The sequence below is a fragment of the Paracidovorax citrulli genome, from assembly GCF_900100305.1.
Classification (GTDB): domain Bacteria; phylum Pseudomonadota; class Gammaproteobacteria; order Burkholderiales; family Burkholderiaceae_C; genus Paracidovorax; species Paracidovorax citrulli.
Genome location: NZ_FNEY01000016.1, coordinates 1 through 57473, shown reverse-complemented (window position 1 = coordinate 57473; position 57473 = coordinate 1). Strand labels below are relative to the sequence as shown.

The following is a 57473-nucleotide window of genomic DNA, read 5'->3' as shown; positions in this document are numbered from 1 at the left end:
CGCGCGGCCCGAAAAGCCGGGCGCTTTCCGCCTTCTTCCAGGGATCGGCGCGCCGCAGGCTGCTTAACCTTCCGGGGAGCGCATGCGGCTTCGCTCCGGGCAGGGTGCCCGGGGCGGCTGGCGCCATTCCAGAGGAGTCTGCGGCCATGTCCCCCATCATTTCCGGTCTCGCGTCCGTCGCGTCCATGCTGTACAACGCGGCCTCCTCGTCCAGGGCGTCCTCCGGTTCGGCAGGGAAGGGCGCCGGCACATCGTCTCTGCCCGACCCCTCGGCGGTCGTGACGCTGAGCCAGGATGCGGGCGGCCTCGCCCGTCTGGCCGGCCAGGGCGTGATGGCGTCCACGGCACAGACGCAGGCCGGTGTGCTGGCCACGGGCGGATCGGCGGGCGGCGCGCTGCAGGCGCTGTCGTCCAACCGCGCCGTGCCGAAGGAAGACTTCCAGGCGCTGCTCACACGCTTCGGCGCCACGGACGCGCAGAAGGAACAGCTCACGGCGGGCTTCGACGGCGACAAGGACGGCACCATCACGCGCGACGAATTCCTCCAGGGCCTCGCGCAGGCGGCGGGCCCGCAGGGTTCGGGGGAGTTCGCGCAGTCCCTCCTGACGCTGCTCGACCGCGGCGCCGCGGGCAATGCCGACGGCACCGTGAGCGCCAACGAGTTCAGCGCGCTGACCACCGCGTTCGCGGACATGTCCCGGCGCCCGCGCAACATCCTCTGAACGCCGCGGGGAATGGCCCGAGGGCCCGCGCGGCACCCGGGTGAGGCTACAATTGGAGGCTTTCCCGCAAAAACGTCGCCCGGCCGCAACCAAAGCAATCCTTCCACAAAGCGCAGTCCTCAGGTCCATCCCGAGGGCTCCGGGCGACCCGTAACCATCCGGAGAACCCAGTGCTTTTGTCTCTCAAGGGAACCTTCCCTCCCGCCATCCTGGCGCTCGCAGACGGCACGGTCTTTATTGGTCGCTCGATCGGTGCCACCGGCACCACGGTCGGTGAAGTGGTGTTCAACACCGCCATCACCGGCTACCAGGAAATCCTCACCGACCCCAGCTATTGCCAGCAGATCGTCACGCTGACGTATCCGCACATCGGCAACTACGGTGTCAATACGGAGGATGTCGAGGCCGACAAGATCCATGCCGCAGGTCTCATCATCAAGGACCTGCCCCTGCTGGCCAGCAATTTCCGCAGCACCGAAACGCTGTCGCAATACCTCGTGCGTGGGAGCACGGTGGCCATCGCCGACATCGACACCCGCAAGCTCACCCGTCTGCTGCGTGACAAGGGCGCGCAGAACGGCGCGATCCTGGGCCTGGCGGCCGGCGAGGCGGTGACGCAGGCGCGCATCGACGAAGCCCTGGCGGCCGCCAAGGCGGCGCCCAGCATGAAGGGGCTGGACCTCGCCCAGGTGGTGAGCACGCCGTCTTCCTACGTCTGGGAGCAGACCGAGTGGAAGCTCGGCGAAGGCTACGGCCGGCAGGAGGCTCCCCGCTTCCACGTGGTGGCGTACGACTACGGCGTGAAGAAGAACATCCTGCGCATGCTGGCCGAGCGCGGCTGCAAGCTCACCGTGGTGCCGGCGAAGACACCGGCCGCCGACGTGCTCGCGATGCGCCCGGACGGCGTGTTCCTGTCCAACGGCCCCGGCGACCCGGCGCCCTGCGACTACGCCATCGAAGCCACGCGCCAGATCATCGACGCCGGCGTGCCCACCTTCGGCATCTGCCTGGGCCACCAGATCATGGCCCTGGCCAGCGGCGCGAAGACCTTCAAGATGGACAACAGCCACCACGGCGCCAACCATCCCGTGAAGGACCTGGACAACGGCCGCGTGAGCATCACCAGCCAGAACCACGGCTTCGCCGTCGAGGCCGATTCGCTGCCCGCCAGCCTGCGCGCCACCCACGTGAGCCTGTTCGACGGCACGCTGCAGGGCCTGGAGCACACCAGCCAGCCCGCATTCTGCTTCCAGGGCCACCCCGAGGCGTCGCCCGGCCCGCACGACATCGCCTATCTGTTCGACCGCTTCACGGCGCTGATGGAAAAGCACAAGACGGAGAACAAGAATGCCTAAGCGCAGCGACCTCAAATCGATCCTCATCATCGGCGCCGGCCCGATCATCATCGGCCAGGCCTGCGAGTTCGACTACTCCGGCGTGCAGGCCTGCAAGGCGCTGCGCGAGGAGGGCTACAAGGTCATCCTGATCAACAGCAATCCCGCCACGATCATGACCGACCCGGCCACGGCCGACGTCACCTACATCGAGCCCATCACCTGGCAGACGGTCGAGAAGATCATCGCCAAGGAGCGCCCGGACGCCATCCTGCCCACCATGGGCGGCCAGACCGCGCTCAACTGCGCGCTCGACCTGTGGCGCAACGGCGTGCTGCACAAGTACAAGGTGGAGCTGATCGGCGCCACGCCCGAGGCCATCGACAAGGCCGAGGACCGCCTGAAGTTCAAGGACGCGATGACCCGCATCGGCCTGGGCTCCGCCCGCTCCGGCATCGCCCACTCGATGGACGAGGCCTGGGCCGTGCAGCGCAGCGTGGGCTTCCCCACCGTGATCCGTCCCAGCTTCACGCTGGGCGGCACCGGCGGCGGCATCGCGTACAACCCGGAAGAGTTCGAGACCATCTGCAAGCGCGGCCTGGAAGCCTCGCCCACCAACGAGCTGCTGATCGAGGAATCGCTGCTCGGCTGGAAAGAGTACGAGATGGAAGTGGTCCGGGACAAGAAGGACAACTGCATCATCGTCTGCTCCATCGAGAACCTGGACCCGATGGGCGTGCACACGGGCGACTCGATCACGGTCGCGCCCGCGCAGACGCTCACCGACAAGGAATACCAGATCATGCGCAACGCCTCGCTCGCGGTGCTGCGCGAGATCGGCGTGGACACGGGCGGCTCCAACGTGCAGTTCTCGGTGAACCCGAAGGACGGCCGCATGATCGTCATCGAGATGAACCCGCGCGTGTCGCGCTCCTCGGCGCTGGCCTCCAAGGCCACGGGCTTCCCGATCGCCAAGGTGGCCGCCAAGCTGGCCGTGGGCTATACGCTCGACGAGTTGCGCAACGACATCACCGGCGGCGCGACGCCGGCCTCGTTCGAACCCTCGATCGACTACGTGGTGACCAAGATCCCGCGTTTCGCGTTCGAGAAGTTCCCCGCGGCCGACAGCCGCCTGACCACGCAGATGAAGTCCGTGGGCGAGGTGATGGCCATGGGCCGCACCTTCCAGGAGTCCTTCCAGAAAGCCCTGCGCGGCCTGGAAGTCGGCGTGGACGGCATGAACGAGAAGACCCAGGACCGCGAGCTGCTCGAAAAGGAACTGGGCGAGCCCGGCCCCGAGCGCATCTGGTACGTGGGCGATGCCTTCGCCATGGGCCTGTCGGTGGACGAGGTGCACGACCTCACCAAGATCGACAAGTGGTTCCTGGTGCAGATCGAGGAGATCGTGAAGATCGAGCTCGAGCTCGACCGGCTCTACGAAGAGAAGGGCGAGGGCGCGCTGGCCGCGCTGGACGCCGACACGCTGCGCGTGCTCAAGAAGAAGGGTTTTTCCGACCGCCGCCTGGCCAAGCTGCTCAAGACCAACGAGAAGGCCGTGCGCGAGGCGCGCCGCGCGCTGAACGTGCGCCCCGTGTACAAGCGCGTGGACACCTGCGCCGCCGAGTTCCCCACCAACACCGCCTACATGTACTCGACCTACGAGGAAGAGTGCGAGGCCGCGCCTTCCTCGAAGAAGAAGATCATGGTGCTGGGCGGCGGGCCGAACCGCATCGGCCAGGGCATCGAGTTCGACTACTGCTGCGTGCACGCCGCGCTCGCCATGCGCGAGGACGGCTACGAGACCATCATGGTCAACTGCAACCCCGAGACCGTGTCCACCGACTACGACACCTCGGACCGCCTGTACTTCGAGCCGCTCACGCTCGAGGACGTGCTCGAGATCGTGGACAAGGAAAAGCCCACCGGCGTGATCGTGCAGTACGGCGGCCAGACGCCGCTGAAGCTCGCGCTGGGCCTGGAGGCCGAGGGCGTGCCGATCATCGGCACCAGCCCCGACATGATCGACGCCGCGGAAGACCGCGAGCGGTTCCAGAAGCTGCTGGGCGACCTGGGCCTGCGCCAGCCGCCCAACGCCACGGCCCGCACCGAGGCCGAGGCGCTGGAGAAGGCCGCCACCCTGGGCTACCCGCTCGTGGTGCGCCCCAGCTACGTGCTGGGTGGCCGCGCGATGGAGATCGTGCACGAGCAGCGCGACCTCGAGCGCTACATGCGCGAGGCCGTCAAGGTGAGCAACGATTCCCCGGTGCTGCTGGACCGCTTCCTGAACGACGCGATCGAGTGCGACGTGGACTGCCTGCGCGACCCCGAAGGCAAGGTGTTCATCGGCGGCGTGATGGAGCACATCGAGCAGGCCGGCGTGCATTCGGGCGACTCCGCATGCTCGCTGCCGCCGTACTACCTCTCCAAGGCGACGGTGGACGAGCTCAAGCGCCAGACCGCCGCCATGGCCGAGGGCCTGAACGTGGTGGGCCTGATGAACGTGCAGTTCGCCATCCAGGAGCGCGAAGAGAACGGCGCCAGGCAGGACGTGATCTACGTGCTGGAAGTGAACCCCCGCGCCTCGCGCACGGTGCCGTTCGTCTCCAAGGCCACGGGCATCCAGCTGGCGAAGGTGGCCGCGCGCTGCATGGCCGGCCAGTCGCTCGCGTCCCAGGGCATCACCGAAGAGGTGACGCCGCCGTACTTCAGCGTGAAGGAGGCGGTGTTCCCCTTCGTGAAGTTCCCGGGCGTGGACACCATCCTCGGCCCCGAGATGAAGTCCACCGGCGAGGTGATGGGCGTGGGCAAGACCTTCGGCGAAGCCTTCGTCAAGAGCCAGCTCGGCGCAGGCACCAAGCTGCCCACCTCGGGCAAGGTGTTCCTGACGGTGAAGAACAGCGACAAGCCGCGCGCCGTGGCGATCGCCCGCGAGCTCGCCGCCATGGGCTTCGACCTGGTGGCGACCAAGGGCACGGCCGCGGCGATCTCCGACGCCGGCGTGCCGGTGAAGGTGGTCAACAAGGTCACGGAAGGCCGCCCCCACATCGTGGACATGATCAAGAACGACGAGATCGTGATGGTCATCAACACGGTGGAGGAGCGCCGCAACGCGATCGCCGATTCGCGCGCGATCCGCACCAGCTCGCTGCTGGCGCGCGTGACCACGTTCACGACCATCTTCGGCGCGGAAGCGGCCGTGGAAGGCATGAAGCACCTGCAGAACCTGGACGTGTATTCGGTGCAGGAACTGCATGCGCAACTGACCGCCGCGTGACGGAGTCCGCACGCCTGTGCCGCACGGGCCTGCACCGTGCGGCAGCAGGTACAGGTGCGGGAGGGCATGAAAAACCGGCATAATTTGCCGGTGACCTATTCAAGACCGCCGCGCGGCAACGCGCGGCGGTTTGCTTTTGGGGCGCAGCCAAACCCGTCCGCGGTCTGCTGCGCCGGTAGGCCGCGCGTGCGCGCGGCATGAGTTGAACGTGGAGACTGATTCAATGGCCACCATTCCCATCACCAAGCGCGGCGCCGAAAAGCTCAAGGAGGAGCTGCACCGCCTCAAGACCGTCGAGCGGCCCGCCGTCATCAACGCCATCGCGGAAGCCCGCGCGCAGGGCGACCTGAGCGAAAACGCCGAGTACGAGGCCGCCAAGGACCGCCAGGGCTTCATCGAGGGCCGCATCCAGGAGGTGGAGGGCAAGCTGTCCGCCGCGCAGGTGATCGATCCCGCGCAGCTGGACGCGGGCGGCAGGGTGGTGTTCGGCGCCACGGTGGACCTCGAGGACGAGGAGTCCGGCGACCTGGTGACCTACCAGATCGTGGGCGAGGACGAGGCGGACCTCAAGCAGGGCCTGATCAACGTGTCCAGTCCGATCGCGCGCGCGCTCATCGGCAAGGAAGAGGGCGATACGGCCGAAGTGCAGGCGCCCGGCGGCCTGCGCCGCTACGAGGTCGTGGCCGTCCGCTACCAGTAAGCGGCACCGCTGCCCGCGCCGCCGAGCACGCCATGCGCCACCGCCTGCCCACCCTGCTGGCCGCCCTGTGGTGGGGCAGCCTTTCCGCGATCGGCTTCCTGGCCGTGCCCCTGCTGTTCGCGCACCTGCCGACGCCCGCCATGGCCGGGAACATGGCGGCCCGGCTGTTCGAGGCGCAGACCTTCGTTTCCGCCGCCTGCGGCATGGGCCTGCTCCTGGCCTCGCAGCGCAGGGGCGACGCGCCGCAGGAGGCCTGGGCGAAGGAGGCGATGCCCTGGATCATCGGCGGCCTGCTGCTGGCCTTGCTCGTGCAGTACGGCGTGGCGCCGCGCATCGTGGCGCGCACCCAGCTCAAGCTGTGGCACAGCGTGGGGACGGTGATGTATGCCTTGCAGTGGCTGTGCGCGCTGCGGGTGCTCTGGCGGGCCTGCGCGCCGCGATAGGGCGTATCGGTAGAGGGGGCGCGCCGCCGCAGCCGGTGTCTTTTCCCGGCTCTCGCATGGCGGCAGGGCGGCCGAAGGACTCGCCCTGCCGTGGCGTCATTCCCGCCAGTGCTCCGCCACCCAGGGCGTGGGCTCGATATGGCGGAACCGGCGGTTGCGCCGGCCTGCGAGGGCGTCCGGCGGATTGCATTCTCCGTGGAAGATCACCACGCGCGCACCGGCTGGAATCGCCGGCGGCCGCCAGTAGTTGGCGGGCCAGGGCGGGATGCTGTGGTACTTGAAGCTCGGGCACCAGGCCGCGGGCCAGTAGCTGAGCTTGCCCTGGCGGTGCAGGTAATCCGACAGGTAGGCCTGTTCGTTGCGGAATCGCGCGCGGATCGACTCGAAGTTCTCTCGAAAATATTCCAGCACGCCCGGGTGCGCGCCGATCTCGAACCGATAGACGGACGAATTGCCGGTGATCCGCCAGGGGCGCTTGTAGTCGTGGATGATGACGAATTCGCCCGGCTGGGTGAAAAAATCGTCCAGCGGGCCGACCACCACCACGTCCACGTCGAGGAACAGTGCCGTCCCGCGCAGCCCGTACAGCTCGGGGTGGAAGGTGGCCAGCTTGGTCCAGCCGCGCTCCGGGATGCCCGCAGGCAGCTCGAGAGCGGGAATGGGAAAGCACTCCACCTCCTGCCGGATACCCCGGGAATCGTCCGTCAGGCAGATGAAGCGGAACGGGCCCGTGAGATGCCGGCGCACCATGGCGTAGAGCCGGTTCACGTATTCCGGTCCGTACTTCGTGCCCCACTTCATGCAGAGGATGTGGCGCCCGGGGGCATGCGCCGGCCCCTGCGCCCGGGCGGCGCCGATGTCCGTGCCCATCGCGTCAGTTCCCCTGCATCAATCCGCCTGCCGCTTCTTCACGGAAGTCTGCTTCGGTTTCTTGGCGCGCTTGATCTGGCCGCCAGGCGTCAGGCGCTGGTTGCCGAGCACGCGCAACTGCTTCACTTCCGGCCGCTGGCCGCCGCGCTTGCTGAACTTGAGGACCTTCACGTCGCGCGGGCCGGGCATGCGGTCTTCGTCGATCGCCTTGTCCTTCTTCACCGGAGGGCGCCAGAGCACGATGAGCTTGCCGATGTGCTGGATCGGCGCGGCATTCAGTTCGTCGGCCAGTTGCTGGTAGATCTGCTCGCGCGCGGCCCGGTCGTCGCCGAGAATGCGCACCTTGATGAGGCCGTGGGCCGACAGCGCGGCATCGACCTCTTTCTGGACCGCTGCGGTGAGGCCGTCGCCGCCGATCATCACCACGGGGTCCAGGTGGTGGGCGTTGGCGCGGTGTTCCCGGCGCTCCGCGGGGGTCAATTGGATTTGGGGCATGGGCCGTATTATCGAGGCAGGATGAAAGCCAACACGAAAAGCAAGAAGGTGAACAAGGCGTGGCTCCACGACCACGTCAACGACACCTACGTCAAGCTCGCCCAGAAAGAGGGCTACCGCGCACGTGCCGCCTACAAGCTCAAGGAAATCGACGAAACCCTCGGGCTCATTCGCCCGGGGCAGGTGGTGGTCGATCTCGGCTCCGCGCCCGGTGCCTGGAGCCAGTACCTGCGCAGGCGCATGGCGCCCGCGGGCGCGGCCACCGGCCAGCTCAATGGCACCCTGATCGCGCTCGACATCCTCCCCATGGAGCCGATCGAGGGCGTCACCTTCCTGCAGGGCGACTTCCGCGAGGAGGACGTGCTCGCGCGGCTCCAGGAGGCCGTGCAGGCGCGGCCGGTGGACGTGGTGGTGTCGGACATGGCGCCCAACCTGTCGGGGGTGGAATCGGTCGATGCCGTGCGCATCGCCCACCTGATCGAGCTGGCGGTGGATTTCGCGCAGCAGCACCTCAAGCCGGACGGCGCGCTGGTGGTGAAACTCTTCCATGGCAGCGGATATGCCCAGCTGGTGCAGCTTTTCAAGGAACACTTCCGCACCGTCAAACCGATGAAGCCCAAGGCATCGCGCGACAAATCGTCGGAAACCTTTCTCGTCGGAATGGGTTTGCGCAAATAACCCTGCGGGAATTTTTCCCGCCCCCGTGCAGGCGGCCATGCCGCGGGCGGGCCGGCCGGATGCCCGAGCTATGGTGACCATAGCCGCGGTTGGGGTAAAGGCAAGGTGGCGCTCGCCTTGAAAGGCCTAAAATGCGCCCTAAATGCGCTGGAACATGCTCCCGGTGAGCGTCTGATCCGGCCATTGTTCTCCCCCTCGATTCTGGAGCCCCGCTTTGAACAATCAATGGTTTTCGAAAATTGCCGTGTGGCTCGTGATCGCCATGGTGCTTTTCACGGTGTTCAAGCAATTCGACACCCGTGCGGGCGCCAGCGCCGGCAACATCGGGTATTCGGAGTTCCTGGAAGAAGTGCGTGGCGGCCGCATCAAGAACGCCACCATCCAGGAAGGGCAGGGTGGCACGGAGATCGTGGCCACCACCAATGACGACCGCAAGGTCCGCACCACGGCCACCTACCTCGACCGTGGCCTGGTCGGCGATCTCATCAACAACAACGTCAAGTTCGACGTCAAGCCCCGCGAGGAAGGCTCCCTGCTCATGACCCTTCTGGTCAGCTGGGGCCCCATGCTGCTGCTGATCGGCGTGTGGGTGTACTTCATGCGGCAGATGCAGGGCGGTGGCAAGGGCGGTGCCTTCAGCTTCGGCAAGAGCAAGGCGCGCATGCTCGACGAGAACAACAACACCGTGACCTTCGCCGACGTGGCCGGCTGCGACGAGGCCAAGGAAGAGGTCAAGGAGGTCGTCGACTTCCTGAAGGATCCGCAGAAGTTCCAGAAGCTCGGCGGCCGCATCCCGCGCGGCCTGCTGCTGGTCGGCCCTCCCGGCACCGGCAAGACGCTGCTGGCCAAGTCCATCGCCGGCGAGGCCAAGGTGCCGTTCTTCAGCATCTCCGGCTCCGACTTCGTCGAGATGTTCGTCGGCGTGGGCGCGGCCCGCGTGCGCGACATGTTCGAGAACGCCAAGAAGAACGCCCCCTGCATCATCTTCATCGATGAAATCGACGCGGTGGGCCGCCAGCGTGGCGCCGGCCTGGGCGGCGGCAACGACGAGCGCGAGCAGACCCTCAACCAGATGCTGGTCGAGATGGATGGTTTCGAAACCAACCTGGGCGTCATCGTGGTCGCCGCGACCAACCGCCCGGACATCCTGGACGCCGCGCTGCTGCGCCCCGGCCGCTTCGACCGCCAGGTGTACGTCACGCTGCCGGACATCCGCGGCCGCGAGCAGATCCTGAACGTCCACATGCGCAAGGTGCCCGTGGGCCAGGACGTGAACGCCGCCGTGATTGCCCGCGGCACGCCCGGCATGTCCGGAGCCGACCTCGCCAACCTCTGCAACGAGGCCGCGCTGATGGCCGCCCGCCGCAACGCACGCACGGTGGAGATGCAGGACTTCGAGAAGGCCAAGGACAAGATCATCATGGGCCCCGAGCGCAAGAGCATGGTCATGCCCGAGGAAGAGCGCCGCAACACGGCCTACCACGAGGCCGGCCACGCGCTCATCGGCAAGCTGCTGCCCAAGTGCGACCCCGTCCACAAGGTCACCATCATCCCGCGTGGTCGCGCGCTGGGCGTGACGATGAGCCTGCCCGAGAAGGACCGCTACAGCTACGACCGCGAGTACATGCTCAACCAGATCAGCATGCTGTTCGGCGGCCGTATCGCGGAAGAGGTCTTCATGAACCAGATGACGACCGGCGCGAGCAACGACTTCGAGCGCGCGACCTCGATCGCCCGCGACATGGTGACGCGCTACGGCATGACCGAGGCCCTGGGCCCCATGGTCTATGCCGAGAACGAGGGCGAAGTCTTCCTCGGCCGTTCCGTCACCAAGACGAACAACATGAGCGAGCAGACGATGGAGAAGGTGGACGGTGAAGTCCGCCGCATCATCGACGAACAGTACGCCCTGGCGCGCAAGCTCATCGAGGACAACCAGGACAAGATGCACGCCATGGCGAACGCGCTGCTGGAATGGGAAACCATCGACACCGAGCAGCTGGACGACATCATGGCGGGCAAGCCGCCCCGTCCTCCCAAGGACTGGACGCCCCGCACGCCGTCGTCCGGCGGCGACAACTCCTCCGGCGGCGGAACGCCGGCGCCGGTGTCCAGCGATCCTTCGCCCACCGTGGCGTAAGGCGCTGCAGCCTGCCCGCGGGGCAGTGCACTGAAACGGGGCCTCGGCCCCGTTTTTGCGTTTGCAGCTTCCCTTTTGTTTCCACGAACTTCCACCACGTCGGCGACCTCCCTCCATGCACTGGCAGACATCCCGCTTCCGCATCGACCTCTCGCGCCCCCAGGTCATGGGCATCCTGAATGTGACGCCGGACTCCTTTTCCGACGGTGGGCGCCATGCTTCGCTGCGGGATGCCCTGCGCCGTGCCGAAGTCCTGCTGCAGGACGGCGCGGACATCCTGGACATCGGGGGGGAATCCACCCGCCCCGGCAGCCCGGCGGTGCCCCTGGAGGAGGAACTGGCCCGCGTGGTGCCGGTGGTGAAGGAGGCCGTGGCCTGGCGCGTGCCCATTTCGGTGGATACCTACAAGCCCGCCGTCATGCAGGCGGTGCTGGACCTGGGCGCGGACATCGTCAACGATATCTGGGCCCTGCGGCAGCCGGGTGCCCTGGAAACAGTGGCGCGCCATGGAACATGCGGGGTGTGCCTGATGCACATGCATGGCGAACCGCAGACCATGCAGGTGCAGCCCATGGAGGGCGACGTGGTGGCTGCGGTGCAGGCCTTCCTCGGTCGCCAGGCCGATGCCCTGCACGGCCAGGGCGTGGCCAGGGATCGCATCGTGCTGGACCCCGGCATCGGGTTCGGCAAGACGGTGGAGCAGAATTTCGCGCTGCTGGCGCAGCAGGCGCAACTGGCCACGGACGGCCATGCCTGGCTGGCCGGATGGTCTCGCAAGTCGTCGCTGGGTGCGGTGACCGGGCTGCCGGTGCAGGACCGGCTCGTGCCCAGCGTCGCCGCAGCGCTGCTGTCGGTAGAGCGGGGTGCCCGCATCGTGCGCGTGCACGATGTCGCGGAGACGTTCGCGGCACTCAGGATCTGGTGCGCGGCCCGGCTACCATCGGAGGGTTCCGGCGCAAGCCGTGCTTCCGGGCCGGCGCGGCCGCAGCCATAGCCGCCTTGGCGGCGCGCTCCCGCCGGAAAGCACGGGGCCAAGCCGGCAAAGCAAGAAGAAACCAGCAGGAACATGACAATGGCTCGCAAATATTTCGGTACGGACGGTATTCGTGGAACCGTGGGGCAGGCCCCCATCACGCCGGATTTCGTCCTGAGGCTCGCGCATGCGGTGGGACGGGTGCTGCGGCGCACGGAGGAGAGGCCGACGGTGCTGATCGGCAAGGACACGCGCATTTCCGGCTACATGCTCGAGAGCGCGCTGGAGTCCGGCTTCAATTCGGCCGGCGTGGACGTGGTGCTGCTGGGGCCGCTGCCCACGCCGGGCGTCGCCTACCTCACGCGCGCGCAGCGCGCCAGCCTCGGCGTGGTGATCAGCGCCAGCCACAACGCCTACCCCGACAACGGCATCAAGTTCTTCAGTGCGCAGGGCACCAAGCTGCCCGATGAATGGGAACTGGCGGTCGAGGCCGCCCTCGACGAGGCCCCGGCCTGGGCCGATTCGGCCTCCCTCGGCAAGGCCCGGCGCCTGGAGGATGCGGCCGGCCGCTACATCGAGTTCTGCAAGAGCACTTTTTCCCAGGATCTCACCCTCAAGGGCACGAAGATCGTGGTGGATGCGGCGCACGGCGCGGCCTACCACATCGCGCCCAAAGTGTTCCACGAGCTGGGAGCCGAAGTGCTGGCCATCGGCTGCTCGCCCGACGGGCTCAACATCAACCACCAGGTGGGCGCCACCCATCCCGACGCGCTGGTGCGCGCGGTGCGCGCCAACCGTGCCGACTACGGTGTGGCGCTGGACGGCGATGCGGACCGCCTGCAGATGGTGGATGCCGCCGGCCGGCTCTACAACGGCGACGAATTGCTCTACCTCCTGGCGGCGGACCGCCTGTCGCGGGGGGAAAACGTCCCTGGCGTGGTGGGCACCCTGATGACCAACATGGCCGTGGAGCTCGCGCTCAAGGCCGACGGCGTGGAACTGGTCCGTGCCAAGGTGGGCGACCGCTATGTGCTGGAGGAACTGGCCCGCCGCCGCTGGCTGCTGGGCGGCGAGAGCTCCGGCCACCTGCTGGCGCTGGACCGGCACACCACGGGCGACGGCCTGATCAGCGCGCTGCAGGTGCTGCAGGCCTGCGTGCGCGGCGGCCGCAGCCTGGCGCGCACGCTGGAGCACGTGCGCCTTTTCCCGCAGGTGCTGGTCAACGTCCGGCTGCTTCCCGGCCAGGACTGGAAGGCCAACACCGTGCTGCAGGACGCGCTGAAATCGGTGGAAGCCGAACTGGGCACGCAGGGGCGCGTGCTGGTGCGGGCCAGCGGGACCGAACCGCTGCTGCGCGTGATGGTCGAGACCTCGGATGCGGACCGCGCCAGCCATTTCGCCCACCAGCTCGCCGACGCGGCCCGGGCGGGTTGAAGAGGCCACCCGGCGCGGAGCCGGTGGTCTGCCGCGCGGGGAAGCGGCTCAACCTTCGGGCCGTATCGTCCGCTGCTGCAGCAGCGGCGTGATGGCCTGCGCGGTCTGCGGGCGGCTGAAGTAGTAGCCCTGTGCCTCGTCGCAACCCTGCTGCCGCAGGTACTCCAGCTGTTCGGCCGTTTCCACGCCCTCGGCGGTGGTGCGCATGCCCAGGGCCTGGGCCATGCGGATGATGGCGCTCACGATGGCCCGGTCGTTGCTGTCCACGCCCAGGTCGCGCACGAAGGACTGGTCGATCTTGAGCTTGTAGATCTGGAAGCGCTTGAGCTGGCTCAGGGACGAATAGCCGGTCCCGAAGTCGTCCATCGACATCCGCACGCCGCGGGCATGGAGCTGGTCCATGGTCGCGATGGCCGACCGCGGATCGTCCACGGCGACACCTTCGGTCAGCTCCAGCTCCAGTCGCTGGGGGTGCAGGCGGGTTTCTTCCAGGATGCGGCTGACCAGTTCCGGCAGCAATGGCTGCCGGAACTGCAGGGCCGACAGGTTGACGGCCATGGACAGCCACTCCAGCCCCATGGCATGCCAGGCCTGCAACTGTGCCAGGGCCGTGCGGAGCACCCATTCGCCGATCTGCAGGATCTGGCCGCTGTCCTCGGCGATCGGGATGAATTCGGCCGGCGAGATGGGGCCCAGCTCCGGATGGTCCCAGCGCAGCAGGGCCTCCACGCTGCGGATCTCGCCGCTGGCGATCGTGATCTGGGGCTGGTAGTGCAGGTGGAGCTGCTCGCGCTCCAGGGCCCGCCGCAGCGCGTTTTCCAGCAGCAGGGCGCGCACGGACTGCGCCTGCATCTCCGGCGTGAAGAAGCGGTAGGTGTTGCGTCCGTCGAGCTTGGCGCGGTACATGGCCACGTCCGCGGACTGCGTCAGCGTGTCGAAATCGCAGCCGTCGTCCGGGAAGAGGGCGATGCCCATCGAGGGCGCCATGGTGAGTTCGTGGTGGCCGATCTGGTAGGGCTGGCGGGAGGCTTCCTGCAGCTTGGTGGCCACGCGCGCCGCGCCGTGGGCATTGGCGCCTGGCAGCAGCAGGATGAATTCGTCGCCGCCCAGCCGGGAAACCGTGTCGCGGTCGCGCACCACGGCCCTCAGGCGCTTGGCGATCTCCACCAGCAGCGCGTCGCCGACCCGGTGGCCCAGCGAATCGTTCACATGCTTGAAGTGGTCCAGATCGAGAAAGACCACCGCCAGGGGCGTGCCGTTTTCCTGCGCGACCCGGATCGCGTGCTGGGCGCGTTCTGCCAGCAGCGTGCGATTGGGCAGGCCGGTGAGCGGGTCGTAGTGCGCCAGCCAGTAGATGCGTTCCTGGTCGTGCTTGCGGTCGTTGATCTCGCGGTGCAGGCTCTCGACGGTTTCGCTGAGCTGGCGCGTGCGCTCCTGGACCTGCTGCTCCAGTTCGGCGTGCATGCGGGCGAGTTCCGCCTGCGTCTTGCGCTGCTCGCTCACGTCCATGGCGATGCAGATGCATCCCTGTTCGGGAAAGAGCGGGTCCAGTGGCTGGCTGCGCACCTCGCAGGCGACCGTGCTGCCGTCCTTGGCGAGCAGTTCCATCTCGCCGGTGAAGCCCGTGCCGTTCGGTTCGCCGTGGCCGTGGCACTCCATGGCCTCCCAGTCGGCATCGCTGAAATGCCGCTGGCGGGCCGATCCTTCGGACAGCTCGCCCGGCGCGTAGCCCAGCATCTGCTCGAAATGCCGGTTGCAGCGGGTGAGCCGGTTGTTGCGCACGAATGCGATGCCCACCATCGCGTGGTCGAACAGCGCCTGCTTCTCCCGGATCGCCGCGTGCAGCCGGATTTGCGCGTGGCGCTGCTCGTCGATGTCATCGACGATCCAGATCGATCCTTCGGAGGTGTCCAGCGGATTGATGAGGCGGCCCGTGAGGCTGGCCCAGAAGAGGCGGCCGTTCTTGCGCCGCATCTGGCACTCGCAGCGGTAGGGCAGCCCGAGGGAAAGGGTGGGGTAGGCCGCCCGCCCGAGGGCGCGGAAGGCCGCGGAATCGGGGTAGAGGCTCTGGCTGCTCAACCCGATCGCTTCGCGGGTGGAGGCGTAGCCGAATATTTCCGCATATCGGGGATTGCAGCGGACCACCTGCCGCTGCCGGATGAACACGATACCCACGCCGGCACTGTCCAGTAGCGTCTGCTGCTCGCGCAGGAGTCGTTCCACGGCAGGACCGTCGGATGTTCCCAGAACAGGCAGGGACCGGACTTTGGTGAAGGGCATGACAGGGCGGACGCCGGCTTGGGGTGGCCGGTAGGGAGCAACAAAGTGTAGCAGCGAGTCGGTGCCGGGCGGGCAGGGCAATCCAGAAGAGCGGGGCCCTGCCGCGTGCCCGGTCACCCGGAACGCGATACGGCCGGGCCGGCGGCGCGGGCGGGTGTCATGAGCGCGCCATGGCCGAGACATGGGCATGTCATGCACCGCTGCGACATTGTCCAGCGCGGCCCTGCAGGGCAGGGCTGCGATGGTTCAACGGTCCACCGGGAGTAATTCGTGAGCGACCTTCCTGTTCCCACCCTGCCGCTGTCTCCTGACATGTCTTTCCGGAGGTCGCTTCATCGACCGGGTCCTGGGGAGGTTCCAGCGCCGCGGCCAGGCAAAAGCGCGGTGGCACCCATCGAGGCCTCCTGAGCCCGCGACGCGGCCGAAGTCCGGGAAGCCCAGCGGCTGAGGTACCTCGTGTTCGCGGGTGAAATGGGCGCGCGCCTGAGCACCTCCGTCCCTGGCCATGACGTGGACGCCTTCGACGCGTACTGCGAGCACCTGCTCGTGCGGGACGTGGAAACGCGGGCCGTGATCGGCACCTACCGGGTGCTGACGCCCGCCCAGGCGCAGCGTGCGGGCGGGCTGTACAGCGACACCGAGTTCGACCTGTCGCGCCTGGACCACCTGCGCGGGCGCATGGTGGAGCTGGGCCGCAGCTGCGTGCACCCCGACTACCGCCACGGCGGGGTCATCATGACCCTCTGGGTGCGCTGGCGGACTTCATGGTGCGCAACCGGCTGGACATGATGATCGGCTGCGCGAGCATCCCCATGCTGCACAACGGCGTGCTCAGCGGCAACGCCGCGGCCAGCATCTGGAACCAGCTCAAGGCAGGCTACATGGCGCCGGCCGAATACGAGGTGCAGCCCCGCCTGCCGCTGCCGGTGGACCAGCTCGACGGCTCGCTGCCGGTGGAGCCGCCGGCGCTGATCAAGGGTTACCTGCGGCTGGGCACGCGGGTGCTCGGAGCACCGGCGTGGGATCCGGATTTCAACACCGCCGACCTGCCGATGATGATGCGCATCGAGGATCTTCCTCCCCGCTACCGCAAGCATTTCCTCGGATGACCGCTTTGCGGCACGATGATCGTTGCGAGGCGGTTCGTGACATATGTCGATGACATGTCATGAAAATGTCATGGTCGAGCCCAATACTAAAACTGATTCCGATACTGATAATTTGCCTTCCATGCACTCTTCGCCAACGTCCTCCGAGGAACCGGCTTCGTCCGCAGGCGTCCAGGATTCCCTGACGTCCTCCGAGCCCCGGTCCGATGCCTCCGGCGTCGCGTTCCTCAACCGCGACCACAGCATCCTGGCGTTCAACGAACGGGTGTTCGACTGGGCGGCGCGCACCGACGTGCCGCTGCTCGAGCGGCTGCGGTACTTGTGCATCGTGTCGTCCAACCTCGACGAGTTCTTCGAAGTGCGCGCCGCTCCGCACATCACGGCGGCGCAGAGCGGCGAGACGAAGGGCCCTTACACGGTGGCGTCCTTCGAGGCGTTGTCCGCCAAGGCGCACGATCTGGTGGCCCGGCAGTACGCGCTCTACAACGAGTCGCTGATGCCGGCCTTCGCCGAGCAGGGCATCCACATCGTCTCCCATGGCGAGCGCTCGCCCGAGCAGCGCCGCTGGGTGCGCGACTACTTCGAGCGCGAAGTGCGCCCGCTGCTGGTGCCCGTGGGGCTGGACCCCGCGCATCCCTTCCCGCAGGTGGCGAACAAGTCACTGAACTTCATCGTGCGGCTCAAGGGCAACGACGCTTTCGGGCGCGAGAACGAGATCGCCATCGTCAAGGTGCCGCGTGTGCTGCCGCGGCTGGTGCGGCTGCCCGTCAAGGTGGCGCCGCAGGGGGCGCAGTGCGTCAGTCTGTCCAGCATTGTGCGGGCACATCTGACCGAACTGTTCCCCGGGCGCGACGTGACGGAGTTCTCCCAGTTCCGCGTGACGCGCCATTCCGACCTGGCCGTGGACGAGGACGACGTGCGCAACCTGCGCACGGCCCTGCGCCAGGGCCTGCAGCACCGCCATTACGGCCAGGCGGTGCGCCTGGAGGTGTCGGCCAGCTGCTCGCGCTTTCTGTCCGATTTCCTGCAGTCGCAGTTCGCGCTGCCCGATGCGGCGCTGTTCCGCGTCCATGGGCCCGTGAACCTGGTGCGGCTCACGCAGCTGGTGGACCTGGTCAACGAGCCGGCCCTGCTGTTTCCGCCCTGGCGCGCGGCCTGGCCCCGGCAGGTGCAGGTGGGCGCGCCGCTCATGGAGCAGATCCGGCGCCGCGACATCCTGGTGCACCAGCCGTTCGAGAGCTTCGACTCGGTGCTCCAGTTCCTGCGCGAGGCCGTGAACGATCCCCAGGTGCTGGCCATCAAGCAGACGATCTACCGCACGGGCGCGGATTCCGAGATGATGGAGCTGCTGCGCGAGGCCGTGCGCCGCGGCAAGGAAGTGATGGCCGTCGTGGAACTGAAGGCCCGCTTCGACGAAGAGGCGAACATCAACTGGGCGGAGGCGCTGGAGTCCATCGGCGCCCAGGTGGTCTATGGGGTGGTGGGACTCAAGACGCACGGCAAGATGCTGCTGGTGACCCGCCGCGAGGGCAAGCAGCTGCGCCGCTACGGGCATCTCTCCACGGGCAACTACAACCCCCGCACGGCACGGCTCTACACCGACCTGAGCTATTTCACGGCCGATGCGGACACGACGGCCGACATGGATGCCGTGTTCAACCACCTGGCCAGCCAGAACAAGCTGCCCCGGCTCAGGCGCCTGGTGATGGCGCCTTTCCACCTGCACCGGCAACTGCAGGAGATGATCGTGGCCGTGGGCGATGCCGCCGCGCGCGGGGAAGACGCGCGCATCGTGGCGAAGATGAATGCGTTGACCGACGAGGCACTCATGAACGCGCTCGTCGCCGCCGGGCAGAAGGGCGCGCGCATCGACCTGATCGTGCGCGGCGCCTGCATGCTGCCCGCGCAGCGCGAGGGCGTGACCGACAACATCCGCGTGCGGTCCATCATCGGGCGTTTCCTGGAGCACACCCGGGTGTTCTATTTCCGCGCGGGCGACAAGGAGCAGTTGCTGCTGTCCAGCGCCGACTGGATGAACCGCAACATGCTGCGGCGCGTGGAACTCGCCTGGCCGGTGGACGATCCCGAACTGCGCCAGCGGATCATCGACGAATGCCTGGTCGCCTACCTGCACGACGACAAGGATGCCTGGACGCTGCAACCCGACGGATCCTATGCCCGGGCGCCGCATCCCGTGTCCGGCCATGGCGCGCAGCAGGCGCTGATGCTGCGCTACGGCCCGTCCGGCGCCGCGCCCTTGGCGGCCAGGACATGATGGACCTGATCCTGTGGCGGCATGCCGAGGCGGAAGAGCCCCGCGAAGGCGATGAAGACCTGCAGCGCCCGTTGACGCCCCGGGGAGAGAAGCAGGCCGCGCGCATGGCGGCATGGCTGGACCGACAACTGCCGGACGGGCTGCGCGTGCTGGCGAGCCCTGCTGTCCGCACCGAGGCCACCGCCAAGGCGCTGGGGCGCAAATACAAGCTGCGCGCGGAGCTGCTGCCCGGAGGCACCGCGGCGGACCTCCTGGAACTGGTGCAGTGGCCGCACGCGCGTGGCGCGGTGCTGGTCGTGGGGCACCAGCCCATGCTGGGGCAGGCCGCAGCCGAACTTCTCGGCCTGCGCTCCCCGGATTGCGCCATCCGCAAGGGGGCGGTGTGGTGGCTGCGCCGCCGGGCGCGCGCCGAGGTGGCGGAAACCATTCTCATGGCGGTGCAGGCGCCGGATTTCCTGTAGCCCGGGCAGCGGCGTCCCGCATGCGCCAGCAGCTGCCCGGGAAGGGGCTCAGGCCTTGCCGTCGGCGCGCGCCTTGGGGGCCTTGGCAGGCTTGGCGCCGATGGCGGTCCCGGCCGGCTCGGACTTCGGGCGACCCGTCTTGATGGACGGGATGGCCTGCATCGCCTTGGCCAGCGCGGCATCGGGCAGGCTGGCCAGCAGCACGAGGCCGGCACGCAGCAGCTCGCTCTTCTTGGCGGGCGCGCCCTGCAGTGCCAGGCGCTGCTTCAGGCCTTCGATGGCGGCGTACTCTTCCTTGGGGATCGTGAAGCTGTCGCGCACCAGCTTGGGCTTCTTCGGCTTGGCTTCGCGTGCGGCCGGTGCCTGCTTGGCGGCGGCGGCCGCTGCGGGCTTGACGCTGCGCTTGCCTGCTGCGCCGGGAGCCTTGCCGGCTTTTTCACCCTTGCCGGCCTTGGAGGCCGCAGTGACGACCGAAGCGGCCGCCAGCGGGGTGGCCGCAGCTTCGGCGGAGACGGGGGCAGGGGCGGAAGAGGTGGTATCGGGCATGGCGGATCATCGAAGGTAAAACGGTATAAACAGTTTATACCGTTATGGATGAGTCCGCATGTTTTTGCGGCTTTTGCACCGCCGTGCCGTCAGGTCAATTCGGCCACGAACTCCCAGGCGGTTCTCTGCCATGCGGTGCCTTCCTCGCGCAGCAGGTGGGCCGATTGCGGATACGCCGCGGCCCAGCCCGGGCGGGCCGAGGCGACGAAGCGGTGCCCGTCGCGCACCAGGGCCACACCTTCCAGGTCCGGGTCGCGGCGGGCATGGCACAGGGCGACCGCCATGCGCAGGCAGGCGAGCTGGTGGGCCAGCCGCGGATCGTCGATGTCGGCCTCGAGCTTGCGCACCTTGCCCCGGTGGCCCTGCACGAGCCGGCCGAGGTGGCGCAGCTCCGACACGGAAAAACCCGCCGCGTCGGTGTGGTCCAGGAGGTAGGCGCCATGGTGGTGGTGATCGCCATGGGAGACGATGCAGCCGATCTCGTGCAGTCGCGCGGCCCAGACGAGTTCCCTGTGGCTTTGCTCGGCGACGCCGGGACAGGCCTGCTGGTGGAGCAGGGCGGCCGTGCGGGCTACGCGCTCGGCATGCCGGACATCTACGCGGAACCGCTCCATCAGTCCGAGCACCGTGGAGGAGCGCAGGTCGTCGGCATGCAGTTCGCGGTCGAGCAGGTCGTACAGGACGCCCTGGCGCAATGCGCCCTGGGCCACCTGCATCTCGCGGATGTCCAGCAGGTCGAACACGGCGCGCAGCACGCTGAGGCCGCCGCCGATCACCGGCCGGCGGTCTTCCTTCAGGCCCTCCAGCCGCACCTTGTCCACCGTGCGGGCGCGAAGCAGTTGCTCCCGCAGCCAGTCCAGCCCGGACCGGGTGATGAGGCCGGGCGGGCCGCCCAGCACGGCCAGGATGTCGCCGATCGCGCCGGCGGTGCCGGAGGATCCATAGGCCACGTCCCAGGCCTGGGGCCGGTAGGTGTTGAGCGCCTCGTCCAGCACGGCCTGGGCCGCGATCTCGGCGGTGCGGAAAGACTCCGGGGTGAAGGCGCCCTCCGGGAAGTAGCGGCTGGACCAGGCTACGCTGCCCACGCGGAACGAGGCCACCGTGTCGGCCGAGAAGCCATGGCCCAGGATCAGCTCCGTGGAGCGGCCGCCGATGTCCACCACCAGCCGGCGCTCGTCCGACTGGGGCAGCAGGTGGGCCACGCCCTGGTAGATCAGGCGGGCCTCTTCGGGGCCGGAGACGACGTCGATCGGGTGGCCGAGCAGGGCGCTGCCGCGCTGCAGGAAGGCGTCGCGGTTGCGCGCTTCGCGCAGTGTCTGGGTGGCGACGGCGCGCACCCTCTCGGCCGGAAAACCCTTGAGGCGCTCGGCGAAACGCGCGAGGCAGTCCCAGCCGCGCTGCATGGCGTCGGGCGTGAGGTTGCGGTCTTCGTCCAGGCCGTTGCCCTGGCGGACGGTTTCCTTGAGGTATTCGATCCTGCGTATCAGCCCGTGCTCGAAGCGTCCGATTTCGAGGCGAAAGCTGTTGGATCCGAGATCCACCGCGGCGAGCAATGTTCCGTCGTGCATGTTGTCGCGCCTTGCGCGCTGGTTTTTCTGGCGGCGCAGCATAGCACTCCCTTTTCGGTGCCCGTGCAAAACAGGCGCAGGCCCGCCGGCGGTGTTCCGCCGGGGTGATCGGCCGTGCCGCGCGAACGGGTGGCGCGGGCCGGCCGGCGCCGGCTCGCAACCTTGCCGCGGATGTCCAGAGTAAGGCGGAATCGTGACATTCGCATGACACCCGGGGGCGGCGAAACGGCCGGTTTACTGGGGAGCGCGACCATGACATGCTGGACGGCGCGTCACAGTCCTGTCATAAAGCGCTCCTACAGTCCGCACCACTGATTCTTTTCAACCAAGAGGTTCCCTCATGAAACTGTCTGTGATTCGGATTCTGGTGTCGGGCGTCGTCTCGGCGGGTGCGTTCTCCGCCGCGTGGGCCCAGCAGGAGGCCACGGGCGCCGGCGCCAGTTTCCCCGCTCCGCTGTACTCCAAGTGGGCGGCCGATTACAACAAGGCAACCGGTGTCAAGATCAACTACCAGTCCGTCGGCTCCGGCGCCGGCCTGCGCCAGATCGAGGCGAAGACGGTGGACTTCGGCGCGTCCGACGCTCCCCTGAAGGACGAGGACCTGGCCAAGAAGGGCCTGGTGCAGTTCCCCACCGTGATCGGCGGCGTGGTGCCCGTGGTCAACATCAAGGGGATCGCTCCCGGCCAGATCAAGCTGAGCGGCCAGGTGCTCGGCGACATCTACCTGGGCAAGGTGACCAACTGGTCCGATCCGGCCATCAAGTCCCTCAACCCCGGCGTGACCCTGCCGGACGCGCAGATCGCCCCGGTGCGCCGTGCCGACGGCTCCGGCACCAGCTTCATCTTCACGAACTACCTGTCGAAGGTGAACGAGGAGTGGAAGACCAAGGTCGGCGAAGGCACGGCCGTGAACTGGCCCACCGGCGCGGGCGGCAAGGGCAACGAAGGCGTCGCCGCTTTTGTAGGCCGCCTGCCCAACTCCATCGGCTATGTGGAATATGCCTACGTCAAGCAGAACAAGCTGACCTACGTGCAGATGCAGAACGCCAACGGCGCCTTCGTCTCGCCCGACGATTCCGCCTTCAAGGCCGCTGCCGCAGGCGCCGACTGGTCCAAGAGCTTCTACCAGATCCTGACGAACCAGAAGGGCAAGGAATCGTGGCCCATCACCGGTGCCACCTTCATCCTGATGCACAAGGTCCAGGACAAGCCCGCCCAGGCCTCCACGTCGCTGAAGTTCTTCGACTGGGCTTATAAGAACGGCGACAAGACCGCCGCCGACCTCGACTACGTGCCCATGCCCGACAGCGTGAAGGCCGTCGTGCTCAAGTCCTGGGATGACATCAAGGACGCTTCCGGCAAGGCCATCCCGCTGAAGTAAGTCCCCGGGCCGCCTCTCCCGCGCAGGGCAGGGGCGGCCGAAAACCCGAAAAGGCCGCCCCCGTGTCCAGCACCATGTCCGCACCTCCCGCGACGCCGCTGCAGCGCAGCGCCAGCGCCCCCCGAACCACTCCACCTCCCCGCGCGCCACTGCTCTCCGGAGCGGTGGCGGACCGCATTTTCGCGGGGCTCGCCCGGGGCGCTGCCATGCTGACCCTGGCGCTGCTGATCGGCATCCTGGTCTCGCTGGTGATCGGCGCGTGGCCGTCCATACAGACATACGGCGTGAGCTTCCTCGGCCGCAGCGTCTGGGACCCGGTGCAGAACGACTACGGCGGCCTGGTCATGATCTACGGCACGCTGGCCACGTCGATCATCGCGCTGCTCATCGCCGTGCCCGTGAGCTTCGGCATCGCGCTCTTCCTCACGGAACTGTCCCCCGCGTGGCTCAAGCGGCCCCTGGGCACCGCCATCGAGCTGCTGGCCGCCGTGCCCTCCATCGTCTATGGCATGTGGGGCCTGATGGTGTTCGGGCCCATCCTCGCCACCTGGGTGCAGCAGCCCCTGCAGTCGCTGCTGTCGGGCGTTCCCTACCTGGGCGCACTGGTGTCCGGCCCGCCCGTGGGCATCGGCATCCTTTCGGCCGGGATCATCCTGGCCATCATGATCATCCCGTTCATCGCCTCGGTGATGCGCGACGTGTTCGAAGTCACTCCCGCGCTGCTGAAGGAGTCCGCCTACGGCCTGGGCTCGACGACCTGGGAAGTGGTGTGGAAGGTGGTCCTGCCCTATACGAAAACCGGGGTGCTGGGCGGCATCATGCTGGGCCTGGGCCGCGCCCTGGGCGAGACGATGGCCGTCACCTTCGTGATCGGCAACATGAACCAGCTCGATTCGCTGTCGGTCTTCCAGGCCGCCAACAGCATCACCTCGGCGCTGGCCAATGAATTCGCGGAAGCCGGCGAAGGCCTGCACCAGGCGTCGCTGATCTATCTGGGCCTGGTGCTGTTCTTCATCACCTTCGTGGTGCTGTCGCTGTCCAAGGTGCTGCTGTCGCGCCTGCAGAAGAACGAAGGAGCGCGCTCGTGAGTACCTCGCAGCAACTCATTTCCGCGGCCCAACTGGCCAGCGACCGCCAGGCGCGCTATGCCCGCCGCAAGCGCATGAATACGATCGCCCTGGGCCTGTCGCTCGCGGCCATGGCGTTCGGCGTGTTCTGGCTGATCTGGATCCTCTGGGAAACCATCCGCCTGGGCGTGGGCGGCCTGAGCACCACGCTGTTCACCGAAATGACCCCGCCGCCCAACGAGGTCGGGGGCATCTCCAACGCCATCTTCGGATCGTTCGTGATGGTGATGCTGGCCACCTTCGTGGGCACGCCCATCGGCATCATGGCCGGCGTGTACCTGGCCGAATACGACAAGCGCAGCTGGCTCGCGTCGTCCACCCGTTTCGTGAACGACATCCTGCTGTCGGCGCCCAGCATCGTGATCGGCCTGTTCGTGTATGCCGTGGTGGTCGCGCGCTTCAAGAGCTTCTCCGCCTATGCCGGCATCATCGCCCTGGCGCTCATCGTCATTCCGGTGGTGATCCGCACGACCGAGAACATGCTGATGCTGGTGCCTGCCAGCCTGCGGGAGGCCGCCTACGCCCTGGGCACGCCCAAGTGGAAGGTCATCACGCTGGTCACGCTGCGCGCCGCGCGCGCCGGCGTCATCACCGGCGTGCTGCTCGCCGTGGCCCGCATCGCCGGCGAAACCGCTCCGCTGCTGTTCACCTCGCTCAACAACCAGTTCTGGAACGCCGACCTGTCCAAGCCCATGGCCAGCCTGCCGGTGACCATCTTCAAGTTCGCGATGAGCCCCTACGAGAACTGGCAGGAACTGGCATGGGCCGGCGTGTTCCTGATCACCCTCGCCGTGCTCGGCCTCAACATCCTGGCCCGCGTGCTGACACGCCAGAAGTCCTGAGACAACCCATCCGCCACAGATCGGACCCATTCCCCATGTCCACGAAAAACACCGGCGCCGCCGGAACCTCCAAGATCACGGTCCGCGACCTGAACTTCTACTACGGCAAGTTCCACGCCCTGAAGGGCATCAACCTGGACATTCCCGAGAAGAAGGTCACGGCGTTCATCGGACCGTCGGGCTGCGGCAAGTCCACGCTGCTGCGCACCTTCAACCGCATGTACGAGCTCTACCCCGAGCAGCGCGCGGAAGGCCAGATCCTGCTGGACGGCGAGAACCTGCTGACCAGCAAGCAGGACGTGGCCCTGATCCGCGCCAAGGTCGGCATGGTGTTCCAGAAGCCCACGCCGTTCCCGATGTCGATCTACGACAACATCGCCTTCGGCGTGAAGCTGTTCGAAAGCCTCAACGCGACCGACATGGACGACCGCGTGGAATGGGCGCTGCGCAAGGCGGCCCTGTGGAACGAGGTGAAGGACAAGCTGCACCAGAGCGGCTCGGGCCTGTCGGGCGGGCAGCAGCAGCGCCTGTGCATCGCGCGCGGCATCGCCATCAAGCCCGAAGTGCTGCTGCTCGACGAGCCGTGCTCGGCGCTGGACCCGATCTCCACGGCCAAGGTCGAGGAACTGATCGCCGAGCTGAAGAACGACTACACCGTGGTGATCGTCACGCACAACATGCAGCAGGCGGCGCGCTGCAGCGACTACACGGCCTATATGTACCTGGGGGACCTGATGGAGTTCGGCGAGACCGAGCAGATGTTCTTCAAGCCCCAGCGCAAGGAAACCGAAGACTACATCACCGGCCGTTTCGGCTGAACGGACCAGGAGCTCCCTCATGCCCGAAAAACACCTTTCGTCCCAGTTCGACAGCGAACTCAACAACATCTCCGCCCGCGTGATGGAACTGGGCGGACTGGTCGAGTCCCAGATCCGCCAGGCCATCTACGCGCTGTCGCAGTTCAGCGTGGAGGCCGCCGACCAGGTCGCCGCCACCGAGCACCGCGTGAACGCGATGGAGGTCGAGATCGACCACGAGCTCTCGTCCATCATCGCGCGCCGCCAGCCCACGGCCCGCGACCTGCGCCTGCTGATCGCCTTCTCCAAGGCGACGGCGAACCTCGAGCGCATGGGAGACGAGGCCAACAAGATGGCCCGCATGGTCAAGGCCATCATCGAGAGCGGCTCCGCCCGCTCGCTGCCCACCACCGACCTGCGCGTCGCGGCCGACCTGGCGTCGGGCCTGCTGCGCAAGGCGCTCGATGCGTTCGCCCGCCTCGATACCAAGGCGGCCGTGGCCATCCTGAAGGAAGACGATCTCATCGATCGCGAGTTCGACGGTTTCGTGCGCAAGCTCATCACCTACATGATGGAAGACCCCCGCACGATTTCCGCGAGCCTCGACCTGCTGTTCCTGGCCAAGGCCATCGAGCGCATCGGCGATCACTCCAAAAACGTGGCCGAGCTCATCATCTACCTCGTCAAGGGCAAGGACGTGCGCCACACGGCCCTCGAGGAGATCGAATCGGCCGTGCTCTGAAAGGCCACCCCCTCCCATGAAGAGACTTCCCCGCGTACTCATCGTCGAAGACGAATCCGCCATCGCCGAGCTGATCGCCGTCAACCTGCGCCACAACGGCTTCCAGCCCATCTGGTCCGAGGACGGCGAGTCCGCCCAGCGCGAGCTGGATGCGGTCCTGCCCGACGTCATCCTGCTCGACTGGATGCTGCCCGGCCAGAGCGGCCTGCAGCTCGCGCGCAAGTGGCGCGCGGACGCGCGCACCAAGCCCATTCCCATCCTCATGCTCACGGCGCGTGGCGACGAGCCCGACAAGGTGGCCGGGCTCGATGCGGGCGCGGACGACTACATCACCAAGCCGTTCTCCACCCAGGAGCTGCTGGCGCGCATCCGCGCCGTGCTGCGGCGCCGGGCGCCCGAGCAGGCCACCGATACCGTGGCCATTTCCGACCTGATCCTCGACGCCGGCACCTACCGCGTGACTTACCAGGGGCAGCAGATCAAGATCGGCCCGACCGAGTTCAAGCTGCTGCACTACCTCATGAAGCACCCGGAACGCGTCCACAGCCGGGCACAGCTGCTCGACAAGGTGTGGGGCGACCACGTCTTCATCGAGGAGCGCACGGTGGACGTTCACGTCAAGCGCCTGCGCGAAGCCCTGGGCGTCGCCGGCGCCATGGTGGAAACCGTGCGCGGCGCGGGCTACCGGCTCACGGCCCAGCCTGCCGCCCTGATGCGGGCCTGACCGTCGAGCGGGCCGCCCGCGGGCGGCCTTCCTTTTCGTTATCTGACAACAAGGCAGCGGAGCGCGGACGGGGAGGGGCCCCGCGGAGCCCTCCCGGATTCCATGGTTTCGCGTTGCATCTTCTTCCTGTCCTTCCAGGTCGTCGGCCTCCTGCTCGGCTGGCTCTGGGGGGGCTTCCACGGCGCGGTGGCGACCGTTTTCGCGGGCGTCTGGCTCTGGTTCCTCTGGGACCTCTGGCGCGGTTCCCGCGTACTGCGCTGGCTGCGCGACGGCGACCTCGCCAGCTCTCCCTCGCTCAGGGGGCTCTGGGGCGAGGCCGCCGACAGGTTCCGCCGCCTGCTGCGCCAGAACCAGGCCGACATCGCCGCGAGCGATGCGCGGCTGCAGGAGATCCTCGCGGCCCTGCAGGCGACGCCCAATGGCGTGGTGCTGCTCGACGCCGAGGGACACATCGAGTGGTGCAACCAGATCGCGGTGACGCAGTTCGGTCTGGATGCCGCGCGCGACATGGGCCAGTCGATCGGCAACCTGCTGCGCGACCCCGAGTTCAGCGCCTACTACGCCGCCCAGGATTTCTCCAGGGATGTCGTCCTGCAAGGACGCGAGAGCACGCCCTCCCGGCCGGTGCGCATTTCCGTGCACCTGCATCCTTACGGCGACGGCCGCAAGCTGCTGCTCTCGCGGGACGTGACGGCGCTGGAGCAGGCCGAGGCCATGCGCCGCGATTTCGTGGCCAACGTATCGCACGAGATCCGCACTCCGCTCACGGTCCTCATGGGGTTCGTGGAAACCCTGCAGACGCTGCCTCTGTCGTCCGAGGAGCGCGCGCGCTACCTGAACATGATGTCGCAGCAGGCCGGCCGGATGCAAAGCGTGGTGCAGGACCTGCTGACCCTGTCGCGCCTGGAGGGCAGCCCCCCGCCCGGGCTGACCGAATGCACGCCGGTGGATGCGCTGCTGCGCCGCTGCGAGGACGAGGCGCGCGGCCTGTCCGCGCTGCTCACCCGCAGCCAGTCGGCGGGCCATGTGCTGGAGTTTCCGCCGGCCGAGGCGCTGCAGGGCGCCGGCCAACTGATCGGGGTGACGGCCGAGCTGCAGAGTGCGCTCGCCAACCTGATCGGCAATGCAGTGCGCTATACGCCCGCCGGCGGCCGGATCACGGTGGCGTGGGAGACGCTGGCCGACGGCAGTGCCCGGTTCTCGGTGAGGGATACGGGCCCCGGCATCGAGTCCGTGCACATTCCGCGGCTGACCGAACGCTTCTACCGCGTGGACCGCAGCCGCTCCCGCGACACCGGCGGCACCGGGCTGGGCCTGGCCATCGTCAAGCACGTGGTGCAGCGCCATTCGGCGTCGCTGGGCATCGAGAGCACCGTGGGCAAGGGTTCCGTGTTTTCCGTCACGTTCCCGCCGCACCGCATCCAACGCAGTGCCCCGGTACGCGGCGCACCGGCAAAGGCCTGTTGACAGGCCCTAAGCCCATCCTGCCGGAGCGGGGCGCGGACCCGATGAACGGGCCTTCCGCAAGGCCCTCGCCAGCATCGCAATGAACAGCGCGGCCGTCAGTCCCAGCGCCAGCGCCCCGCCGATCCAGAAGGCGGCGGGCGACTGCTGCGGCGGATGTCCGGCGAAGCCCACGTAGGCCAGTACATAGCCCGCCGGCAGCCCGGCGCCCCAGAGCAGTACCCCGTAAGTGGCCAGCGGAGCGATGGTGATCCGGTAGCAGCGCAGGGCGAATGCGCAGAAGGTCTGCAGCGCATCGGCGACGTGGTAGGCCGCGGCCCAGGCCAGCAGCCCGCGGGCCATCGCCAGCACCTCGGGTGAGGACGTATAGAGGCCCGCCAGGCCTTCGCGTGCCGCGAGGGCCAGTCCCGACAGGACGAGGGCGGTGGCGCCCGCCATGCGCAGCCCCATCCACGCCACCTGCCGGGCGAGGGCCTCGTCGGCACGGCCGCGCCAGTAGCTGATCCGGGCGCTGGTGGCGATGGCCAGCGAGAGCGGGACCATGTAGAGCACGGCGGTGAGATTCGAGGCGATCTGGTGCGCCGCGGCGGCGACCGTTCCCTGCCGGGCGATGAACAGCGCCATCAGCGTGAACGAGGTGACTTCCACCATCACGGCCAGTCCCGCAGGCACGCCCAGCCGCGCGAAGTGCCCGATCTGCGCGGGGTCGGGGCGCTCCATGCGCTTCCACAGCGAGAGCGGCGCATACACCGGCGACGAGCGGACCAGCCACAGCGCGATGCCCAGCAGCAGGTAGTTCACGACGAGCGTGGCCCAGGCGCACCCGACGGCGCCCTGCGCGGGCAGGCCCGCGAACCCGAAGGTGAAGCCGATGGACAGCGGGATCTTCACGGCCAGCGAACCCAATTGCAGCCAGGTGACCAGCTGGGGGCGCCCCAGGGCCTGGTTGAGCGTGGTGTAGAGCCGGAAGGCCAGTGCCGGAGGCAGCGCCGCGGCCAGCACCGTGAGGTAGCGGCCCACCTCCGCGCGCAGCTCGGCCGGCACCTGCGTCCAGCGCAGGATGGCCCCGGGCGACAGCAGCACGACCATGCCCAGCAGGCTCGCCAGGGCGCAAAGGTACAGCGCCTGGCGCACCGTGCGCCCGATCTCCGTGGTGTGTCCGGCGCCGCGCTGTTCCGCCCAGATGGGCAGCAGCGCCTGCAGCACGCCCATGAGGGCGACATAGACGCTCACATAGACGGCGGAGCCGATCGAGAGCGCGGCCAGGGAGGAGGGCGCATGGCGGCCGGCGACGATGGTGTCGGTCACGCCGAACGCCATCACGGCGAGTTGCCCCGCCAGGACGGTGGCCGCGTGGCGCGCGACCTGGGCGCGCTCGGACGGCATCAGGGCCGCCCGGCCGCGGAAGGTTCGCGGCGCAGCACCAGAAGCCGGTCGTTCTTGTCGGTCGGGCGTGGCAGCACCACGGCGCGGCGCCAGCCGGCACCCCGGGTCAGCTCGTGGACCGTGGATTCCACCCCGGCGTCGGCCACCAGCCAGTCGCAGCGGCTGGCACGCACCTCCGACGGCAGCGCCACCGGCTGGATACTCCAGCCACCGTGGTATTGCAGCCCGGCGATCTGGGCGCGGCCCAGTCCGTAGACGAGCACGCACCCCGGTTCGGGGCCGAGCACGCGCGCGAGGTTCTCCACCTGGGGCCGGTAGCTGCGTCCATAGTCGAGCACCGGAAGGAAGAGTGTCATGAGCAGCAGCCAGCCCAGCGTGGCGCCGCTGGCCGGCAGCACCAGGCTCTTCCAGATCTCGGCGCGGTTGCGCGAGGCCCGCCACCAGGCCAGCGCGCACCACGCGGCGGTGGCCGCCAGCGCGAGGCCGAAGGCGACCGGGGAGAACTCGACCACGAAGCCCGGGGCCAGCCGGGCCACGTTGGCGGCGGGCTTGGCGGGCACGCCGGTCTGCATGGAGATCCAGATCACCCAGATGGTGATGGCCGACACGCTGAAGAACAGCAGGGTGAACCAGTCGATGAGCGAAGCGATGGCGCGGCGCAGCGTGGGCAGCGCGAACGCCGCCAGCGTGGCCAGGGCGGGCAGTCCGAGCAGCAGGGCCCGGTCGGCCGGGCGCGTGGTCAGCGCGCCCGCGACGGTGACGCCGACGAACCACAGAGGCAGCAACAGGTGGCGGTGGAGCGTGCGGCTGAAGATCTGCCGGCGCCAGCGCCAGATCGTCCACAGCGCCAGCGGCCAGGCGGGCCAGGAGAACCAGATCAGCAGGCGCACGAGGCTCGCCCATTCCTTGGCTTCGCCCTCCGGCACGATGCGCCAGCGCCACAGGTCCAGCACCGTCGAAAGTGCCGCCACGAGCAGTACCGGTACGGCCAGTGCCAGCCCCCAGGCCCATCCGGGCCGTGCGCCGGCCTGCGGATTCGGCTCGGCCGGCTCGTGGGCGGTGCAGGCCACCAGCAATGCGCCGCCGCCGCCCAGCAGCATGGCCATGGTCGGGGCCCCGCTCAGCGCCAGCCCGAGCAGGCCGAGGATGGCTGCCGCCAGGGATGCCAGGGCACGGTGCGGCAGGCAGGCTGCGGCGAAGAACAGCAGCGCCGTGCAAGCCAGCTGCGAGAGATAGCTGGTCACTTCGTGGGACAGCTGGGCGAGCCCCAGGCAGGCCAGCAGCGCGAGCAGCGCGCCGTCGGCCATGGCCCGCGCGTAATCCGAGGGGGAGGCTTCCCCGCCGAAGGCGAAGGCCACCGGCTGTGCGCCGGGACTGCGCGCGAGGTGGTACATGCCCCACCAGGTGGCGGCGAGCGTGATCACCAGCAATGCGACGAACGGCAACCGGGCGGCCATTTCCGCGGAGAGCCAGCCGGGAGCGGCCCGAACGGCCAGCGCGCCGAGCCAGTAGGGCAGCAGGCCATCGGTGTCGGGCGCCATGCCGCCCAGGGTCGGCGACATCCAGGGAGTGTTCCCCCGGGCCAGTTCCATCATGTAGCCGAATGCGGTCACGTCCGCGTTCTTCCAGGGAGAGCGGGCCACGAAGCCGGGCACGACATAGGCCAGGCACAGCAGCAGCAGCGCCCAGCGCGGCAGCGGCCGCACGGCGTCCTGGGTCACGATGGCGGGGGTCGGGGGATTCACGCGTTCAATGCCGAAAAATCGATCGAGAATAAAGGCAAAAGCCTGCGCGGCGCCGGCCGCCGGGCCGGGCAGTAAAAAAGGCAGCGCGGACGTGCCGGGCTGCCTTTGGCGGGATGCGGGGGCGGGGATGCCATGCGGCCATCCGTGCCACCCCGGGTCCGGTGGACCGCTGGATTACTTCGCGGCGGCCGTCTTGCCGAAGCGGTTGCGGAAGCGCTCGACGCGACCGCCCATGTTGTCCACCGACTTCTGCGTGCCGGTGTAGAAAGGGTGCGATTCGCTGGAGGTGTCCAGCTTGAAGAGCGGCAGTTCGCGGCCGTCGTCGGTCTTGCCGGTTTCCTTGGTGTTCACGCAGGAGCGGGTGACGAACTTGAAGCCGTTGGACAGGTCCACGAAGAGCAATTCGCGGTAGTTGGGGTGAATGCCTTCTTTCATGGCATGGTCCTTTCTGGGGGCTGCTGCGGGAGCCACGCCGCACCCATTGCGACGCACTTTCCGCTTCGAAAAAGCCTACCATTATCGCATAACCGCGCAAAGAAGCGCCAGCCCCGGATGCGGGGCCTTCCACGGGAACCCTTCCATCTTGCGTCTGCTGCACACTTCCGACTGGCATCTGGGCCAGCATTTCATGGGCAAGAGCCGCCAGGCCGAGCACCGTGCGTTCATCGACTGGCTGGCCGCGCAGGCGGCCGGCTGCCAGGCGGACGCCGTCCTGGTCGCCGGGGACGTGTTCGACACCTCCGCCCCGCCCAGCCATGCGCGCGAACTCTACCACCGCGCCGTACTGGCCTTGCGAGAGGCGGGATCCGAGCTGGTGGTGCTGGGCGGCAACCACGATTCGGTCGCAGTGCTCGGCGAAAGCCGGGCGCTGCTCGCGCAGCTCGGCACCCGGGTGGTTCCATGCGCGGCCGACCACCTGGAAGAGCAGGTCCTGGTGCTGCGCAAGCGCACGGGCGGGCCGGGCGCGGTGCTCTGCGCCGTACCCTACCTGAGGGCCCGGGAGCTGCTATTGAGCCTGCCCGGCGAGAGCGCGCAGGACAAGCGGCAGGCCCTGCAGCAGGCCATCCGCGCCCACTACCACGCCCTGTTCGGCCTGGCGCGCGAGCGCAGCGAGTCGCTGGGCGGCCTGCCGATCGTGGCCACCGGGCATCTGGCGACCGTGGGCGCCTCGGGCGGCGAGGCCGTGCGGGAGATCTACGTGGGCACGCTGGAGGCCTTCCCGACCGACGCCTTTCCGCCGGCCGACTACATCGCCCTGGGGCACATCCACCAGCCGATGAAGGTGGGAGGCCAGGAGCACATCCGCTATTGCGGCTCGCCCATCGCGCTGGGCTTCGACGAGGCCGGGCAGCGCAAGGAGGTGCTGCAGGTCGATTTCGACCTGGCGGGCCTGCAGGCGGTCACCGCGCTGCCGGTGCCGTGCTTCCAGCCCATGGCGTCCCTGCGGGGGACCCTGCAGGAGCTGGCCACGGCGCTGGGGCAGGCCGCCGCGGCGGGCACGGCCGAGATGCCCGTCTGGCTCGACGTGGAGGTGGCCGGGGACGATTACCTCGCCAGCCTGCAGGCGCGTATCGCCGCGATGGCCGAAGGCCTGCCCGTGGAAGTGCTGCGCGTGCGCCGGGCACGGGCGGGCGCGGCCCCGGCACTGGCTCCGGTGGCCCGCGAAACCCTCGATGAGCTCGATCCCGCCGAGGTGTTCCAGCGCCGCCTGGGTACGGAATCGATCGACGAAGCGCTCCGGGAGCGGCTGGCGGCGCTGCACGGCCGGGTGCTGTCCGGGCTGCGCGAGGAGGGCGCCGCATGAAGATCCTGGCACTGCGCCTCAAGAACCTCAACTCCCTCAAGGGCGAATGGCGCATCGATTTCACGGCGCCGCCTTTTTCCGAAGGCGGGCTGTTCGCGATCACCGGGCCGACGGGCGCCGGCAAAACCACGCTGCTGGATGCGATCTGCCTGGCGCTCTACCACCAGACGCCGCGCATCGGCGGCGTCTCCCAGGGGGGCAACGAACTCATGACGCGGCATACCGCGGACTGCCTCGCGGAGGTGGAGTTCGAGGTGCGTGGCAGCCGCTACCGCGCGTTCTGGAGCCAGCGGCGCGCGCGGGACAAACCCGATGGCGCGCTGCAGGCCCCGCAGGTGGAACTGGCGCAGGTGCTGTCGGACGACGGCGCCGCCCGGCCGCTGACGCGCAAGGTGCAGGAAAAGCTGCAGCAGGTCGAGGCCCTGACCGGACTCGACTTCGGGCGCTTCACCAAGTCGATGCTCCTCGCGCAGGGGGGATTCGCCGCCTTCCTGGAGGCGCCGGCCGGCAAGCGCGCCGAACTGCTGGAGGAACTGACGGGCACGGACATCTACGGGAAGATCTCGCAGCGCGTCCACGAATGCGCGCGGGAGGCCCGGACGGCGCTGGAATCCGCACGCGCCAGGGCCGGCGGCGTCGCGCTGCTGGACACCGCGGAGCGCGACAGGCTGGTGCAGGAGGCCGCGGTGCTGGACGAGCAAATGCAGGTGCTGCGCGAGCGGAGTGCGGCCACCCGGGGCGAGCGAGACTGGCTGGTGGCCGTGGAGCGCGCGCGGGAACGCGTGGCCGAGGCGGACCGGCAGGTACGCGATGCGGACGCTGCCTGGGCCGCACGGGACGCCGACGTGCAGCGCCTGCTGCGCGCGGAGCCGGCGATGCGGCTCGACCCACTGCACGGGGCCTGGCTGGCCGCGGTGCAGGACGAGCGGACGGTGGCTTCCCGCCTGCAGGAGACCGGAGCGCAGGCGCAGCAGGCCCGGGCCCGGCATGCGGCGGCGCTGCGCCGGACCGAGGCCCTGGCACGGCAGGTGTCGGCCTTGCGGCATGCCGAGTGGCAGGCGGGCCGCGACGCGCTGGCGGGGCTGGAGGCGGAAGGCATCGATGATCCGCGGCATGCGGCGCTCGCGGCGCGGCTGGGTGAGTGGAGCGCACGGTTCCAGGCGCTGGCCGGGCTCCAGGAAGACATCCATCGCCTGGAGGCGGAGCGGGAGGGCCTGGCCATCCGCCGCGCGCAGGAGCAGCAACGGCAGCAGGCCGCCACCGGCGCGTGCCTCCAGGCCGGGACATCCCTCGCGGGGGCCCGTGAGGCCCTGGAGCATGCGGAGGGCGAATACCTCCGGCAGTTGGCCGGCCATGACGAGACCCATTGGCAGCAGGAAATCCTGCGCCTCGTGGAAGAAGGTCATGCCTGGGCGGACGCGCGGGATCTCCTGACCCGCAGCGAGGCACTGTCTGCGCGGCGGAGCCGTCGCGCGACGGCGCGTGCGGACCGCCAGAACCGGGTGGCCACGCTGGAGGCGGCATTGCGCGGGCTGGAAGGGCGGCACCAGGAACTGCGGCAGGGCCTGCGCGACCAGGAGCGCCTGCTGGCGCAGGAGCAGCGCATCCAGTCGCTGGAGTCCCACCGCCGCCAGTTGCGCCCGGGCGAGGCCTGCCCGCTCTGCGGCTCGCAGGAGCATCCTGCCGTCGGCGCCTACGAAGCCCTGGATGTGTCTGCGACGCAAGCCCGGCTGGACGACGCCAGGCGGGCCCTGGAAGCGCTGGATCACGAACGCCGGGCGCGAGAGACCGAACTGGCGGCGTTGCGCGCGCAGGAGGAACGGGCCGCGGAGGACGAGGCCGAGGACGGCCGCGCCCAGGCCGACGGGCAGTCGCAATGGGAGGCACTGTGCGCAGTGCTGGCGTGGCCCGCCGGCCAGCCCGATGGCGCCGCGCTGGAGGCGGCCCAGCACCGGCATGCCGCGTCCCTGGAGCAGGCGCGCGCGCAGGTGGCTGCGCTGGGCGGGGCGCGGGACAGGGCCGAGGCGGCGCGGCGGGCCGTGCAGCAGGCCGAGCGGGAGGCCGCCGCCGCGGGACAGGCACTCGCGCTGGCGGACAAGGATGTGCAGGTGGCGGGCCGGGAGCTACAGGCCCTGGACGAGGCCCTGGAGCGCCAGACCGCCGCGCTGCAATCGGTGCGGCAGACCCTGGCGCGCGATCTGGCCGAACAGGGATACGCCCTGCCGCGGGAGCCCGAACCCTGGCTGCGCGAACGCGGCCGCGATGTGCAGGCCTGGGAGGCGGCCTGCCGGCGCCGGCAGGACCTGCAGGCGCAGATGCCGCTGCTGCACGAGGTCGCCGAAAACGCCGCCTCGGTGGCGCGGCAGTGGACGGAGCGGCTGGCCGCACTGCCGGCACCGGCCACGCGGCCTGACGATGGGGAAGCGGAGGACAGTGCCATCGATGCCGGCACTGTCCGGGATGTGGCACGGCTGGAGGGCTGGCTCCAGCAGGCGGCGCAGTCGGTGCGTTCCTGCGAGGACACCCTGGCATCGCTGGGCGGCACCGGGCGCGAGCTGCAGCGGGCCCAGGCCGACGCGGCCGGACAGGCCCGGCAGCGGGCCACCGCCTGGGAGTCCGCGGTGGCGGCCAGCCCGTTCGCGGATGCGCAGGCTTTCCTGGACGCCCGGATGGAGCCCGCCGAGCGGAAGGCGCTGCAGGAAGCCGTGGACCGTACGCGGCAGGCATGGACTGCAGCCCAGGCGCTGCACGGCGAGGCCGGGCAGGCGCTGGAGCGTCTGCTGGCGTCTGCGCAATCGCAGCGCGGCCTGCAGGACGTGGATGGGGAACTGGCTGCATGGGAGTCGCAGGGCCTGGCGGCGGCGCAGCGCCAGGGTGCGATCGCCGGCCAGTTGCGCGAGGATGGCTTGCGGCGGGAAGGCCTGCAGGCCCTGCTGGCGGAGATCGCGGCGCAGGAGGCCGAGGCCGAATCCTGGCAGCACCTCAATGGGTTGATCGGGTCCGCCGATGGGGCCAGGTACCGCAAGTTCGCCCAGGGCCTCACGCTGGACCACCTGGTGCACCTGGCCAACCTCCGGCTGCAGCGGCTGCATGGCCGCTACCTGCTGGCGCGGCGCACGGGCGGCGACCTGGAGCTGGAGGTGGTCGATACCTGGCAGGCCGACGTGGCCCGCGACACGCGCACCCTGTCCGGCGGCGAGAGCTTCCTGGCGAGCCTGGCGCTGGCTCTGGCGCTCTCCGACCTCGTGAGCCACAAGACGCGCATCGACTCGCTCTTTCTCGACGAAGGTTTCGGCACCCTCGACGGCGACACGCTCGAAGTCGCGCTGGATGCGCTGGACAGCCTGCAGTCCGGCGGCAAGACCATCGGCATCATCAGCCACGTCGAAGCCGTGAAGGAGCGCATTCCCGTGCAGATCCGCGTGCGCAAGGGCGTGGGCCTGGGCTACAGCGCGCTGGAGCGGCGCTTCGCGGTGGCCGGCGGCACCTGAGGCCGGATGCGAAAAGGCCCCGCCGCGTCGCCGCAGCGGGGCCCCGGGCCCTTCGCAGGAGTGCGTGGCGCGGATCAGCCGCCGCGGCGCATCATGTCGAAGAAATCGACGTTGGTCTTGGTGGCCTTCATGTTCTTGATCATCAGCTCCATGCTTTCGATCTCGTCCATGTTGTAGAGGAACTGGCGCAGGATGCGGGTCTTCTGCAGGATTTCCGGGGGCAGCAGCAGCTCTTCGCGGCGCGTGCCGCTCTTGTTGAGCTCGATGGCCGGGAACACGCGCTTCTCGTAGAGGCGGCGGTTCAGGTGGATTTCGCTGTTGCCGGTGCCCTTGAACTCTTCGAAGATCACTTCGTCCATGCGGCTGCCGGTGTCCACCAGGGCCGTGGCGATGATGGTGAGCGAGCCGCCTTCTTCCACCTTGCGCGCGGCGCCGAAGAAGCGCTTGGGGCGCTGCAGCGCGTTGGAATCCACACCGCCGGACAGCACCTTGCCGGAGGAGGGCACGACGTTGTTGTAGGCGCGGGCGAGGCGGGTGATGGAGTCCAGCAGGATCACCACGTCCTTCTTCAGTTCCACGAGGCGCTTGGCGCGCTCGATCACCATCTCGGCCACGTGCACGTGGCGGGCGGCGGGCTCGTCGAAGGTGGAGGCGATGATCTCGCCCTTGACCGTGCGCTGCATCTCGGTCACTTCTTCGGGGCGCTCGTCCACCAGCAGCACCATGAGGTGCACGTCGGGGTTGTTGGCCGTGATGGCGTGGGCGATGTGCTGCATCATCATCGTCTTGCCGCTCTTGGGCGGCGCGACGATCAGCGCGCGCTGGCCACGGCCGATGGGGGCGATGATGTCGATGATCCGGCCCGTGATGTTCTCGTCGCCCTTCATGTCGCGCTCGAGCTTCATCTGCTCCTTGGGGAACAGCGGGGTCAGGTTCTCGAACATGACCTTGTGCTTGTTCTGCTCCGGCGGGCCGCCGTTCACGGCGTCGAGCTTGGTCAGCGCGAAGTAGCGCTCGCCGTCCTTCGGCGTGCGGACCTCGCCCTCGATCATGTCGCCCGTGTGCAGGTTGAAGCGGCGCACCTGGCTGGGGGAGATGTAGATGTCGTCCGTGCTCGCGGTGTAGCTCGTGTCCGGGCTGCGCAGGAAGCCGAAGCCGTCGGGCAGGATCTCCAGCACGCCGTCGGCGAAGACCTGCTCGCCCGCCTTCGCGCGCTTCTTGATGATCGCGAACATCAGTTCCTGCTTGCGCATGCGACCGGTGTTTTCGATCTCCAGCTCTTCGGCCTGCTTGAGCACTTCGGACACGTGCAGTGCCTTGAGTTCGTTTAGATGCATGGGGGTGACTCCGGAACGGAGTAAATAGGAATTCAGGGGGAGACCGCATGCCGTGGGGACTGCTCATGGCGTCCAGGCGGGTCTGGGGGATCTGCGACGGGGGCCGTTGCTGGGCTGGCCCGGTGATCGATGCGGATTATGACAGGAAAAGACGCCCGCTCATCAGGGTCTGTCTCTGCACGGGTACCGGCAAGTGCGTGCCGCAAGGCAGGAGAGGCCGGTGCGCAGGCGGCATGCAGGCCTGCCGCACCGGAGGGGACGAGGGCGGCTCAGGCGAGCTGCTGGTCGATGAAGGACGTCAGCTGGGCCTTGCTCATCGCGCCGACCTTCGTGGCGGCGAGCTGGCCGTCCTTGAACAGCATGAGCGTGGGGATGCCGCGGATGCCGAACTTGGCGGGCACTTCGCGGTTTTCGTCCACGTTCATCTTGGCCACGGTGAGCTTGCCCTGGTAGGAGCCCGCCACCTCGTCGAGGATGGGGGCGATCATCTTGCACGGGCCGCACCATTCGGCCCAGTAGTCCACCAGTACCGTGGTGCCGGGTTGCAGCACGTCGGCTTCGAAGCTGGCGTCGGAGATGTGTTTGATCAGTTCGCTGGCCATGGCGCGTTCCTTGTGGAGGCGAAGAAATGGATTGTGGGGAAAGGTGCGGATACAGTCCTGGGATTGTGACAGAAAGACATTCCCTGCTCGATGTGGTGGATAGCGACTCAGGCGCTATGACAGTCATAGCGAAAACCGAATCGCGGGACGGTGCGTGGAAGGTGCTGCTCGGCCGCCTGGAGGGCTTCGTGCGCGGCACCGGGCAGCCCGCGGGCGCGGCGGTGGTGCTCGTGCCCTATGCCCAGCTCATGGGGGAGGCCCAGCGCCGCTGGGCGAGGGCGTTCCCGGACGGCTTCGCGCCACGCTTCGAGACCACGCGCAACTGGGCCGCGCGCCTGGCGCCTTTCGTGCCCGAGGGCGACGACCTGGCGCGCGACACGGCGCGGGACACGCTCACCGCCCGGTCCCTGCTGGACCGTGCGGGACTGGGCGGGCAGCGCGACGTGCTGGCGGGGCCGCTGCTCGATGCCGCCTGCCAGCTGGCGCCGGCGGTCGCGGCGGTGCCTCCGGCTGGCCGCGAGGCCTGGGCCGGCAGGGTGCGGCCGCTGCTGCCCCCCGCGGCCGATGGCGCCGCACTGCGCTACGAAGCGGCGGTCGCCCGCATCGCGCTGGAATGGGCCCTGGCCACGCGCCACGCCACCGACGTGTTGTTCGAGCCGCGCGTGCGCGCCTCGGCACCGGTCCTGGTGGTGCTGGACGGATTCCAGCCCGATCCCCTGGCGCATGCACTGTGCGCCCTCTGGGGGCCGGACCGCGCCTGCGTGCTGCCGCTGTGTCCCGCTTCCGGGTCGGGCGGCACGGGAGTGCCTCATGCGGAGGCTGCCGCTGGCGACGTGGCGCTGCATGCCGCGGCGGACGCGGAGGACGAGGCCCAAAGAGCCGCCGCCTGCGTGCTGCGGTACGTGGCCGAAGGCCGCACGCCGGTGGCCCTGGCGGCCATCGACCGGGCGCTGACGCGGCGCATCAGCGCGCTGCTCGCGGGGCGGGGCGTGGGGGTGCACGACGAGAACGGCTGGACGCTGTCCACCACCCGCGCGGGGGCGCAGGTGATGGCGGCCCTGCGCGCCTGCATGGCGCATGCCTCCGGCGATGCGGTGCTCGACTGGCTCAAGCACGTGCCCATCGCCGATGCCGGGGCACTGCGGCAGGCCGAGCGCTGGCTGCGGCGCACGGGCATGGGCGACTGGCCGGCGGCCGTGCGCAGCGCCGGGTTGGCCGCGGGGCCGGTGCAGGACACGGCCGGTGCGGAAGGCCTGGAATTTCCGGACCCCGCCGCCCCGGAGGGCTGGCGCACGCTGGTGCGGCGCACGGAGGCCTGGCGCGCTGCGATGCAGGCGCCGCGCGACCTGCCGGGCTGGCTCGCGGCGCTGCGGGCGCTGCTGCAGGCCACGGGCCAGTGGGAGCGGCTGCAGGAAGATGCGGCCGGGCTGCGCGTGCTGGCGGAATTGCGGCTCGACCTGGCCCAGGAAGGCGAGTGGCGCGGGCTGGATGCCTCCGGCCGGCCGATGGCTCTGGCCGAGTTCGTGCATTGGGCGGACGAGGTGCTGGAGGCAGGGCGCTTCCGCCCCGAATTCGGCGGCGACGGCGTCCCGGACGCTGTCGTGGTGCCCCTGCCGCAGATGCTGGCGCGGCCCTTCGCGGCCCTGGTCGCTGCCGGATGCGACGAGAAGCGCCTGCAGGCCGCACCGGAGCCTCCCGGTGCCTGGACGCGGGAGCAGCGCGAGACCTTGGGACTGCCCATGCGCAATGACCTGGAGGCGGCGCAGCGCGCCGCCTGGGCGCACGCGCTGTCGGTCGGCCACGTGGACGTGCTGTGGCGCATCGGCGACGAGGGCGGCGAGCCGCTGCTGGCCAGTCCGCTGGTGCTGGCCCTGCAGGCCGAAGGGGGCCGCCGCGCGGGAATCGATCCGCGCGAGTTGCGGTCGGTGGCGCCATCGCCGGTGCCCCGGCCGCTGCCGCGGGGCGACGCGTTGCCGCTGGTGCGGGTGTCTTCGTCGGCCTATTCGGACCTGCGGCACTGTCCTTACCGTTTCTTCGCCCTGCGGCTGCTGGGCCTGCAGGAGTCGGACGAACTGGGTGCGGAGGTGGACAAGCGCGACTTCGGCAACTGGCTGCATGCCGTGCTGCAGCGCTTCCACGAAGGCTTGCGCGATGCGCCGGTGGAAGACACCGCCACCCGCCGCCAGTTGCTGGATGCCGCGGCCGAGGCCACGACCCGGGCCCAGCGGCTGTCGGCGGGGGAGTTCCTGCCGTTCTCGGCCGGCTGGCCGGCCCTGCGCGAAGGCTACCTGCGCTGGCTGTCGGGGCACGAGGCCGGGGGCGCGCGCTTCCGCGAGGCGGAGCGGCGCTGCGTGCAGCCGCTCGGATCCCTCGAGCTGATCGGCACCCTGGACCGGGTGGACGCGGTGCGCGGTCAGGCACCCGGCGAGCCGCCCACGGTGATGGTGATCGACTACAAGACCGAAGGCGAATCCGCGACCCGGCGCCGCATCGCCGCCGGCACCGAGGACACGCAACTGGCCTTCTATGCCGCGCTGCTGGGCGACGACACGCTGCGCGCCCTCTACGTGAATGTCGGCGAGCGGGGCGAGACCCGCAGCTTCGAGCAGGAAGACGTCGTGGCGCTGCGCGACCAGCTGGTCGAGGGCCTGCTGCATGACTTCGCCCGCATCGCGGAAGGTGCTCCGCTGCCCGCGCTCGGCGAGGGAGCGGTGTGCGATTACTGCGCCGCCCGCGGGCTGTGCCGCAAGGATTTCTGGAGTGATTGAAACCACTCCCTGGGGCGCGCCGGTCTCAAGCGCCGCTGGCCTTGGCGGTTGCCGCAGCGATGAACACCCATGATGGAGACGCATGTGCAGGCTGCCTATGAACACAACGGCCGGCCCGTGGAGCGGGAGGCTTTCTACGCCATTGCCTGCGACCCCGCGCGCAGCGTGGCGGTGGAGGCCTGCGCGGGCGCGGGCAAGACATGGATGCTGGTGTCGCGCATCCTGCGCGCGCTGCTGGAAGGCTGCGAGCCGCACGAGATCCTGGCGATCACGTTCACCAAGAAGGCCGCGGGCGAGATGCGGCAGCGCCTGCTGGAGTGGCTGGAGGCTTTCTCCCGCACGCCGCTGCCGGCGCTGCGGGGGGAACTGCTGGCCCGGGGCATCCCGGCGGAGCAGGCCACGGATGACGCCTGCGCGCGCCTGCAGGGCCTGTTCCTGCAGGTCTTGGGTGCGGGCCGGCCGGTGCAGATCCGCACCTTCCACAGCTGGTTCGCCGCGCTGCTCGGTACCGCGCCGCTGGCCGTGCTGCAGTCGCGCGGGCTGCCGCTGAATTTCGAACTGCTGGAGGACGACGCCGAGGCCGTGCGCCGGGTGTGGCCGCTGTTCCTGCAGCAGGTGGCCGCCGATGCCGGCCTGGGAGCGGATTTCGCCGATTCCGTGGCCCTGCACGGCCGCTCCCAGACCCGCAAGGCGCTGGAGGCGGCCCTGGCCAAGCGCGTGGAGTTCGAACTCGCGGAAGAGGGCGGCATGGTCGATGCCTCGGTCCCGCCGTTCCATGCGCAGTCGCCGCAGTGGGCGGGCCTGGAGCATCCCGCGCAGGCGCTCGCCGCCGAGGACTGCCGCGCACGCTGGCTCGCCTGGGCCGCGGCGCTGGGCTCGGAGTCCGCCAAGACGCCGCAGAAGGCTGCGGATGCCATCGTCACGGCGTTCTGCGACACCGCAGGCCTGCAGGAACGCCTGGAGGCGCTGCGGGGCGCGCTGTTCGTCGCCAAGGAGGACCGGCTCACCCGCCATCTCGAGAAGTTCGCCGCGGCCCAGGAGGCGGAGCGGGAGCTGCAGGCCCTGTGCCTCGCGCGGCGCCAGCACGAGGCCTGGCTGCACCAGCAGCGCATGGCGCGGCTGACCCGCGCGCTGGTGGCGGCTTTCGGCGCGCTCAAGCGCGACCGGGGCTGGGTGGACATGAACGACGTGGAGCGCACCGCGCTGGTGATGCTGTCCGACCCGGTGCTCAGCGGCTGGGTGCAGGAGCGCCTGGACGCGCGGGTGCGCCATCTGCTGATCGACGAGTTCCAGGACACCAACCCGCTGCAGTGGCAGGCGCTGCATGCCTGGCTCGCCGGCTATGTGGGCACGGGCGGCGGGCAGCATCCGCCGAGCGTGTTCATCGTGGGCGACCCCAAGCAGAGCATCTACCGGTTCCGCCGTGCCGAACCCCAGGTGTTCCGGGCGGCGCAGGCCTTCGTGCGCCAGGGGCTGGGCGGCGACCTGCTGGCCTGCGACCACACGCGCCGCAATGCCCCGGAGGTGATCGCCGCGGTCAATGCCGTCATGGGTGCCGCGCAGGCCCAGGGCGACTATGCGGGCTTCCGCGACCATACGACCGAATCGCGGGACGCGGGCGTGCTGCTGCGCCTGCCGCCCATCGAAGACACCGCGGACGAGGACGAGAACGGGGACGGGGCGCCGGATGCCCGGCCCGATCCGCTGGCCTGGCGCGACAGCTTGGTCCAGCCCCGCCATGAAGCGGAGGAGACCCTGCGCATGCGCGAGTGCCAGCAGGCCGCCCGCTGGGTGGCCGACCGGATCGCGGCCGGCGTGCCGGCACGGCAGATCATGGTGCTGGCGCGCAAGCGTGACCGCCTGTCGGCCCTGCAGGATGCCCTGCGCGACCTGCACCTGCCGTGCGTGCAGCCCGAGAAGGTGGAGCTGTGCGAAGCCCCGGAAGTGCAGGACGTGGTGGCCCTGCTGGACGTATTGGTCTCGCCGGGGCACGACTTGTCCCTGGCCCGCGCCTTGCGCTCTCCCTTGTTCGGCGTGGACGACGCCCTGCTGGTGCGCGTGGCGGTGGCCCGCAGGGAAGCGGAGCGCGGCGCGGCACGCGGACCGCAGGAAGGCGGCGCGCCGGGATGGATGGAACTGCTGGCGGACCGGGCCCTGCTGGACGCCGAGATGCCCGGGCTGTCGCACGATTTGCGGCTCTACCGCCACTGGGTGGAGCAATGGCCGCCCCACGACGCGCTGGACGCGATCTACCGGCACCGCGACGTGCTGGCCCGGTATGCGGCCGCGTCCCCCGCGCCGCTGCGGGCCGGCGTGCTGGCGAACCTGCGCGCATTGCTGTCGGCGGCGCTGCAGCAGGACGGCGGCCGCTACCTGACGCCCTATGCCTTCGTGCGCGCCCTGAAGCGGCCGGGACAGCGCGCGCCGGGCCGCGTGGACGCGGATGCCGTGCGCCTGCTGACCATCCACGGGGCGAAGGGGCTGGAGGCGGACGCCGTGCTGTTGCTGGACACCGATGGCCGCGCCCAGAAGGCAGAGACCATGGGCGTGCTGGTGGACTGGCCCGGTGAACTGCCGGCTCCGCGCCGCTTCGTGTTCCTGGCGAGCGAGGCATCGCCTCCGCCGAGCGCCGCCGATGCGCTGGCCGCCGAGCAGGCGGAGCGCCAGCGCGAGGAGATCAATACCCTGTACGTGGCCATGACGCGCGCGCGCCACTGCCTGGCGCTGTCGTGCGTGCGTGCGTCGCAATCCGCGCCGGGCAGCTGGTGGAACCGGGTCGCGCCCCTGGCGGCCGACGTGCCGCAGGACCTCTCCGGACCGATGGGCGGCGCGGAGGACGGGCTGGGCGCCGCGGTGGACGCGCAATTGCCGGAACTGCCCGGGTGGCAGGACGCCGTGCCGCTGCCGATGGGGCTGCCGCCCGTGGCCGAGGCAGGGGCCGGCGCACAGGCCGAAGCAGCGGTCGCCGGGCTTCCCCGGGAGCGCCGTGCGCCCTCCACGCCGGTATCGCGGCAGGGCGAGGCCATGCACCAGTTGCTGGAGCAGGCGGGGCTGGCGGGCACGCTGCCTGGCGGTGCCGCGGGAGGCTCTGCCGGCTGGCCACGCGCGCGCCTGCAGCAACTGGCGCGGGATTTCGAGCTGCCCGCCGAACTGGCCGAGCACGCCGCCGTGATGGCGGCCCGCATCCTGCAGGGCGAGGGCGCCTGGGCCTGGAGCAGCGCCGAAATCGAACTGGCCATGGACGAGGCCCCCATCGTCCACCGCGGGCAGACCCTGCGGATCGACCGGCTCGTGCGGCGCTCCACCGATGGCGGCGCAGAATGGTGGGTGCTGGACTACAAGAGCGCTGCGAACCCCGAGCGGCAGGCGGAACTGGTGGAGCAGATGCGGCGCTACCGCCAGGCCGTGCAGGGCCAGTTCCCCGGAGAGCCCGTGCGCGCGGCCTTCCTGACCGGCGATGGCCGCATGGTGGAGGTGGATTCTTCCGCCCGGGGGGGGCCGGCGCCCGCGCAGCCCTTACCATCGCCCACCCCGGCGGCCGGCCCGTCGCCCGTGCAGGGCTCGCTGTTCGATTGATCCATGGATCCGCGCAGCGCCTTGCTGCTCTGTCCCTTCCACCCCACGCCCACCGTTCGCACCGCCATGTCGTCTTCTTCCGCTTCCCTGCCGGCCTCCGGCCTTCCGACCTGTGACGTGGCCGTGGTCGGCGGCGGGCCGTCGGGTCTGATGGCGGCCGAGGTGATGGCCGCGCGCGGCCTGTCGGTGCATGTGTTCGACGCCATGCCCTCGGTGGGGCGCAAGTTCCTGCTGGCGGGCAAGGGCGGGCTCAACCTCACGCACTCCGAGCCGCCCGGGCCGTTCCTGGAGCGCTATGGCGATCGCGCCGGCGCCCTGGAGTCCGGCCTGCGCGCCTTCGGCCCCGACGCCCTGCGCGAGTGGGCGCGGGGGCTGGGCGTGGAAACCTTCGTCGGCACCTCCGGCCGCGTCTTCCCGGTGGACATGAAGGCCGCGCCGCTGCTGCGGGCCTGGCTGCACCGGCTGCGCGGCATGGGCGTGCAGTTCCACATGCGGCACCGCTGGCTCGGCTCCGAGGGCGCCCCGGAGGCAGCCGCTACCGCCGGCGACACGCCAGGGCCGGTCGCGCTGCGCTTCGCGGCCCCGGCGGGCGAGGTGCGGGTACAGGCGCGCGCTGCCCTGCTGGCACTGGGCGGCGCGAGCTGGCAGCGCCTGGGCTCCGACGGGGCCTGGGTGCCGTGGCTGGAGGCCCGGGGCGTGGCGGTGGCGCCGCTGCGGCCAGCGAACTGCGGCTTCGATGTCCTGGGCCCCGGCGCGCCGGCCGACGCCAGCCGGCGGGAGTTCCTGCAGGCGCTCCTGGGGCGCGGCGCTCCGCCGGTAGGGTGGACGCCGCACTTCGCCGAGCGCTTCGCCGGCCAGCCGTTCAAGTCGGTGGCCCTGCATTTCACCGACAGCCGGGGACGGTCTTTCCACCGCCGCGGCGAGTTCGTGGCCACCGCGTCCGGCGTGGAGGGCAGCCTCGTGTATGCGGCATCCGCCCTGTTGCGCGACGAGATCGCCGCCCATGGACACGCCACCTTCCACCTGGACCTGCTGCCGGACCACACGCCCGAGCGCGTGGAGAAGGAAGTGCGGCATCCGCGCGGCTCGCGCAGCCTGAGCAGCCACCTCAAGAGCCGCCTCGGGCTCGACGGCATCAAGGCCGCTGTGTTGTATGAACAGCTGGGCAAGGAGGGCATGCAGGATGCACGGGCCTTGGCGCACGCCATCAAGGCGGTGCCGGTGACCGTGGTGGCCTGCCGGCCGCTGGACGAAGCCATCAGCACGGCCGGGGGCGTCGCGTTCGAGGCGATGGACGCGCACGGCATGCTGGCGGCCTGGCCGGGCGTGTTCTGTGCGGGGGAGATGCTGGACTGGGAAGCCCCGACGGGCGGCTACCTGCTCACCGCCTGCATGGCCACCGGCGTGGTGGCGGGGCAGGGCGTTCTGCAATGGCTGCAGAAATGGAAATGAAGTTGACGAGCCTTACCCCCGGCACTGGCTCCACGGTTAGGGCTGCTTGGTTCCCCACCTGACCCGGTTGGCCGCTTCCCCATGCGGGGAGGCCCGTCACGTCGGATTGTACCCAATGACCGGGGGGCCTCCAGGCAAATTCCCGTCCGCGGTGGCCGTGATCCGGAAAACACCCACCAATTGCTCCAGCCGCGAGGCCTGGGTGGTCAGGGACTGGGCCGCGGCGGTGGCCTCTTCCACCAGTGCGGCGTTCTGCTGGGTGGCCTGGTCCATGTGGGTCACGGCCTGGTTCACCTGGTCGATGCCGGCGGCCTGCTCCTGGTTGGCGGAGGCGATCTCCTGGATCAGGCGCGCCACCTGCTGCACGCTGTCCACCACCTCGCCCATGGTCGTGCCGGCCTGGTTCACCAGGCGGGAGCTTTCGCCCACCTGCTGCACCGAAGTGTCGATCAGCTGCTTGATCTCCTTCGCGGCCGAGGCCGAGCGCTGCGCGAGGCTGCGCACCTCGTTGGCGACCACCGCGAAGCCGCGGCCCTGCTCGCCGGCCCGGGCCGCTTCCACGGCCGCGTTGAGCGCCAGGATGTTGGTCTGGAACGCGATGCCGTCGATCACGCCGATGATGTCCACGATGCGCCGCGAGGAGTCGGTCACCGCGCCCATGGTGCTGACCATCTGCCCGACCATCGCACCGCCGCGCTGCGCCACTTCGGACGTGGAGCCCGCCAGTTGCGCCGCGTGGCGGGCATTGTCGGCGTTCTGGCGCACGGTGCTGGTGAGCTGCTCCATCGAGGCGGCCGTCTGCTGCAGGGCCCCGGCCTGCTGCTCGGTGCGGGCGGACAGGTCGTTGTTGCCGGCCGCGATCTCGGCCGATGCGGTGTTGATCGACTGGGTGCCTGACCGCACCTCGGCCACGATGTGGGCGATGCTCTGGCGCATGCGCTCCAGGCCGTGCAGCACGCTGGACTGGTCGCCCGGCTTGAGGGCGATCGGCTGGGCGAGGTGGCCCTGCGCGATGGCTTCGCTGATGCGCAGGGCTTCGCCGGGCTCGCCGCCGAGTTCGCGCACCAGGCTGCGCGCGATCAGCAGGCCCAGCGCCAGCAGCAGTCCGGCCAGCACCAGCGCGCCCAGGCCGAAGCGCAGGATGCGTGCGTTCACCGTGGCGGCGACCGTGTCCACGTACACCCCGGAGCCGATCACCCAGCCCCACGGGGCAAAGCCCTTGACGTACGAGATTTTCGGCACCGGCTCGGTGGCGCCGGGCTTGGGCCACAGGTAGGGGACGAAGCCCGCGCCGCTTTGCCGGACCATGTCCACGAAGGCCACGAACAGGCGCTTGCCGGTTGGATCCTTGTTGTCCGCCAGGTTCTTGCCTTCCAGCTCGGGGCGGATGGGGTGCATGAGCATGACCGGCCCCATGTCGTTGATCCACAGGTACTCGCTGCCGCTGTAGCGCATGGCGCGCAGGGCGTCCAGGGCCATCTGCCGGGCCTGGGCGTCGGTGATCCTGCCCTGTGCTGCGAGCGCCTGGTAGCGGGCGACCAGGCTGTGGGCCACTTCCACCGTCTGGCGTACGCCCGCCTGGCGTTCCTCCATGATGAGCTTGCGTTCGGAGGCCAGCAGTACGGCGGTGATCAGCCCGATGCCCAGCAGGGCGCAGCCGATCAGCAGGCCCAGGCGGCGTGCGATGCCCATGCGGGCGAACCAAGGCGTGTTTGTCTCCATGATCCCCTCTTTTCGGTGCGGGTGGCCGGTGCGGGAATGCCCGGCAGTTCCCTGTCACCAAATGTTAGTGGCGCCGCGCGCCCAGCAGGGGCTGGCGACCCCCGTAGAATCCCGCGGATGTCCTATCTCGTGCTCGCCCGCAAATACCGCCCCAAGACCTTCTCGGAGATGGTCGGGCAGGAACATGTGGTGCAGGCGCTCTCGAATGCGCTGGTCCAGCAGCGCCTGCACCATGCGTACCTGTTCACGGGCACGCGCGGGGTGGGCAAGACCACGGTGTCGCGCATCCTGGCCAAGTCGCTCAACTGCCAGGGCGAGGACGGGCAGGGCGGCATCACCGCCACGCCCTGCGGCGTATGCCAGGCCTGCCGGGACATCGATGCCGGCCGCTTCGTGGATTACACCGAGCTCGATGCCGCCTCCAACCGCGGCGTGGACGAAGTGCAGGGCCTGCTGGAGCAGGCCGTGTACAAGCCGGTGCAGGGCCGCTTCAAGGTCTTCATGATCGACGAGGTCCACATGCTCACGAACACCGCGTTCAACGCGATGCTCAAGACGCTGGAGGAGCCGCCCGAATACCTGAAGTTCGTGCTGGCCACGACCGACCCGCAGAAGGTGCCGGTCACCGTGCTCAGCCGCTGCCTGCAGTTCAACCTGCGGCCCATGGCGCCGGAAACCGTGCTGGAGCACCTCACCCGGGTACTCGCCCGGGAAAGCGTGCCGGCCGAGCCGCAGGCGCTGCGGCTGCTGGCGCGCGCGGCCCGCGGTTCCATGCGCGATGCGCTGTCGCTCACCGACCAGGCCATCGCCTTCGGCAGCGGCCAGCTCCAGGAAGCCGGCGTGCGGCAGATGCTGGGCAGCGTGGACCGCAGCTACGTGTTCCGCCTCATCGATGCGCTGGCGCGCGGCGACGGCCGCACGGTGGTGGAGACTTCCGAATCCCTGCGCATGCACGGGCTTTCCGCCGCCTCCACGCTCGAGGAAATGAGCGCCGTGCTGCAGCGCATGGCCGTGTTCCAGGCCGTGCCCCAGATGGCAGACGTCGTGGACCCGGCCGATCCGGAGGCCTCCGAAATCGCGCGGCTGGCCGGCACGCTGCCCGCCGACGAGACGCAACTGCTCTACAGCATCTGCCTGCACGGACGCACGGAACTCGGCCTCGCGCCCGACGAGTATGCGGCCCTCACCATGGCGTTGCTGCGGCTGCTGGCCTTCAAGCCTGCCGCGGAGGGCGGAACGCCCCCGGCGGAAAAAAAAACACTGAAACCGCCCCAGGCGCAGCCTCCGGCGCCTGAGCCGGAGCCGGCATCCGCCGCGGAACCTGTACCTTCCATCGCCGCATCCGGGGCGGTCTCCGCGCCTGTGGAGCCCGCCACCGCGGCACCGCCCGGGCCGGAGCCCCGGCCTGCCGAAGCGCACGCGCCCGAGCCCGAGCCGCATTCCCCCGCGCCGCTGGAGCCCCCCTCCGGCGAGGCCCCCTGGGCGGACGATGCCCCCCCCCCGGCCGCGGTCGCCGCCACGGCGGCACCGGCCCCCGTGCAGGAGCCGTCGTCCAGCGCCGCCGTGGCGGCGGCCGTGCGCCTGCCGGTCAGGACGCCGGCCGACCTGCAGGCGCACCGGCCTGCCGAGGTCGCGCTACCTGCCGCCAGCACCCCCGATTTCGTGGCCATTCCCGTGCGGGTCGCGCCGGAGCCTGGCATGCGGCTGCAGCCAGCGGCCGCGCCCGGCGCCCTGCCGGCCTCGGCCCGCTACACGCCGACGGAAGAGGGCGATGTCTGGCATGCCACCGTGATGCAGCTCGTCGCGGCCGAGGCCATCAATGCCCTGGTGCGCGAACTCGCGCTGCAGTCCCAGCTGGTGGCCCGCGACGCCGACCACTGGCTGCTGCGCGTGGAGCGCGAGTCGCTCAACCAGCCCACGGCCCGCGAGCGCCTGCGCGCCGCGCTGGAGGCGGCCGGCTTCGCCCGCCAGATCAGCGTGGAGGTGGGCACGGTCATCGACAGCCCCGCGCGGCGCAATGCCCATGCGGCCGCGGAGCGCCAGCGGCGCGCGCAGGAGATCGTGGAAAACGATCCCTACGTGCAGGCGCTGGTGCGGGACTTCGGGGCGAGAATCGTTCCTGGCAGCATCAAACCCGCATGAAGGCCCGCATGACGTGCCGCGCGGTCCGCGCTCGCCGCCCGACGCACCGTCCCGCCGGCCCCACCTGATTTTTCGCTTTCGATTTCGACCCTCAGAGAAAAGGAACCCCATGTTCAACAAAGGACAACTCGCCGGCCTCATGAAGCAGGCCCAGGCCATGCAGGACAACCTGAAGAAGGCCCAGGACGAACTCGCCCTGATCGAGGTCGAGGGCGAATCCGGCGCCGGCCTCGTCAAGGTGCTGATGACCTGCAAACACGACGTGAAGCGCGTCACCATCGACCCGAGCCTGCTGTCGGACGACAAGGACATGCTCGAAGACCTGGTGGCCGCCGCCTTCAACGCCGCGGTGCGCAAGGCCGAGGAAACCTCGCAGGAGAAGATGGGCAAGCTGACCGCGGGCATGCCCGGCATGCCGCCCGGCATGAAGTTCCCGTTCTGACCGGCGGCGTGCCCGCCATGGCGCCCGGCTCCGACATGCATTCCCTCGATGCCCTCGTGCAGGCGCTGCGGCGCCTGCCGGGCGTGGGGGTGAAGTCGGCCCAGCGCATGGCGTTCCACCTGCTGCAGCATGACCGGCAGGGCGCCGAGGTGCTGTCGCGCGCGCTGCACGACGCCGCGCAGTCGGTGCGGCACTGCGCGCGCTGCCATACCTTCACCGAGGGCGAGGTCTGCTCGACCTGCCTCGATCCGTCGCGCGACGCCTCCCGGCTGGCGGTGGTGGAGACCCCCGCGGACCAGGCCGCGCTCGAGCGCACCGGCGCCTTCCGGGGGCTGTACTTCGTGCTGATGGGCAAGCTGTCGCCGCTGGACGGCATCGGGCCGAAGGACATCGGTTTCGGCAAGCTGCTGGAGCGCGCCGGCGACGGCGTGGTCCAGGAAGTCATCCTCGCCACCAATTTCACGGCCGAGGGCGAGGCGACCGCGCATGCCCTCAGCGAAACGCTCAAGGCGCGCGGCATGCACGTGACGCGTCTGGCGCGCGGCGTGCCGGTGGGCAGCGAACTGGAATACGTGGACCTGGGCACCATCGCCCATGCCCTCGTGGACCGGCGGTAGCCCGGACTGCGCCGCGCCCTTCTGGAAGATCGACATGAATTCCCTGCACATCGCCCGCTTCACCGTGGCGTACTGGTGCGTTTTCGCGATGGCGCTCATGCCGGTCGCCTGCGCCGTGCTGGCCAAGCGCGGCGGGTTCAGGGCCGCGGACAACCACGATCCGCGCGGCTGGGCAGCGCGGCAGACCGACTGGCGCGCCCGCGCGCTCGCAGCCCAGTCCAATACCTTCGAGTGCCTGCCGTTCTTCATCGGCGCGGTGATCGTCGCGCACCAGCTGGGCGCCGCGCAGACCCTGCTCGACCTGCTGGCCCTGGCGTTCGTGATGCTGCGGATGTTCTACGTGCTGATGTACGTCTCCGACATGCCTGCCATCCGCAGCGCCGTCTGGCTGGGTGCCTTCGCGGTCAACACGGCCATTTTCTTCCTGGGCTACCGCTGACCGTGCCCGCGGGCGGGTACCGCGCGCCAGGTGCCGGCCCGCCGGACCTGTTCCGGCTTCGTTTTCCTGATTTTCCTTGTGGTTTACAGGGATTTTCCCCGGTACCGGTCGAGCGCTTTTCGGGCACGATTGCTGCACTGCAGCATAAATCACGCTCCGTTCCATGACACCGTTGTCCTTCAGCCGCAGGCGCCTGGGCGCGATGGCCCTGTCCCTGCCGCTCGCCGGCTTGGCAGGGGCCCGCGCCCAGGTGCTCGCGCCGCCGTTCAGCGCAGCATCGCAGGGGCGGGTGCGGGTGGCCGTGGGGGGCGCCGGACTGCTTTACTACCTGCCCCTCACCGTGGCCTGGCAACTGGGCTTTTTCCGGGCCGAGGGCCTGGACGTGGCGATCCGGGATTACGCTGGCGGGGCGCTCGCGCTGCAGGCCGTGGAGCAGGGGGAGGCGGACGTCTGCTGCGGAGGCTACGACCACACGCTGCGCCGGCAATTGCAGGGACAGGACTATTGCGCCCTCGTGCTGCAGGGGCGTGCGCCGCAACTGGCTTTCGCCGCTTCCGCGCGCAATTGGCCCGTGCGCAGCGTGCAGAGCTTCAAGGGCCTGCGGGTGGGCGTGACGGCGCCGGGTTCGTCCACCCACATGCTGGCGCAACTGGCGCTGTCGCAGAACGGAGCGTCGCTGGAGGGTATTTCCTTCATCGGCGTGGGGGCCTCGGGCCGCGGCGCGCTGGCCGCGCTCCGCCAGGGCCGCGTCCATGCGCTGTGCCATGCCGATCCCGTGGTGAGCGTGCTCGAGCAGCACGGGGAAGTGCGGCTGCTCTGCGACACGCGCACCCTGAAGGCGTCGCAGGAGCTCTTCGGCGGCACCATGCCTGCTTCGAGCCTGTACGCGCCCCGGGCGTTCGTGCAGCAGTATGCCGCCGTGTCGCAGGCGCTCGTGCATGCCATGGTGCATGCGCTCAAGTGGCTGCAGACGGCCAGCGCCGCGGACCTGATGCGCGTGGTGCCGCAGGATGACCTGCTCGGTGACCGCAGTACCTACATGGCGGCGTTCCACAAGGTGCGCGACACCTTCTCTCCGGACGGCATGATGCCCGACGACGGCCCCGCCACGGCGCTGCGCGCGCTGGCGCGGCTGCGGCCGGAATGGGCCGCCTCCAAGGTGGACCTGGGACGCACCTACACCAACGAATATGCGCGCAAGGCCAAGGCGAAGTTCAACGCCTGAGAACGCCGGCGTGCTCCGAAGTGGCGCCATGGTCCGACACCGCGGCGCCACGGCGCGGCGTTAGATTCCGGCCACTGCCCGGCAAACGGCGTCCGGGCACGGGCCGGCCGCGCCAGCGGATGCCCGCAACCAGCCTCCAACCCCGTCCCAAGGACTTTCTTTCATGACACTGAACCTCAGCATCGGCCCGCTCGTGGCCCTCATCGCGGGCATCCTCATCCTGGTGATGCCCCGTCTGCTCAACTTCATCGTGGCGCTCTACCTCATCCTCATCGGCGTGCTCGGGCTGGTGGGCATGCACAACCTGAGGATCTGACGGGCGCGGACGGCGCCCGCCAGCGTTTTCCCGTCAGCGCTTCTTCACGTGCGACGGGGTTCCGCCCTTGCGGGACGGCGCGGGCGCCGAGGCCTTCTTCGCCGTGCTCCTGGACGGAGCCGCCGACTGCCGGCTGCTCCGGCTGCTGCTCCTGGCCGAGGCGCCGGACGTCATGCGCACGGGCAGATACACGACCACCGCCTCGCCGGCCTTGAAGGAGGCCGTGGATTTCACGTCGTTCCAGGTCGCGACGTCCGCGGTGGTGACTTTGTAGCGCCGCGCGATGGTGGCCACCGAGTCGCGCTTGCCGGCGCGCACCGTGGTGCGGCGGGTGACGATCTCGGGGGTGAAGGCGACCTGGCCGTTGTCGGCGAGCTGCCCGGGCACGTCGGCCTGCGTCGTGTTGCTGCGGGGCACCATCAGGGCCGACCCGGCCTTGATGAGCATGCGCGGCGGGATCTTGTTCACGTTGCGCAGGTCGGTCTCGCTCATGCCGACGCGCTGCGCCGCCGCCGACACGCTCATCGTGGTGGGCACGCTCCAGACCGTCCAGCTCGCGTACTGGCCCTCGGTGTAGGCCTCCAGGTTCTTGCGGAAGACCTGTGCGTTGTCCCAGGGCAGCAGGATCTGCGGCATGCCGGCCGCGAGGATGATGGGCTTGTGCAGAGACGGGTTGAGCTCGCGGAAGTCCTGTTCGCGCACGCCCGCCAGGCTGGCCACCAGCGAGACGTCGATGTCGCGGGTGATGTCCACTGTCTGGAAATAGGGGTGGTTCTCGATGAGCGGCAGCTCGGTGTTGAACCGCTCCGGGTGCGCGACGATGTTCTTCACCGCCTGCAGCTTGGGCACGTACATGCGGGTTTCGGCCGGCATGTTCAGCTCGGTGTAGCTGGTGCCCAGGCCCATCTTCTGGTTGCGGGCGATGGCGCGGCTCACGTTGCCTTCGCCCCAGTTGTAGGCGGCCAGGGCCAGGTGCCAGTCGCCGAACGTGCCGTAGAGGCGCTGCAGGTAGTCCAGTGCCGCGCGGGTGGAGGCGAGCACGTCGCGCCGGTCGTCGCGGAAGGCGTTCTGCTTGAGCTGGTAGTCGCTGCCCGTGGCGGGCATGAACTGCCACATGCCCACGGCCTTGGCACTGGAGACGGCCATGGGGTTGAAGGCGCTCTCGATATAGGGCAGCAGCGCCAGTTCGGTGGGCATGCCGCGCAACTCCAGTTCCTCCACGATGTGGAAGAGGTACTTGCTGGAGCGCTCGGTCATGCGCTGCATGTAGTCGGGGCGGCTCGCATACCAGAGCTCGCGGTCGCGCACCAGGTCCTGGTCGAGGTCCGGCATGGAGAAGCCGCGGCGGATGCGGTCCCACAGGTCGGTGGGCGCGGCCAGCGAGGTCACGCCGAAGTGGCTGGCGTCCCCGGCGGTGATGGGACGCAGAGGAGGGGAGCCGGCCGTGGGCGGGGTGGGCGTGGTGCCCCCTGTCGTGCTGGAGGGGGTGGCCGGGGCGTCCTTGCCGGGGGTGCCGGGCGCCGCGCAGCCGGTGAGCCAGAGCACGCTCGCGAGGCCCAGGATGTGCAGTAGTTTCATGGGGTCAGGTCGGTCGGAATTCGTTTTTCCACTGGCGCAGCGCCGCCAGCACCGAGGCCGGGTCGGCGGCGTCGGTACGCGGGTCGAAGCCCTGCGCCGCGCGGGCCACGGCGGGCTCCCGCGCCCGCAGGAAGGGGTTCACGGCATGCTCCGTGCCGAGCCGCGAGGGCAGGGTGGGCTGCCCGGCGGCGCGGAGCGCCTCGCAGTCATGGCTGTACTGGAGCAGCGCCGCGTTGCCTGGTTCCACGGCCCGCGCGAAAGCGAGGTTCGAGAGTGTGTATTCGTGGGCGCAGCACACCCGCGTCTCCGGCGGCAGCGCCCCGAGCCGGTCGAGCGAATGCTGCATCTGGGCGGGGGTGCCCTCGAAGAGCCGGCCGCACCCGCCGGAAAACAGCGTGTCGCCGCAGAAGAGCAGCGGGCCGCCCGCGGCGTCCGCGGCGTGGTAGGCGATGTGCCCCGCCGTGTGGCCGGGCACGTCGATCACGGACAGGCGCAGGCCCAGCACCTGCAGCGTGTCGCCATCGGCCAGCGGCTGCGCCGGCTGGGGAATGGATTCGCGCGCCGGGCCGTACACGGGTGCGCCGGTAGCCTCGCGCAGCGCCGCCACGCCGCCGACATGATCGCCGTGGTGGTGCGTGACTAGAATCGCCTGCAGTGCCAGGCCATGGTGCTGCAGGGCCTGCAGCACCGGGCCGGCCTCCCCTGGATCGACCACGGCGGCCGAGTGGCCGTCGTGCAGCATCCAGATGTAGTTGTCGGCGAAAGCGGGCAGCGGCAGCAAGTTCATGAGCGACGAAATTATAGGTTTGCACCATTGGTTCGACTCACCGCCCGGCCGCTACCTGCTGGCGTGGGAGCAGGAGCGCTACGACGAGATGGTGGCCGACGTGTTCGGCTTCCATGCGCTGCAGCTGGGCATGCCCGGGCTGCAGGGGCTGCGGGCGAACCGCATGCCGCACCGCTGGCTGGCGCTCGGCGCTGCCGAGGCGTTGCTGTGGCCGCCGCCGGCGCAGGTGGAGCCCGGACCGGCGGACGGCCCCGTGCGCGCGGCGCTGTTGGCCGACCCGGTGGCGTTGCCGTTTCCCGAGAACAGTCTCGACCTGGTGCTGCTGCCGCACGCGCTGGAGCTCAGCGTGGATCCGCATGCCGCGCTGCGCGAGGTGCACCGGGTACTGGTGCCGGAAGGGCGGCTGGTGGTGAGCGGGCTCAATCCCGTGAGCCTCTGGGGCCTGCGCCAGCGCCGCGTGCGGCTGTACCAGCGCCTGGGGGCCGGGGGGCGGCTCTATCTGCCCGACGTGGGCGAGTTCATCGGGCACTGGCGGCTGCGCGACTGGCTGCGGCTGCTGAACTTCGAGATCGAGACCATCAGCTTCGGTGCCTACCGCCCCGCGGTGCGCAGCGCGCGCTGGCTCGACCGGTACGAGTGGCTGGATGCCGTGGGCGCGCGCTGGTGGCCGATACTCGGGGCCGCCTACATGGTGGTGGCCGTCAAGCGCGTGCATGGCATGCGCCTGCTGGAGCCGTCCTGGCGCACCGGCCAGGCCCCGCAGGCGCGCGCCGCGACCGTGCCGGTGGCGCAGCGCGCCGGGCCGGAGCCCGGCGGCGCGCCACGGCGGCGGGGCGGCCGATGAAGAAGCGGAAGCTATGAATGACGACAAAGGAAGCGAGCGAGTTTTGAATCAGGTTGTGATCTATACCGACGGGGCCTGCAAGGGCAATCCGGGTCCCGGCGGCTGGGGGGTGGTACTGCGTTCGGGCGCGCTGGAAAAGGAATTGTTCGGGGGGGAGCTGGGCACCACCAACAACCGCATGGAACTGCTGGCCGTGATCGAGGCCCTGGGCGCGCTCAAGCGCCCGTGCGCGGTCACGCTCTATCTCGACAGCCAGTACGTGCGCAAGGGCATCACGGAGTGGATCCAGGGATGGAAGAAAAAGGGCTGGCGCACGGCATCCGGCCAGCCGGTGAAGAACGTGGAGCTGTGGAAGCGGCTCGATGACCTCGTGGCCGGGGGCGGCCACGTGATCGACTGGCGCTGGGTGAAGGGCCATGCGGGCGATCCCGGCAATGAACGCGCGGATGCGCTCGCCAACAAGGGCGTTGACAAGGCCCTGGGCCGGGCCTAGGTGTTGAGTCTCACGAGGTTGTTCACACCCGGAATGCGTGTGATGGGAGGCTGATGGCCGAGCGCGGAGTGTGGCCGGCACCAGTTGTAGCCGTCAATGAAGGGCTGCAGGGCAGCCGTGCGTTGGGCTGAGCTTTCGTAGGGTCTGGCATAGGCCCACTCCCGCAGGCTGGTCTGTACGAATCGCTCGGCCTTGCCGTTGGTCTTGGGCGTATAGGGCCGCGTGCGGATGTGGCGGATGCCCAATTCCTCGCAGGCCGCGCGGAAGGCGTTTTTGTAGCCAGAGCCGTTGTCGGTCATGACGCGCTCGATGCGTACGCCGATGTTGG

Annotated in this window: 45 protein-coding genes, 1 other RNA gene and 1 pseudogene; 32 read left to right on the top strand and 15 right to left on the bottom strand. The window is 69.5% G+C overall.

The features are described 5' to 3' along the window. Nucleotides 1-146: 146 nt before the first annotated feature. The 5 genes from BLR99_RS12440 to BLR99_RS12420 all read left to right on the top strand — a co-directional run bounded on the left by BLR99_RS12440 (nt 147) and on the right by BLR99_RS12420 (nt 6473). Nucleotides 147-722, top strand: a complete 576-nt coding sequence (locus tag BLR99_RS12440) for an EF-hand domain-containing protein (RefSeq protein ID WP_011795705.1) — start codon at nt 147-149, stop codon at nt 720-722. Nucleotides 723-892: 170 nt separating this feature from the next. Beyond that, the gene (gene carA, locus BLR99_RS12435; RefSeq protein ID WP_017438627.1) at nt 893-2077 is read left to right on the top strand and encodes a glutamine-hydrolyzing carbamoyl-phosphate synthase small subunit; all 1185 of its coding nucleotides are present in this window, start codon (nt 893-895) and stop codon (nt 2075-2077) included. Then, nucleotides 2070-5330 carry a carbamoyl-phosphate synthase large subunit gene (gene carB, locus BLR99_RS12430; protein ID WP_017438626.1) on the top strand — a complete coding sequence of 1087 codons (3261 nt, stop codon included), beginning with the start codon at nt 2070-2072 and terminating at the stop codon, nt 5328-5330. The genes carA and carB overlap by 8 nt, the downstream gene beginning before the upstream one ends. Nucleotides 5331-5553: 223 nt before the next feature. After that, nucleotides 5554-6030: a transcription elongation factor GreA gene (greA, locus tag BLR99_RS12425; RefSeq protein ID WP_011795708.1), complete on the top strand. Its 477-nt coding sequence runs from the start codon at nt 5554-5556 to the stop codon at nt 6028-6030. A gap of 32 nt (nt 6031-6062) precedes the next feature. Then, nucleotides 6063-6473 (top strand): DUF4149 domain-containing protein, encoded by a 411-nt coding sequence (locus BLR99_RS12420; protein ID WP_011795709.1) that lies wholly within the window; start codon nt 6063-6065, stop codon nt 6471-6473. A gap of 96 nt (nt 6474-6569) precedes the next feature. On the opposite strand, the gene BLR99_RS12415 is transcribed toward BLR99_RS12420, so the two are convergent. Continuing rightward, nucleotides 6570-7343: a hypothetical protein gene (locus BLR99_RS12415; RefSeq protein WP_011795710.1), complete on the bottom strand. Its 774-nt coding sequence runs from the start codon at nt 7341-7343 to the stop codon at nt 6570-6572. An 18-nt stretch (nt 7344-7361) separates the two neighbouring features. Next, nucleotides 7362-7838 carry a YhbY family RNA-binding protein gene (locus BLR99_RS12410; RefSeq protein WP_011795711.1) on the bottom strand — a complete coding sequence of 159 codons (477 nt, stop codon included), beginning with the start codon at nt 7836-7838 and terminating at the stop codon, nt 7362-7364. 21 nt (nt 7839-7859) lie between these two features. Here BLR99_RS12410 and BLR99_RS12405 point away from each other — a divergent pair, with 21 nt between their 5' ends. The 4 genes from BLR99_RS12405 (at nt 7860) to glmM (ending at nt 13063) form a co-directional block, all read left to right on the top strand. Further along, nucleotides 7860-8516, top strand: coding sequence for an RlmE family RNA methyltransferase (locus BLR99_RS12405; protein ID WP_074687220.1), 657 nt, complete (start codon nt 7860-7862; stop codon nt 8514-8516). A gap of 214 nt (nt 8517-8730) precedes the next feature. Beyond that, nucleotides 8731-10656, top strand: coding sequence for an ATP-dependent zinc metalloprotease FtsH (gene ftsH / locus BLR99_RS12400; protein ID WP_011795713.1), 1926 nt, complete (start codon nt 8731-8733; stop codon nt 10654-10656). 115 nt (nt 10657-10771) lie between these two features. After that, nucleotides 10772-11650 (top strand): dihydropteroate synthase, encoded by an 879-nt coding sequence (folP, locus tag BLR99_RS12395; RefSeq protein ID WP_074687218.1) that lies wholly within the window; start codon nt 10772-10774, stop codon nt 11648-11650. Nucleotides 11651-11728: 78 nt separating this feature from the next. Further along, the gene (gene glmM, locus BLR99_RS12390) at nt 11729-13063 is read left to right on the top strand and encodes a phosphoglucosamine mutase (protein ID WP_011795715.1); all 1335 of its coding nucleotides are present in this window, start codon (nt 11729-11731) and stop codon (nt 13061-13063) included. Between the two features lie 48 nt (nt 13064-13111). Here glmM and BLR99_RS12385 read toward each other — a convergent pair whose 3' ends face one another. Then, nucleotides 13112-15343, bottom strand: a complete 2232-nt coding sequence (locus BLR99_RS12385; RefSeq protein ID WP_011795716.1) for a bifunctional diguanylate cyclase/phosphodiesterase — start codon at nt 15341-15343, stop codon at nt 13112-13114. 270 nt (nt 15344-15613) lie between these two features. On the opposite strand from BLR99_RS12385, the pseudogene BLR99_RS12380 reads away from it, so the two are divergent. The 3 genes and pseudogenes from BLR99_RS12380 to BLR99_RS12370 all read left to right on the top strand — a co-directional run bounded on the left by BLR99_RS12380 (nt 15614) and on the right by BLR99_RS12370 (nt 19188). After that, a pseudogene (locus BLR99_RS12380) lies at nt 15614-16452 on the top strand (GNAT family N-acetyltransferase). A gap of 121 nt (nt 16453-16573) precedes the next feature. Further along, nucleotides 16574-18727: a polyphosphate kinase 1 gene (gene ppk1 / locus BLR99_RS12375; protein WP_074687216.1), complete on the top strand. Its 2154-nt coding sequence runs from the start codon at nt 16574-16576 to the stop codon at nt 18725-18727. Further along, a complete protein-coding gene (locus tag BLR99_RS12370; protein ID WP_053845258.1) occupies nt 18724-19188 on the top strand; it encodes a SixA phosphatase family protein in 465 nt (154 codons plus the stop codon). Before ppk1 ends, BLR99_RS12370 begins: the two co-directional genes overlap by 4 nt. 48 nt (nt 19189-19236) lie before the next feature. Here BLR99_RS12370 and BLR99_RS12365 read toward each other — a convergent pair whose 3' ends face one another. Both BLR99_RS12365 and BLR99_RS12360 read right to left on the bottom strand, forming a co-directional pair. Next, nucleotides 19237-19734: a hypothetical protein gene (locus tag BLR99_RS12365; protein WP_074687212.1), complete on the bottom strand. Its 498-nt coding sequence runs from the start codon at nt 19732-19734 to the stop codon at nt 19237-19239. Between the two features lie 89 nt (nt 19735-19823). Further along, nucleotides 19824-21302, bottom strand: a complete 1479-nt coding sequence (locus BLR99_RS12360) for a Ppx/GppA phosphatase family protein (protein WP_041828000.1) — start codon at nt 21300-21302, stop codon at nt 19824-19826. A 340-nt stretch (nt 21303-21642) separates the two neighbouring features. Here BLR99_RS12360 and pstS point away from each other — a divergent pair, with 340 nt between their 5' ends. The 7 genes from pstS to phoR all read left to right on the top strand — a co-directional run bounded on the left by pstS (nt 21643) and on the right by phoR (nt 28382). Continuing rightward, a complete protein-coding gene (pstS, locus tag BLR99_RS12355; protein ID WP_017438220.1) occupies nt 21643-22683 on the top strand; it encodes a phosphate ABC transporter substrate-binding protein PstS in 1041 nt (346 codons plus the stop codon). A 74-nt stretch (nt 22684-22757) separates the two neighbouring features. Then, complete coding sequence (gene pstC / locus BLR99_RS12350) at nt 22758-23771, top strand: phosphate ABC transporter permease PstC (protein WP_011795723.1); 1014 nt, start codon at nt 22758-22760, stop codon at nt 23769-23771. Next, nucleotides 23768-24652: a phosphate ABC transporter permease PstA gene (gene pstA / locus BLR99_RS12345; protein WP_011795724.1), complete on the top strand. Its 885-nt coding sequence runs from the start codon at nt 23768-23770 to the stop codon at nt 24650-24652. Before pstC ends, pstA begins: the two co-directional genes overlap by 4 nt. A 35-nt stretch (nt 24653-24687) precedes the next feature. Further along, the gene (gene pstB / locus BLR99_RS12340) at nt 24688-25470 is read left to right on the top strand and encodes a phosphate ABC transporter ATP-binding protein PstB (protein ID WP_011795725.1); all 783 of its coding nucleotides are present in this window, start codon (nt 24688-24690) and stop codon (nt 25468-25470) included. Between the two features lie 19 nt (nt 25471-25489). Further along, nucleotides 25490-26191 carry a phosphate signaling complex protein PhoU gene (gene phoU / locus BLR99_RS12335; RefSeq protein WP_011795726.1) on the top strand — a complete coding sequence of 234 codons (702 nt, stop codon included), beginning with the start codon at nt 25490-25492 and terminating at the stop codon, nt 26189-26191. Nucleotides 26192-26207: 16 nt separating this feature from the next. Then, nucleotides 26208-26915: a phosphate regulon transcriptional regulator PhoB gene (gene phoB, locus BLR99_RS12330; protein ID WP_011795727.1), complete on the top strand. Its 708-nt coding sequence runs from the start codon at nt 26208-26210 to the stop codon at nt 26913-26915. A 102-nt stretch (nt 26916-27017) separates the two neighbouring features. Then, on the top strand, nt 27018-28382 hold the full coding sequence (phoR, locus tag BLR99_RS12325; protein ID WP_011795728.1) for a phosphate regulon sensor histidine kinase PhoR: 1365 nt from the start codon (nt 27018-27020) through the stop codon (nt 28380-28382). Between the two features lie 6 nt (nt 28383-28388). Here the strand turns inward: phoR and BLR99_RS12320 are convergent, their stop codons facing one another. The 3 genes from BLR99_RS12320 to BLR99_RS12310 form a co-directional block, all read right to left on the bottom strand. Continuing rightward, the gene (locus BLR99_RS12320) at nt 28389-29765 is read right to left on the bottom strand and encodes an MATE family efflux transporter (RefSeq protein ID WP_011795729.1); all 1377 of its coding nucleotides are present in this window, start codon (nt 29763-29765) and stop codon (nt 28389-28391) included. Then, nucleotides 29765-31510: a hypothetical protein gene (locus BLR99_RS12315; protein ID WP_011795730.1), complete on the bottom strand. Its 1746-nt coding sequence runs from the start codon at nt 31508-31510 to the stop codon at nt 29765-29767. Before BLR99_RS12315 ends, BLR99_RS12320 begins: the two co-directional genes overlap by 1 nt. 174 nt (nt 31511-31684) lie before the next feature. Next, a complete protein-coding gene (locus tag BLR99_RS12310; protein WP_011795731.1) occupies nt 31685-31945 on the bottom strand; it encodes a type B 50S ribosomal protein L31 in 261 nt (86 codons plus the stop codon). Nucleotides 31946-32093: 148 nt separating this feature from the next. On the opposite strand from BLR99_RS12310, the gene sbcD reads away from it, so the two are divergent. Both sbcD and BLR99_RS12300 read left to right on the top strand, forming a co-directional pair. Then, nucleotides 32094-33314 (top strand): exonuclease subunit SbcD, encoded by a 1221-nt coding sequence (gene sbcD, locus BLR99_RS12305; protein WP_011795732.1) that lies wholly within the window; start codon nt 32094-32096, stop codon nt 33312-33314. Continuing rightward, a complete protein-coding gene (locus BLR99_RS12300) occupies nt 33311-36805 on the top strand; it encodes an AAA family ATPase (protein WP_011795733.1) in 3495 nt (1164 codons plus the stop codon). Before sbcD ends, BLR99_RS12300 begins: the two co-directional genes overlap by 4 nt. A 74-nt stretch (nt 36806-36879) precedes the next feature. On the opposite strand, the gene rho is transcribed toward BLR99_RS12300, so the two are convergent. Together rho and trxA are read right to left on the bottom strand one after the other, a co-directional pair. Beyond that, the gene (rho, locus tag BLR99_RS12295; RefSeq protein ID WP_011795734.1) at nt 36880-38142 is read right to left on the bottom strand and encodes a transcription termination factor Rho; all 1263 of its coding nucleotides are present in this window, start codon (nt 38140-38142) and stop codon (nt 36880-36882) included. 269 nt (nt 38143-38411) lie between these two features. Continuing rightward, nucleotides 38412-38744 carry a thioredoxin TrxA gene (trxA, locus tag BLR99_RS12290; protein ID WP_011795735.1) on the bottom strand — a complete coding sequence of 111 codons (333 nt, stop codon included), beginning with the start codon at nt 38742-38744 and terminating at the stop codon, nt 38412-38414. Between the two features lie 116 nt (nt 38745-38860). Between trxA and BLR99_RS12285 the strand changes: the two genes are divergently transcribed. The 3 genes from BLR99_RS12285 to BLR99_RS12275 all read left to right on the top strand — a co-directional run bounded on the left by BLR99_RS12285 (nt 38861) and on the right by BLR99_RS12275 (nt 46540). After that, nucleotides 38861-41512 (top strand): PD-(D/E)XK nuclease family protein, encoded by a 2652-nt coding sequence (locus BLR99_RS12285; protein ID WP_011795736.1) that lies wholly within the window; start codon nt 38861-38863, stop codon nt 41510-41512. Between the two features lie 69 nt (nt 41513-41581). Next, complete coding sequence (locus BLR99_RS12280; protein WP_011795737.1) at nt 41582-45088, top strand: UvrD-helicase domain-containing protein; 3507 nt, start codon at nt 41582-41584, stop codon at nt 45086-45088. A gap of 66 nt (nt 45089-45154) precedes the next feature. Further along, the gene (locus BLR99_RS12275; protein WP_041828002.1) at nt 45155-46540 is read left to right on the top strand and encodes a TIGR03862 family flavoprotein; all 1386 of its coding nucleotides are present in this window, start codon (nt 45155-45157) and stop codon (nt 46538-46540) included. A gap of 1 nt (nt 46541) precedes the next feature. Here BLR99_RS12275 and ffs read toward each other — a convergent pair. Continuing rightward, an RNA gene (ffs, locus tag BLR99_RS12270) (signal recognition particle sRNA small type) lies at nt 46542-46638 on the bottom strand. After that, nucleotides 46637-48262 carry a methyl-accepting chemotaxis protein gene (locus BLR99_RS12265; RefSeq protein WP_011795739.1) on the bottom strand — a complete coding sequence of 542 codons (1626 nt, stop codon included), beginning with the start codon at nt 48260-48262 and terminating at the stop codon, nt 46637-46639. The genes ffs and BLR99_RS12265 overlap by 2 nt, the downstream gene beginning before the upstream one ends. 117 nt (nt 48263-48379) lie before the next feature. On the opposite strand from BLR99_RS12265, the gene dnaX reads away from it, so the two are divergent. From dnaX to BLR99_RS12235, 6 genes are all read left to right on the top strand, one after another. Then, entirely contained in the window at nt 48380-50404 is a 2025-nt protein-coding gene (gene dnaX, locus BLR99_RS12260) for a DNA polymerase III subunit gamma/tau (protein WP_041827430.1), read from the top strand. 109 nt (nt 50405-50513) lie between these two features. Next, on the top strand, nt 50514-50846 hold the full coding sequence (locus BLR99_RS12255; protein WP_011795741.1) for a YbaB/EbfC family nucleoid-associated protein: 333 nt from the start codon (nt 50514-50516) through the stop codon (nt 50844-50846). 17 nt (nt 50847-50863) lie between these two features. Beyond that, entirely contained in the window at nt 50864-51463 is a 600-nt protein-coding gene (recR, locus tag BLR99_RS12250) for a recombination mediator RecR (RefSeq protein ID WP_011795742.1), read from the top strand. A gap of 34 nt (nt 51464-51497) precedes the next feature. Next, nucleotides 51498-51902, top strand: a complete 405-nt coding sequence (locus tag BLR99_RS12245) for an MAPEG family protein (protein ID WP_041828003.1) — start codon at nt 51498-51500, stop codon at nt 51900-51902. Nucleotides 51903-52065: 163 nt separating this feature from the next. Continuing rightward, nucleotides 52066-53127 carry an ABC transporter substrate-binding protein gene (locus BLR99_RS12240; RefSeq protein ID WP_011795744.1) on the top strand — a complete coding sequence of 354 codons (1062 nt, stop codon included), beginning with the start codon at nt 52066-52068 and terminating at the stop codon, nt 53125-53127. Nucleotides 53128-53290: 163 nt separating this feature from the next. Then, nucleotides 53291-53443 carry a DUF3096 domain-containing protein gene (locus BLR99_RS12235; RefSeq protein ID WP_011795745.1) on the top strand — a complete coding sequence of 51 codons (153 nt, stop codon included), beginning with the start codon at nt 53291-53293 and terminating at the stop codon, nt 53441-53443. Nucleotides 53444-53476: 33 nt separating this feature from the next. Here BLR99_RS12235 and BLR99_RS12230 read toward each other — a convergent pair whose 3' ends face one another. Together BLR99_RS12230 and gloB are read right to left on the bottom strand one after the other, a co-directional pair. Then, on the bottom strand, nt 53477-55021 hold the full coding sequence (locus BLR99_RS12230; protein WP_074687209.1) for a transglycosylase SLT domain-containing protein: 1545 nt from the start codon (nt 55019-55021) through the stop codon (nt 53477-53479). Nucleotides 55022-55025: 4 nt separating this feature from the next. Next, entirely contained in the window at nt 55026-55808 is a 783-nt protein-coding gene (gene gloB, locus BLR99_RS12225; RefSeq protein WP_041827432.1) for a hydroxyacylglutathione hydrolase, read from the bottom strand. On the opposite strand from gloB, the gene BLR99_RS12220 reads away from it, so the two are divergent. Together BLR99_RS12220 and rnhA are read left to right on the top strand one after the other, a co-directional pair. Further along, a complete protein-coding gene (locus BLR99_RS12220; protein WP_041827433.1) occupies nt 55807-56652 on the top strand; it encodes a class I SAM-dependent methyltransferase in 846 nt (281 codons plus the stop codon). The two genes, gloB and BLR99_RS12220, sit on opposite strands and share 2 nt — an antisense overlap. Before the next feature lie 43 nt (nt 56653-56695). Beyond that, a complete protein-coding gene (gene rnhA / locus BLR99_RS12215) occupies nt 56696-57145 on the top strand; it encodes a ribonuclease HI (RefSeq protein WP_011795749.1) in 450 nt (149 codons plus the stop codon). On the opposite strand, the gene BLR99_RS12210 is transcribed toward rnhA, so the two are convergent. Then, a partial coding sequence (locus BLR99_RS12210; protein ID WP_139160161.1) for an integrase core domain-containing protein occupies nt 57142-57473 on the bottom strand: 332 nt, incomplete at its 5' end. The genes rnhA and BLR99_RS12210 overlap by 4 nt on opposite strands.

Excerpts from the sequence above, each read along its gene's own strand:
- BLR99_RS12440 (WP_011795705.1), top strand. The coding sequence starts at position 147 with ATGTCCCCCATCATTTCCGGTCTCGCGTCCGTCGCGTCCATGCTGTAC.
- carB (WP_017438626.1), top strand. The coding sequence starts at position 2,070 with ATGCCTAAGCGCAGCGACCTCAAATCGATCCTCATCATCGGCGCCGGC.
- greA (WP_011795708.1), top strand. The coding sequence starts at position 5,554 with ATGGCCACCATTCCCATCACCAAGCGCGGCGCCGAAAAGCTCAAGGAG.
- BLR99_RS12420 (WP_011795709.1), top strand. The coding sequence starts at position 6,063 with ATGCGCCACCGCCTGCCCACCCTGCTGGCCGCCCTGTGGTGGGGCAGC.
- BLR99_RS12415 (WP_011795710.1), bottom strand. The coding sequence starts at position 7,343 with ATGGGCACGGACATCGGCGCCGCCCGGGCGCAGGGGCCGGCGCATGCC.
- BLR99_RS12410 (WP_011795711.1), bottom strand. The coding sequence starts at position 7,838 with ATGCCCCAAATCCAATTGACCCCCGCGGAGCGCCGGGAACACCGCGCC.
- BLR99_RS12405 (WP_074687220.1), top strand. The coding sequence starts at position 7,860 with ATGAAAGCCAACACGAAAAGCAAGAAGGTGAACAAGGCGTGGCTCCAC.
- folP (WP_074687218.1), top strand. The coding sequence starts at position 10,772 with ATGCACTGGCAGACATCCCGCTTCCGCATCGACCTCTCGCGCCCCCAG.
- glmM (WP_011795715.1), top strand. The coding sequence starts at position 11,729 with ATGGCTCGCAAATATTTCGGTACGGACGGTATTCGTGGAACCGTGGGG.
- BLR99_RS12385 (WP_011795716.1), bottom strand. The coding sequence starts at position 15,343 with ATGCCCTTCACCAAAGTCCGGTCCCTGCCTGTTCTGGGAACATCCGAC.
- ppk1 (WP_074687216.1), top strand. The coding sequence starts at position 16,574 with ATGCACTCTTCGCCAACGTCCTCCGAGGAACCGGCTTCGTCCGCAGGC.
- BLR99_RS12370 (WP_053845258.1), top strand. The coding sequence starts at position 18,724 with ATGATGGACCTGATCCTGTGGCGGCATGCCGAGGCGGAAGAGCCCCGC.
- BLR99_RS12365 (WP_074687212.1), bottom strand. The coding sequence starts at position 19,734 with ATGCCCGATACCACCTCTTCCGCCCCTGCCCCCGTCTCCGCCGAAGCT.
- BLR99_RS12360 (WP_041828000.1), bottom strand. The coding sequence starts at position 21,302 with ATGCACGACGGAACATTGCTCGCCGCGGTGGATCTCGGATCCAACAGC.
- pstS (WP_017438220.1), top strand. The coding sequence starts at position 21,643 with ATGAAACTGTCTGTGATTCGGATTCTGGTGTCGGGCGTCGTCTCGGCG.
- pstC (WP_011795723.1), top strand. The coding sequence starts at position 22,758 with ATGTCCGCACCTCCCGCGACGCCGCTGCAGCGCAGCGCCAGCGCCCCC.
- pstB (WP_011795725.1), top strand. The coding sequence starts at position 24,688 with ATGTCCACGAAAAACACCGGCGCCGCCGGAACCTCCAAGATCACGGTC.
- phoU (WP_011795726.1), top strand. The coding sequence starts at position 25,490 with ATGCCCGAAAAACACCTTTCGTCCCAGTTCGACAGCGAACTCAACAAC.
- phoB (WP_011795727.1), top strand. The coding sequence starts at position 26,208 with ATGAAGAGACTTCCCCGCGTACTCATCGTCGAAGACGAATCCGCCATC.
- phoR (WP_011795728.1), top strand. The coding sequence starts at position 27,018 with ATGGTTTCGCGTTGCATCTTCTTCCTGTCCTTCCAGGTCGTCGGCCTC.
- BLR99_RS12320 (WP_011795729.1), bottom strand. The coding sequence starts at position 29,765 with ATGCCGTCCGAGCGCGCCCAGGTCGCGCGCCACGCGGCCACCGTCCTG.
- BLR99_RS12310 (WP_011795731.1), bottom strand. The coding sequence starts at position 31,945 with ATGAAAGAAGGCATTCACCCCAACTACCGCGAATTGCTCTTCGTGGAC.
- BLR99_RS12300 (WP_011795733.1), top strand. The coding sequence starts at position 33,311 with ATGAAGATCCTGGCACTGCGCCTCAAGAACCTCAACTCCCTCAAGGGC.
- rho (WP_011795734.1), bottom strand. The coding sequence starts at position 38,142 with ATGCATCTAAACGAACTCAAGGCACTGCACGTGTCCGAAGTGCTCAAG.
- trxA (WP_011795735.1), bottom strand. The coding sequence starts at position 38,744 with ATGGCCAGCGAACTGATCAAACACATCTCCGACGCCAGCTTCGAAGCC.
- BLR99_RS12285 (WP_011795736.1), top strand. The coding sequence starts at position 38,861 with ATGACAGTCATAGCGAAAACCGAATCGCGGGACGGTGCGTGGAAGGTG.
- BLR99_RS12280 (WP_011795737.1), top strand. The coding sequence starts at position 41,582 with ATGATGGAGACGCATGTGCAGGCTGCCTATGAACACAACGGCCGGCCC.
- BLR99_RS12275 (WP_041828002.1), top strand. The coding sequence starts at position 45,155 with ATGTCGTCTTCTTCCGCTTCCCTGCCGGCCTCCGGCCTTCCGACCTGT.
- BLR99_RS12265 (WP_011795739.1), bottom strand. The coding sequence starts at position 48,262 with ATGGAGACAAACACGCCTTGGTTCGCCCGCATGGGCATCGCACGCCGC.
- dnaX (WP_041827430.1), top strand. The coding sequence starts at position 48,380 with ATGTCCTATCTCGTGCTCGCCCGCAAATACCGCCCCAAGACCTTCTCG.
- BLR99_RS12255 (WP_011795741.1), top strand. The coding sequence starts at position 50,514 with ATGTTCAACAAAGGACAACTCGCCGGCCTCATGAAGCAGGCCCAGGCC.
- recR (WP_011795742.1), top strand. The coding sequence starts at position 50,864 with ATGGCGCCCGGCTCCGACATGCATTCCCTCGATGCCCTCGTGCAGGCG.
- BLR99_RS12245 (WP_041828003.1), top strand. The coding sequence starts at position 51,498 with ATGAATTCCCTGCACATCGCCCGCTTCACCGTGGCGTACTGGTGCGTT.
- BLR99_RS12240 (WP_011795744.1), top strand. The coding sequence starts at position 52,066 with ATGACACCGTTGTCCTTCAGCCGCAGGCGCCTGGGCGCGATGGCCCTG.
- BLR99_RS12235 (WP_011795745.1), top strand. The coding sequence starts at position 53,291 with ATGACACTGAACCTCAGCATCGGCCCGCTCGTGGCCCTCATCGCGGGC.
- BLR99_RS12230 (WP_074687209.1), bottom strand. The coding sequence starts at position 55,021 with ATGAAACTACTGCACATCCTGGGCCTCGCGAGCGTGCTCTGGCTCACC.
- BLR99_RS12220 (WP_041827433.1), top strand. The coding sequence starts at position 55,807 with ATGAGCGACGAAATTATAGGTTTGCACCATTGGTTCGACTCACCGCCC.
- gloB (WP_041827432.1), bottom strand. The coding sequence starts at position 55,808 with ATGAACTTGCTGCCGCTGCCCGCTTTCGCCGACAACTACATCTGGATG.